Source organism: Streptomyces sp. JHA26 (assembly GCF_002005565.1).
In the GTDB taxonomy this organism is placed as follows: domain Bacteria; phylum Actinomycetota; class Actinomycetes; order Streptomycetales; family Streptomycetaceae; genus Streptomyces.
In genome coordinates, this window is record NZ_BDJC01000004.1 from 112,437 (window position 1) to 170,107 (window position 57,671).

Consider the following 57,671-nt stretch of genomic DNA (forward strand, 5'->3'; position numbering starts at 1 on the left):
CGGCCGAACAGGCGGCACTGTCCGAGATGGGCCGGGAGAACAGGTTCGTCCCGCCGCCGGCCCACACCTGGCACGCGTCGGCCGAGACCCCGGCGTACGTGGCGTTCACCCGCCGCGCGCTGGAAGCGGCCGCCGACCGCACCGACGCCATCCGCGCCGGCGAGATCCCCTACCGGGCGGACAAGGCGTTCACCGACCGGGAGGTCACCACGCTCGGCCAGGCCCTGCGGGTCGCGCTGCTGCGCGACGAACCCTGGCTGCCCGAGCTGTTCGACCGACTGCTGCCCGGCATCGCACTCGCCCCCACGGCCGCGAAGACGCTCCCGTCCCAGGCCCTCCTGTACGAAGTGGTCCGCGCGGCACAGGACTTCCCGACGCCCGAGCTGGCCACCGCGATCCGCACCGTGCGCGGCACCGTCCGGCACGCCGGGGTGCCCAGGCAACTGGACAAGATGCTCAAGAAGGTGGACGCGGCCCTGGCCGAACGCACCGACGTGGCCCTCCGGCTGCCCAGAACGGACTTCGACGACGACGGCGTCCTGCGCCGGCCGGCCGGCGACCACGAAGCGGTCGTCACGGTCACCGACACCGCCACGCTCACCTGGGAGAAGGACGGCCGCCCGCTGCGCACCGTCCCGGCGCCGGTCCGCCGCGACCACGCCGCCCTGGTCAAGGAACTCCGCGACCTGGTGAAGCGGATCAACGCCCAACTGGCCACCCTCCTACGGGCCCTGGAGGGCGGCTTCACCACCGACGCCGTCCACCCGTACGGCTGGTGGCGCACCGAGCTGGCCGGCCACCCCCTCGCACGGACCCTCGTGGGCCGGCTGATCTGGGAGATCGAGGTCGCGCCCGGCGAGTGGCGGGCCGTACTCCCCGAGACGGACCGGGCCGCCCTGCCCGACGCCCCCGACGACGCCTCCGTACGGCTCTGGCACCCGCTCCGCTCCGCCCCCGACGCCGTGGGGGCCTGGCGGGACCTGCTCACCGAACGGCGCATACGCCAGCCCTTCAAGCAGGCGTTCCGCGAGATCTACCGCCTCACCCCGGCCGAGGAACGGACCGGCGCCTACTCGAACCGCTTCGCCGGTCACCTCGTCCACTACCGCAGGATGTTCGCCCTGTTCCGCGCCCGGGGCTGGCGAAGCCGCCTGCTCGGCCCCTGGGACGCAGGGGACGGCGACGAGGCCGAGCGCACCCTGGCGGCGGGGGAGTGGCGGATCCGCTTCCGCCACACCTGGTCCGACCAGGCGGGCGAGAACGAACTGGCCACGACCGACCAGGTGCGCTTCAACCGCCGGCAGGAGGACACCTGGCACGAGACCCCGCTCGCCGACGTACCCCCGCTGGTGTTCAGCGAGGCCATGCGCGACGTGGACCTCTTCGTCGGCGTAACCTCGATCGCCACCGACCCCGACTGGACCGACGGCGGCGACCGGCGCGCCTACTGGGAGCGGGCGGCGTTCGGCGAGTTGCCGGAGACCGCCCTGGCCCGCCGCGACGCGCTGGAACGACTCCTGCCCCGCCTGAAGATCGCCGACCGCTGCACCCTCGACGGCCGCTTCCTGCGCGTCCGGGGCGATCTGCGCACCTACAAGATCCACCTCTTCTCGGCCAACGTCCTGATGGAACCGGACGACAGCTACCTGTGCGTCGTCGCGGCACGACGCCCGGCGGACCGCACGGTCTTCCTCCCCTTCGACGACGAACGGCTCGCGCTGATCCTCAGCAAGGCGTTCCTGCTGGCCGCCGACGCCGACATCACCGACGAGACCATCCTCCGCCAGATCGATCGAGGTGCCTGATGGCCGCCGTGACCTTCCGGGACGAGACGCCGACGGGCAAGCGGATCGCCGAGTGGGAACTGACCGGCCTGCCCGACCGGATGACGGTACGGGAGCTGATCGCCCTCCGGGTCCGCGAGGAGACCACCCGCCACCACGCCCACCCCGGCGACCACTTCACCGGCCTGGTCCGCCCCGAGGACGCCGAACCGGCCCCGAACGGCCACCGCCTCCCCGAACCCCGCCCCGTCGACCCGGCCCGCCAGACGGAGGCAGCCGAGAACGCCTTCCTGACCAACGGCTTCTTCGTCCTGTCCGACGACCGCCAACTCGAGTCCCTCGACGAGACGGTGGACCTGACACCGGGCCCCACCCTGGTCTTCGTCAAGCTGGTCGCCCTGGTCGGCGGCTGAGACGGCCGCACCGCGCCCAGGGCATCCGGACGCACCGAGGAGAGCACGGCCACCACAGGGGTGAAACTGCCCGAACCCCCGGGCGAACGGGACGTGACCGTCGACAACCGCACGGAGGCCCGGGCATGTCGCCTGGACCTCCGTCAGGAAGGCCTGTCCGGCGGGCTTCCGGGCGTACACCGTCGGGCATCTCGCCCATCCCGGTGCGATGTGTGGAAGGGTCGGACGCCGTTGCCCGCGCCGGCCGGACGAGACGGGGTCGGACCGAGACGGTGACCGACCCGGCCCCTCTTCACCGCTTCCGGCCGAGCTGTCCCGCGGTCGTGCCAGGGAGCCGCCGGCGTCCTCCCTGCGGCGACGCGCCATCCGGACAGAACGAGTCCAGCCGCGTCGCCTGCTCCGCGGTCTTGTGGAACTGCGCGTCACGCGTGGGAAGCGGTACGGGCGTGATCGTCCGTACGCCGACCTGCCTGGCGGCACCGCGGTCGGTCGGGCGGACGTCACGACGGGGGACATCACGGTCCTTTCGAAGACGGACGATCTCCTGGAACCGCCGGCCGCACCGGCCACCAGGCCCGGAGGGCGTCGGGCCCGGTGGCCTAAGCTGCCGTTCGGCCGGCGGAAAGGGGAGCGGCGGTGGACACGGCTGAGCGGTACCGGCGGTTCGCGACGATGGAGGCGCGGGGCCACTCCCCGACGTACGAGCGGCTGACCGCCGCGATCGCTGACACCCCGAGCCTGTTGGCGATGATCGACCGACTGCCGACTGCCAAGCGGCAGCCCAACCTGCTGCTGGCCGCGGTGCGCTTCCTGGGCGGACCGGTCGACGACCTCGCCGCATTCCGCGAGTGGACCACCGCCCACTGGGCCCGAGTGCGCGCCACGATGCTGGAGCGGCGGACTCAGACCAACGAGCCGGGCCGGTGCGCCGTCCTGCTTCCCGTGCTGGCCCGGCTGCCCCAGCCGCTGGCGCTCATCGAGGTCGGCGCCTCGGCCGGACTGTGCCTCTATCCCGACCGCTACCGCTACCGCTACGACGAGGGGCCCATGTTCGGCCACCCGGACAGCGCGGTCGTCCTGGAGTGCGGCACGACCGGCGCCGTACCGCTGCCCACCCGGCTGCCGGAGGTCGCCTGGCGGGCCGGTGTCGACCTGAACCCGCTCGACGTGGCCGATCCCCAGGACACACGCTGGCTGGAATGCTTGGTCTGGCCCGAACAGCACCAGCGCCTGGCCCGGTTGCGGGACGCCGTGCGGATCGCGCGCACCGAGCCCCCGACGCTGGTGCGCGGCGACCTCAACGAGACCGTCCGCGACTTGGTCACCGCCGCCCCGGCGGGCGCCACCCCGGTCGTCCTCCACAGCGCGGTCCTCGCCTACCTGCCGCCCGAGGAGCGCGAGGCCTTCACCACCACCATGCGGGAGCTCGGCTGCCCCTGGATCTCCAACGAGGCCCCGGGTCTCCTCCCTGCCGTGGACCACCGGCTGCCGTCCGACCCCCGCCCCGACCGCCTGCTGTTCACCCTTGCCCTGAACGAGCACCCGCTCGCCCGCACCGGCCCGCACGGCCAGCACCTGGAGTGGCTGCCCACGCAGGCGGTGCCTGATGAGCGGTCAGGTGCCCGCCACTGAAGGCCACTTTCACCTGAAGTGCCCTGTCGTCCGTGTCTCTCAGGCTGCCGGACCGGCTGCTGCAGGCCGTTGATGCGGTGGGAGTCCGTGGGCCTGGCAGGCCGACATCCGGGCGCCGGCGGCCTCGTAACGCGGCGCGTCGAGCTCCTTTGGCTCCAAGATCATTGCGTCCCCATTACGCAGGCGCCCTGTCAGCCCAGGGACGCGCCCCGCAAGGCCGGACCCATGATCTCGGGCAGCGACGGCGCACCGGAAGACGGCGACAAGACGGCCTTCACGGCGGAGGCTGCGACCTCCATCCTCCGGGACGCCTGCCACGCCCGGCGCCGAAGGCCTCGCCGCGCAGCTAGCGGCGCTCGGGCCGGAGATCGGCTTTCCGGGCCTCGCAGTGGACGTGACTGTGCGGGGCGACGGCCTGGTCCGACTCGGCGCGGGTACGCCCTGACGTCGTACTACCGCTGGCACGGCTCATTGAGGCCGGCACTGCGGCACAGGAGCGCAAGACACGCCCGCACCTCAGTGCCCGGAACCGAACGACTCGAAGCCTTCATCTTTTGTGGCTGAGCAGCAGGCCATAGCGCCGTTGGGGCCATCAGCTTGGGAAACTGCGATTTCTTGAAGCTGCCTCAGGCGCTGACCTGGGCAGGAAAGCCGAACGGTGGCTCGTCGACTTCGGCGGCTTTCACCGTGGTTCCTAGCTGTTCCCCACGCGATTGGTGCGGTTGTGATGCGAGTCCTGGCCCGTCCGCGCCCCGTCGACGCTAGCGGGCGTAGGCGTACAGCAGGACGACGACCACCACGACGCCCAGCCAGACCGGCATGCCGGTCTTGGTGAATCGGCCGCGGTTGTCCCTGGGCTGCGGCCTTCGACGCTTCGCCATACATCCCCCTACGGTCGTGACGCCCCTCCATGGCCCAGAGTGCGGTTGGCCGGAGCATGGAGGTAGAGCGCGAATCAGACACGGGGCATGGATGTCACGTGACGAACGAGTTTTGACGTGCAGGGATTGCCGACAAGCATGGAACTGGAGGAGAGCGAGCCGCATCAGCCGTTGCTCAACGCGCTTTCCAGCTGTGTTGGTGGGAGCTGGACGGTGAACCGGCCTGAATGAGAAGGAAACCGAGACGGTCCGTCCGGCGGTCGTTGTCAGTGGCCATACCTAGTCTCCGGCCATGAGCATGATCGGTGAGTACCTGCGTGTCACGACTGCTGAGCTTGATCGAGCGATCCGAGACCCCGACTGGGCTCTGGGCTTCGCCGAAGAGGTCCAGGACGCCGAAGAGGAGACGGAGCCTGCGCCGGATAAAGCGCTCCATTTCAGTACGTACAAGGCCTGGGATGTGCTCCGCTTCCTGCTGGCGCGTGCGGAGTTCCCCGTGAACGTGATCCACGGTGAGGAGTCGTTCGCCAAGGATGAGGACTGGGGCTATGGGCCTCCGAAGTACCTGCGGCCTGAGCGGGTCCGGATCGCGGCGGAAGCTTTCCGGACCATCAGCTATGACCACCTCGTCAGGGGTGTGGATCCTGCCGAACTGACCAGCGCCGAGGTGTATCCCTTTGGATGGGGCGAGCCTGGTGCACTGGAGTGGGGTCGTCACTGGTACGACGGCCTCACTCAGTTCTTTGAGGCCGCCGCCGGAGCGAACCACGCGATGGTCGTCTGGTTGGACTGATGCCGTAGGCGTGGACTTCGGCATGAGGATCTCCCTGGTGATCGAAGACCCAGGCGTCAACGATGATCATCGGTTGGGGACTCCGCGTAGTGGCGCGGCGGTCGGCGGCACGATCAGGTGATCTTCTCCATGCTCCGCGCGGAGCGGCCCGGCGGCGAACCGAGACGGTGACCGACCCGGCCCCCTTCACCGCTCCCGGTCGAGCTGTTCCGCGGTCGTGCCAGGGAGCCGCCGGTGCCCTCCCTGCGGCGACGCGCCATCCGGACAGAACGAGTTCAGCCGCATCGCTTGTTCTGCGGTCTTGCGGTCCCGTCTCCCTTGCTGCTGGCATGGCGGCGACGTCACGGGAGTACGGGGGGCCTTGTGGAGCTGCGCGTCACGCGTTGGAAGCGGTACGGACATGATCGTCTGTACGCCGACCTGCCCGATGGCACCGCGGTCGGTTGGGCGGACGTCACGACGGGGGACATCACGGTTTTGCGGGCCGAGTGTCGTGACGACGTGATCGCCGTGCTCACGAAGCACTTACAGAACCTCGCCGAGCCTGTCCCGCCAGGCAGGGCGCCGGAGGTCCAGGCGCGTCCGACGCTGCCGCCTCTGACGCCGGCCGACGACCTGGCCGCCACCCCTCCCGGGCAGGCGTTGCGTGATCTGCTCGCCGAATCCGGCCCGGGGCTGATGGAGCGAGTCGTTTCACGGCTTCTGCGGCGGCCGTCCGAGTGGGACTCCTGGCGAAAGGGACTGGTGGGGGAGCGATGAGTGGGAGCCGAGCTGAACCGCCTGGGGCGCCACGGCTGGCGCGTCCTGCACTCCGTTCCCCTGGCCGACAAAGTGGATATCGATCACTTGCTGATCGGGCCTGGTGGAGTGTTCAGCATCAATACGAAGCACCACCACAAGCGGGCCGTATGGGTCGGGGACGACTCCGTGAAAGTCGATCACGGAAAACCGGCGCCCTACGCACGCAAGAGCCGGGCGGAGGCCAAGCGGGTCGCCCGAGTGCTCGAGCGCTATTGCGACTTCCCCGTACCGGTGGAGCCGGTGCTCGTCTTCGTCGGTGTCACCGAGCTGAAGGTGGTCGCCACGCAGCTCGACGTCCGGGTGTACCAGGAACGCCAGGTTTCGGCCCTCGGTCCGCTCTCAGGCGTGCTCACGACCGACCAGGTGGAGCAGGTGTACGGCGTCGCTCGCCATCGCCGGGCTTGGAGTCGGGCCTGAGCCGGTGCGTCTCAGCGAGGCGCAGGCCTTCCCTGCGGGGCCTGTGGGTGGTCTCCAGGGTGTGACCCCCGTCGGAGCGGGGTGCCCTGTCAGTGCCGTCGCTTACGCTCCGCTCCTGAACATGCAGTTCGAGTGGAGAGGGGACGCGGATGGGTGGCGACGCGTGGACTCATACGGGCCCGTATCAGCGTGATCTGGCGGCCGCGTTCCGGAAGGAGCAGGAAGACGAGCTGGCGCGGGACAACCACGGCTTCGAGGGGCGGTCCGTCGAGGAACTGTGGGACGACCCGGAGTGGCAGGAGTACATCTTCACCGGCGGCACGAGCTCCGTGCTGGACTTCCCTTGCATGATCGAGTCCGCGGACACCGATGACGGTCCGTTCATGCGGCCGCTGACCGACGACGAGGTGCGCGCGTGGGCTCCTCACGGCCGGCCCACCTACGAGGAGTGGGACGCCGCGCTCGACTCCGAGCAGCTGGACTTCCCGGGCCGCGCCCAGGGGAACTGCACAGTGCTCTACCGCGACGGCAGGCCCGAGCAGATCGCCTACTGGGGGGTCACCGCCGACTAGGGGAGCCGGTACCGCCTTGCACCGTGGCCCCACACCTGTCCCGGGTCCGGGGGCACATCGTTTTGCGGGCTGACCTGGGAGAACGCTCCAAGCCCCCGTCCACGCCTTCGTCCACAGACCCCGACGTACGGCCGCTCCGGGCCGCACACGCACGCACATACGCGAAGACCCCGGCCTCAGCGTTTCCGCTGGTGACGGGGTCTTTGGGCACCTCATACAGGGTGCCCCCGGCAGGATTCGAACCTGCGCACACGGCTCCGGAGGGCGCTGCAGTGGAGGCTCAACGTGCAGGTCAGAGGGCTAGAACCGAAGGCCGAGTGTCGAGCCGTCCACAGATAGTCCAGGGCCTCACACTGTGTGCTGACGCCTCGCTGCCACGAGATGCTCGCGAGTCTAGAGCGGCCCTCGCACCAGCGGGGCCATTGCGGTGACGTTTCACAGTTATACCTTTAAGGCCCTTCTCCTGTGCATTGTCCAGTTTTATTCCGGCTGGCAAACGACGTGCCGCCCGAGAATCTGTCTGTACAACTCCCTACAGACGTGCGATCGGTGCTACTGTCATCCGCAGCAACAGGACGCCTACAGAGGGCAATTGACATGAGACTTGCTGATGTCTGCACCATCAGCACCGGCTACACGCCGCGGACTCGCTTTCAGTCCGTAGAGGTAGGCGGCGTACCCATTGTGCAACTTGGCGACTTGTCGCCTGATGGCCACATTGATGTCGCGGGTTTGATCAAGGTTCCGCATAATCCTGGGCTTGACCGCTACATGGTTCGTCCCGGAGACGTTCTATTTCGCTCACGCGGCGCACGCAATACGGCCTACGCCCTGAGTGAAGAGTTCAAAGATCCTGTTGTAGCCGTCTCCCCACTTTACATATTGCGCCCCAACAGGAGCTTGATCCTACCGAATTACCTTGCGTGGATCATAAATCAAGGTCCAGCGCAACGTTACTTCGACAGTACGGCCCGCGGCACCAATATGCGGATGGTGCCCAAAACCAGTCTGGATCTTCTCGAGATTCGCCTTCCTGCCATAAAGAGCCAAGAGTCAATCGTGGCCCTGGACGCGCTGGCGGAGCGTGAGCTCCGCCTGTCGAATCTTGCCACTCAGAAGCGGCGCCAGCTGGTCAGCCACCTACTCGTTAACTGGCTTAACAAAGTAAATGACGAAACCTCAGAGCAAGAGGAAGATGATGACTGACCGACTCACACAACAGCAGGTCAATCAAACGGCATGGGCAGCATGTGACACCTTCCGAGGCGTTGTAGATGCCGGCCAGTACAAGGACTACATCCTGGTGATGCTGTTCCTCAAGTACATCTCCGATCTATGGGACGATCATCTCAAGACGTACAGGCAGCAGTTTGGCAACGACGAGATTCGCATCCGACGCCGTTTGGAGCGTGAGCGATTCGTCCTCCCGGAAGGGGCCAGTTTCTACGATCTATACGAGCAGCGGACTGCGGCCAATATCGGCGAGCTGATCAACATTGCACTGGAGCGAGTCGAAGACGCGAACAGGGCGAAGCTGGACGGTGTTTTTCGCAACATCGATTTCAACTCAGAAGCAAACCTCGGACGGGCGAAGGACCGCAACCGTCGTCTCAAGAACCTGCTGGAAGATTTCGCCAAGCCTGCCCTTGACCTTCGTCCTTCGCGGGTCACTGAGGACATCATTGGTGAATGTTACATCTACCTTATCTCCCGATTCGCTTCGGACGCCGGAAAAAAGGCCGGAGAGTTCTATACGCCCGTAGCAGTCTCACGGTTGCTTGCTCGACTTGCGGCCCCCAAGGCCGGCGACACAATTTGCGACCCCGCCTGCGGCTCTGGTTCGTTGCTGATTCGAGCGGCGGAGGAGGTCGGCTCTGACAACTTCGCTCTCTACGGGCAAGAGGTGAATGGAGCGACCTGGGCTCTAGCGCGTATGAACATGTTCCTGCACTCCAAAGACGCTGCCAGGGTTGAATGGTGCGATACCCTCAATAGCCCGTCGCTGGTCGAGGGTGACCACCTCATGAAGTTCGACGTAGTCGTAGCTAATCCACCATTCTCGCTCGACAAGTGGGGGGCAGAGAATGCGACAGACGACCAGTACGGACGGTACTGGCGTGGTGTCCCACCCAAGTCGAAGGCCGACTATGCCTTCATCACTCATATGGTGGAAACAGCTAAGCGGCAGAGTGGTCGCGTCGCGGTTATCGTGCCGCATGGCGTTCTCTTCCGTGGCGGAGCGGAAGGCGAGATCCGGAAAAAGCTTATCAAGCAAAATCTTCTTGATGCTGTTATCGGTCTCCCGGCCAATCTCTTCACAACAACCGGCATCCCAGTCGCCATCCTAATCTTCGACCGTTCCAGGGAGAAAGGGGGAGTCAATGAGGCGCGTACTGATGTGCTTTTCATCGACGCGAGCAAGGATTTTGTGACCGGTAAGACTCAAAACGTCATGCAAGAGGAGCACATCGCAAAAATTCTGGAGACATTCAGGGGTCGCACGGAGGTTGACAAGTACTCTCACCGGGCGAACCCGGAAGAGATCGCTGAGAATGAGTTCAACCTTAATATCCCTCGCTACATCGATGCTTTCGAGGTAGAAGAGGAGGTAGACATCACTGTCCTCCAAAGCGAGATTGAAAACCTCGAGGACGAACTAGCTGATGTCAGGAAGCGCATGACGGGGTACTTGAGGGAGCTTGGTATCGATGTATGAGGACTGGAAGCCCAAGTGCCTTTCCGATCTCATGGAACTGCGCAATGGAGTGAACTTCAGGCGAGCCGCCAGTGGACAGGCGGTTAAGGTCGTTGGTGTTGCCCATTTCCGAGACAGAGAGGTACTGTCGGACTTCGCTGATGTGGATTCCGTAATCCTCAACGGGGGTATCGCCGAGGACGACCTACTATCTAACAACGATCTTCTCTTCGTTCGCTCCAATGGTAACAAGGCACTGATCGGGAGATGCCTGCTAATCAAAGACGTCACCGAACCTGTCGCATTCTCGGGTTTCACGATTCGAGCACGGATCACGTCAGATGAGGTAGACCCGGACTTCCTTTCCAGGGTTGTCCGGTCCCCGTTGTTCAAGCAGCACTTGCACCGTAACGGCGGTGGTTCCAGCATTAGCAATCTCAGTCAGAAGACGCTCGCCGAGTTTAGCTTCCTACTGCCTTCCTTGCCGGAACAACTCCGGATCGTGGAAATTTTGCGGGCTTGGGATGTGGCGCTAGAGAGGCTACGGGCCCTTCGCCAGGCAAATCACAAGCGCAGCATCTGGTTCCGCAATGAACTATTTAGCGGAAAGCGACGCCTTCCTGGCTTCACGAAGGAGTGGCGTGAAGTCCGCCTCAGCGAGGTTCTCACAGAGCACGGTCTCCGGAGCGCAGGGACCGAGGAAGTTTTCTCGGTGTCAGTGCACAAGGGTTTGGTGAATCAGGTCGAACATCTTGGGCGCTCTTATGCGGCCAGTGAGACCTCTCACTACAACCGGGTTCTTCCTGGCGATGTGGTTTACACGAAGAGTCCGACGGGTGACTTCCCCTTGGGAATCATCAAACAAAGCAAGGTTGACCGAGAGGTCATCGTCTCCCCGCTATATGGAGTTTTCACCCCCCTCACCTACGACCTTGGTGTAATCCTCGATGCATACTTCGAGTCACCAGTGACCGTTTGGAACTATCTGCACACACTAGTGCAGAAAGGTGCAAAAAACACGATCTCCATTACCAATACGCGTTTCCTGGAAGGGAAGCTTCGACTGCCGCTCGACCCTAAAGAGCAGAAGGCAATTGCGGAAGTAGTCGAAACCAGTCGGCGCGAGCTTGCGGCTATCGAGAGTCAGATCCGCGCAGTCAGCCAGCAGAAGCAATCACTCCTGCAGAAGCTGCTCACCGGCAGCGTGCGGGTCGGCATCTAAGTCTTCAGGTCCTTTACCTGGGAAGTACGAGTAGTTTCTGAGGTGGTCTCATGATCTTCAACGCGGCTGAGAAGTATCAATCCCAGATCCCTGCGCTTCAGATGTTGGTCAGCCTCGGCTTCACGCCGCTGTCCCAGAAGTCGGCATTAGAGATGCGCGGTGGCCGACTGAGTAACGTCATCCTAGACCGAGTACTCATCGACCAAGTGCTGAAGATTAACCGTTTCCACTACCGGGGACACGAGCACTCTTTCAGTCATGAGGACGCTAACGAGGCCCTTCGGCGTCTGAAGCCGACTCCCGATCGAATCAAAGGGCTCCGGAGCACGAATCAGGAAATCTACGATACGCTCGTTCTTGGAACTACGATCACAAAGACTGTCGGCGGTGGTTCTAAGAGTTTTACCCTGCGTTTCATTGACTGGGATCGGCCGGAACGAAATACGTTCCACGTGACTGCGGAGATGCCGGTAGAGCGACACGGAAGTAAGATTCGCAAACGCTGCGACATTGTCGCTTACGTCAACGGAATTCCTTTTGTCGTCATTGAGACCAAGCGGCCAACTGAGAGCCTCGTGAAGGCGAATAGCCAGCTCATCGGCTACCAGCATGAAAACAAAATTCCTCAACTCTTTTACTTTACCCAACTGCTGCTGACGATGAATCGGAAGGAGGCGCGCTACGCCACAGTAGGGACGCCGCAAAAATTCTGGCAGTCTTGGCGGGATGAAGAAGACACTGATCAGGCCATCGCCCCTTACGCTAATCGGCTCATGACCAATGCTGAGAAGGAGGCGGTATTCTCAGGCGATCTCGCAGATGCACGCCTTCACTTCGATGTAGTCGGTGGAGCAATGCATCGAACTGTAACTCCGCAGGACCGTGCCCTCTACGCCCTGTGCCGGCCTGAGCGGCTCCTGGATTTGGTGCGTCGGTTTACGGTCTTTGACGGAGGAGTGCGTAAGGTCGCACGCCATCAGCAGTTCTTTGCTATCCGAAGCGCCATCAATAGAGTCAAGCAGTTCGACTTCGATGGTAGTAGAAAGGGGGGAGTCGTCTGGCATACGCAAGGTTCAGGGAAGTCCCTAACCATGGTGATGTTCGGGCGCGCGCTTGCCCTCGACAGGAACATCGCTAACCCTCGGATAATCATCGTCACCGACCGCGATGATCTGGATAAGCAGATTAAGGGAACGTTCAAATCGTGTGAGTTGGAACCAGTGCGAGCTAGAAGTGGCGCACACCTTGTCGAGCTGATCCGGAACAAGACTGCGCTCGTCACCACCATCATCAACAAGTTTGACACGGCTGCGAGAAGCAGTCGATTTGTAGATGAAGATGCGAACGTTTTCGTTCTGGTAGACGAAAGTCATCGCACCCAGGCTGGACGTCGCGGTGGTCACGGAAACCTTGCTCTGAAGATGCGACGCTGTCTCCCACGGGCTTGTTATCTAGGCTTCACTGGAACGCCGCTTCTCAAGAAGGAGAAGAACACCTTCCTTGCCTTCGGAGGCTTGATTCATCGATACACGATCGACGAGGCAGTCAACGACGGCGCTGTTGTGCCACTGCTGTACGAAGGAAGAATTGTCGAACAGCAAATCGCCGGCCATGTGATTGATCGTTGGTTCGACAAGATAAGTGAGGGCTTGACCGACAAGCAGAAGGCTGACCTCAAGCGTAAGTATTCGCGTATGGATGCGCTCTCCAAGACGGAACAATCTATCCACGCGAAGGCCTTCGACGTCTCGGAACACTATCGTCAGCATTGGCAGGGCACTGGGTTCAAAGCGCAGCTTGTGGCCCCGTCGAAGGCAGCGGCGGTGCGCTTCAAGAATGCGCTCGACGAGATTGGGCATGTCACAAGCGAAGTCGTCATTTCTCCACCGGACGATAATGAGGGGCATGAAGACATCGACAATGAGTCGAAGGATCTTGTCCGTGGGTTCTGGAATAGAATGATGGCTCGCTTCAAAGATGAAGAGGAGTACAATCGACAAGTTATCGATGCTTTCAAAGGGTCTGGAGACCCCGAGATCCTCATCGTGGTATCAAAGTTGCTGACGGGCTTTGATGCTCCGCGAAACACCGTCCTCTATATTTGCAGGACGTTGCGTGAGCATAACCTTCTGCAAGCCGTAGCGCGTGTAAACCGCCTGTACCAGGATGATGCATCCGAGAAGCAGTTCGGGTTCATCATCGACTATGAGGGGTTGCTGGGTGAGTTGGATCAGGCGCTAACGAGCTACAGTGCCCTGGAGGGGTATGAGGCAGCTGATCTTATTGGAACCGTTCGGGATGTTCGTGATGTCATCCGTAGGCTGTCCCAGCTCCACAACCAACTTTGGGATCTATTCCGAGCGGTCGGAAACCGTCAGGACATGGAGGAGTTCGAGCAGGTACTTGCCGACGAGGCTCTTAGAGAAGAATTTTATGAGCGCCTTCGTGTCTTCGGCGAATGCCTGCATGTTTCGCTGTCGTCGGATAAGGTCTTCGATGTCTTCGACGATCGAACCCTCGATGCCATGAAACGAGACCTGAAACAGTTCTCGGAGCTCCGACGGTCCGTCAAGTTGCGGTACCAGGAGAGCGTCAACATCAGAGAGCTCGAACCAAAGATCCAAAAGCTTCTCGATTCGCACGTGGTGGCCATGCCGGCTGAGACCATAGTTCAGTTGGTAAACATCAATGACGCTGACGCCATCAAGACTGTTGTCGGCGAGAACGAAGTGACGGATGCGTCTAAGGCCGATCGCATCGCTAGTGCTACTCGGCGAGTGATTACCGAGAAGATGTCTGAAGACCCTGCTCTGTATCGGAGCTTTTCCGAGATGCTAGAGCAGACTATCTCTGACTATCGCGCTAAGAGGATGTCTGAGCGCGAGTACCTTGCTAGCATTGTAGGTTTGGCGAGTAAAGTTTCAGGTAAGGTGCGTGACCAACCCGTTCCTGAGCACCTGAAGGATGACGATGATGCATTGGCGTTTTTCGGCATCTTGAGTGGCGCGCTCGTCGAGGGGGATGGTCAGTACATGAGCAGAGACGATGCTGCTCGCGTTGCACTTGCCATCATGGGCATTATTCGGGCCCACCACATCGTCGACGTCTGGACAAACGAAACCGCTCAGAACCAAATTCGAAACGCAATCGATGATTACTTCTTCGATGTGCTGCGGGATGAGAAAGGCGTCGATCTTCCAGTTGAAGTGATTGATTCCTTGGAGCTCAAGATAATGCAGTTGGCTCGCGCGAGGTTTCCAGGATGATTGGCGAGAGGTGTCAGTTCTCTTACGGGAGCCACGTTGTCGAGTTCACCATTGTCAGGCGAGACAGGAAAACCTTGGAGATTTCCGTCGAGCCGGATAGAACTGTGGTAGTGGCCGCTCCTCAAACTGTGTCTGTCGATGCCGTTATACAAAGAGTTCGGAAGCGTGCCAGGTGGATTCTTCGACAGCAGGATTATTTTGCGCAGTTCACGCCACGGACGCCGGAGCGACGTTTCCTCTCTGGAGAGACTCATCTTTATTTGGGACGTCAATACCGTCTCAAGGTCGTCCAGGACTCAACCGAGTGTGTCAAGCTGGTCGGTGGTCACTTTGTCGTCCGCACCGATTTCCCTTCTCGGCCTGACGTGACTAAGTCGCTTCTAAATGATTGGTATCAAACAAAGGCTCAGGTGAAATTCGAGGAACGGCTTGAGGCTACTCTGTCACGTTTTCCTGATCCAATTTCTGTCAGGCCCTCCATGCTTTCAGTCCGTCCGCTTCGGCTGCGATGGGGGTCAATGAATGCTGCTGCACACCTAGTCTTGAATCGGCGACTCGTGCAGGCGCCTATTGACTCCATTGACTACGTCATCGCCCACGAGCTCTGTCATGTGGCTGTGCTCAACCACGGTGCGGAATTCTTGAAGTTCCTAGACAGAGTCATGCCTGACTGGGCTAAAAGGAAAGAGCGGCTGGAGAGGTGTTTGGCTTAATAGGTAGGTACACGCCACGGTCGTCGTCTGTACCGAGGTCGGTGGAGCGGCTTTGGGCTGGAGCTGCTTTGGCGCGAGTGATCATGGCCCCGTAAGCTTGCGGCGCGTCGGGCAGTCTGTGGACCTGCCCGCTAAAGCACGACGTTGGGGCCATGATCTTCGAGGCTCGCGCCAAAGTGGCTGCGTAAAGCCGCGGAGCCGACCGCCCCAGCCACGACGTACCCCTTCTTTGGCATCAGACGACTGATTGCCTTGAGCGCGGCACGGGCGCCGGCCGGGCTGGAGCGGGGCGGAGACAGGAGCGCAGGCCCGGCCGGCGCCCGTGCCGCGCGCGGTGAGCGGAGCGAGCCGCCTTGAACCCGTGAAGAAGGTTGTAACTCAGTCGTCGGATGGGATGCGCCACAAGGGAGCCGCGTACTGCTCCGGACGGCTGCTGATGAGCAGTTGACGCAGGGCGTCCCTGTGAGAGCCGCTGAGGTTCAGGGCCTCGGTGAGGTGGCGGAACGTCGTGTGGGTGACTCCGCGAGCTCGGGCCTCGCCCTGGAACTGGTCGAGCCGAGACAGTACGTCGTCGGGATCCAGCTTCGTCGGTGGTCGCTCGGTGAGCCATGCTGCCTTGTTGCGCTCGTAGTCGATTTCCGAGAACCCGCAGATCTCGCGGCAGTATGCCTCGGCCTCGTCCAGGGCGGCGGTCGTCATGATGGCGCGGGCCAGGCTGTTGCGGCTGACCGCGTCGTCCAGGTCGACCTCGTGGACCGTAGGTCCTTCATCGGTCAGGAGGACGGGAAGGCGGGCGTCGCGCACCTCGCAGATGCCGCGAGCTCCTCGGGCTGTTGCGGCGAGCATGGCGGTGGCTTCTGAGGGGTGCCATTCCAGGATGCCGCCGATCGCCTCCACGTCCTCGGCCGTGAAGGTGTGGACGAGGGCGCCGAACAGGGAGCGCAGGTCGTCGGGGGAGATCTCGCCGTCCAGCCCGGGGCCTGCGACCAGGAGTCGAATCGGGGCGTTGACCTGGCAGCAGGCGGCGAGGGTGAGGGCGTCGGCGAGTGGGCTCTTGAGGGTGGGTTCGTCGCCCTGGGCGAGGATGTCGCCGCCGACGTCGAGCAGATCGATCGATACCGGTGCCAGGTGGGACACCAGCTCTTCGAGTTGGCGGGTGATGCCCTCAGCGCCGTGGTGCGGGTCGAGCAGAGCCAGGGTGTGCGGGAGCTCTGCCGCGAGTCGGGGGAGTGTGGAGCCTGCCGGGGCGATCGGCTGGGCTTCAGCCGGCACCGACCAGACGGACTGAGTGACGGGTTCGAGTCCCGTGAAGCTGTCGGCTCCTCGTGGCCCCGGGAGTGGGTCGATCAGGAGGCGGTCCCATGCGTACGTGAGGATCACCGCCTGGTCCTCGTCGCCGTAGAGGGCGGCGTGAAGCATGGCGGCAGCGACTGCGTCGCCCCCTCCTCCTGCTGCGACGATCAACCGCGTCATGCGTTCAGAGTACGGGTTCACGGGTTGGCCACTCACCCTATAGTGGCCAAAGGCCATAGCCACTTGGACGAGGAAGGGAGGGGAGATGCCGCAGATCGAAGAGGCCCAGCCGAAGTATCTCCAGATCGCCCACTACATCCGTGACCAGATCCTTCGGGGTGACCTGCGGCCGGGGGACGAGGTCCCCTCGGAACGGCAGCTCGCTGCGGACTGGAAGGTGTCCCGGCCCACGGCCGCGCGGTCGTTGGAGGCGCTGAGCCATCAGGGCCTGGTCGAGAAGCGTCAGGGCTCGGGGACGTACGTGCGCAGCCTGGAAGTGAACCGGCGGGCAAGGGAGTTGTACGGGCGTGCCCGGCAGACCGGGAAGATCTACACGCCCGGTGAGTACGCGGTGATCACCTCGGCCGGCTGGCTGGAGGCTCCGGACCATGTCGCCGAAGCCTTGGGCCTGGTGAAGGATCGCCGAGCCGTGCACCGCCGGCGCGTGACCAACAACCAGGACGGTCCGATCACGCTGTCCACTTCGTGGTTCGCTCCGGACGTCGGCCAGCGGGCGCCCAAGCTCACGGATCCCGAGCGGATCCGGGAAGGGACGCTCATGTACGTCGAGCGAATGACCGGGCGTCAAGGCAGCTATGCCGAGGACCGTATGTGTGCTCGGGCTGCCACGGATGAGGAAGCGTCCGACCTGCGGTTGGAGCCGGGGTCCGCGGTTCTCATCATCCATCACGTCGTCTTCGACCTCCAGGACCGTCCTCTGGAGTTCGCCGAAGCCACCTACCCGCCGCACCGCTGGGCGTTCGAACAGGGCTACCCGCTCACCTGACGACAACTCGCCAGTTCCGGCGAACTGCTTGCGTCTCTGAAGTGGCTAATGCCACTATCCAGAAAGTGGCTAAGGCCACTTGGAGGAGAAGGGGGGCGCGACGTGACGAGTCGGTGGCCGGTGCGGGACACGCGGTTAGCTTGCCGAGGGTGTCGGGGGCGTGGATGGAAGCGCGTCGGCTCCCGAACGGCGCTGGCGCTCTCCACGGCCAACGACCGCAGTCGTGCCACGTCGAAGCGGCGCTGCCTCGACTGCGACGGCAGCGGCAAGGAGTGAGCACGCATGGCCTACACGATCGACCGCCACCCCTGTGAGGACTCACCGCGCCTCGGAGCGATGACCTTGCATCCGGTGCCCGAGTCCGTCCCCCGCGCCCGACGCTGGTTCCGGAAGTTCATCGCTCCGTACAGCCCGTCCTGCTCGATCGACGACTGCGCGCTGATGATCTCGGAGCTGGTGACCAATGCCATCCGCTACGGGAGATCGGATGACTCGTGGGTGGTGCGGGTGGAGTGGTACCGCGAGGGAACCTCGCTCCGCGTCGACGTGCACAACCCGGGCTTCCCGGCGAGTGTGCAGCTGCGGCACCCGGAGGCGGACGACGCCCACGGGCGGGGGTTGCTCCTGGTCGACTCCATCGCCGACTCCTGGCGCTCCGGACCCAGCTTCTTCGGTGGAACGGTCGTCTCCTTCGTGGTCGCCGATGCCTGGCCGGCGTGATGGGATAGCCCACCTCTTCTACTGTCACCTTGAATCTGTCGCTAGGCTGGTTGACCAGTTGACTTGGCCAATCCCGACGGGCGGCGTTCATGGCGTATGAAGTGGAGCCACCGAAGTATGTGCGCCTCGCGCAGACGCTTCAGCGGCGCATCGAGGACGGCACGTACGCGCCCGGCACCCGCGTACCGAGCGAGAACCAGTTGGTGCAGGCCTTCGGGATGTCCCGCCCGACCGTCGTCCGAGCCCTGGACCTGCTGAAGCGGGACGGCTGGCTTGAGTCCCGGCAGGGGTACGGCACGATCGTCCGGGGTCGCCCGGGAGTCGTCGAGCGCAAGGACCGGCGGGGGCGTGAGGCGCTGGAGCGCGACGAGTCACAGGGCGCGGGCCGGTTGATCGAGGTCGGGCACGTGCCCGTTCCGGCTCGGGTCGCCTCGGTGCTCGGCCTGCCCAAGAGGGCCGAAGTCCTCATGCGCCGCTTCCTGGTCGAAGAGGACGGCGAAGCTGCCGAATTGATCTCGTCGTACTTCCCCGTCGGCCTGGTGGAAGGCACTGAGCTGGGGTCCGGGGAGCCCTTGAGCGGCAGTCCCCGTGAACACCTCGAAGCGCGGAAGAAAGTCCGCTTCGACCACGTGACCGAGCGGGTCTCCGCTCGGCTTCCCGAAGCCCGTGAAGCCGAGCTGCTGGATCTGCCGGACGGCGTCCCCGTGCTGAGCGTCCTGGTCGTCGCGTGTGACGCCTCCGGCCGAGCCTTGCAGGTCGCTGACGTGCTCCTGCCTGCCGACCGGCAGGAACTCGAAGACACCTACCGTCTGAACTGACCCCCACCTGGGGCAAGATTCCCGCGATAGCAACTTGACAAGTCAACCTGACATCCCTAGCTTCGAGCTTGCTAAGTCAACCTGTCAGGTTGGCGGATTGGTCGACTCTCAGAAGGAGAAATCCCTGTGCGTGTGATCCGCGTTGACGCCTCGGCCGCCACGATCCTGCTCACCGAGGCCCCGGCGCCGAAGGTGCGCGACCGGCAGACCGGTGAGATCGCCAAGGATGCGGTGACCGGTGAGGCGCTGATGACCGTCGGCGTCGTCTACATCGACGAGGGCGAGTCGTCGCTGATCCAGGTCACCGTCCCGGAGAGCGGCGTGACCGAGGGCCTGACGGTCGGTGCTCCGGTCTCGCTTCCGGGCCTGGTGGCGCGGCCGTGGCAGAGCGTCTTCAACGGCAAGGAGCGGCACGGCATCGCCTACCGGGCGACCGCCGTTGCTCCGGGCGCCTTCCCGATGGCTCAGGCGGGCTGATCGCCGTGACGGACCTGGTGACCTGGGCCGAGCTGGGCGGTTCGCTCGCTGCGATAGGCGGCGTCGCCTACTCCCGGCACGCCCACCCGGCGGCGTACTGGTCCACGGTCGGACTGCCGCTCTCGGTGGCCCGGCTGCTGGCCTCGTACTCCTCGACCATGGACGCCTGCGGCCTGACCGTCGAACCGTCCCGGTGGCGGGCACTGGCCGTCCGGGCGACCACCCGCCGTGAGGTCCGGCCGGTGCCCCCTCGTCGGGGCGTCATCCGTCCCACCACGACCGGCCTGCGCATGCGGCTGCGACTGGCTCCAGGGCAGGAGCCGGCGGACGTGGCGGCCTCCGCCGAACGCCTCCGGCACGCCTGGGGCGTCCACGCCGTCCACGTGCGGGACATCAAGCCGGGCGTCGTCGAACTGCGGCTCGTCGGCTTCGACGTGCTGCGGAAGGTGCGGATGCCCCGTCGACTGGACGACGGTCCGCTTCGGATCCCGGTGGCGTTACGGGAGGACGCGACCGCGTTCGTGCGGGACTACCGGGCCGTGCCGCATGAGCTGGTGCTCGGTGCCACGCTCTCGGGTAAGTCCATGTACCTGCGCAACCTGCTGACCGGGCTCGCCGCTCAGCCGGTGGCCCTGGTCGGCATCGACTGCAAGCGCGGGGTCGAGCTGGCGCCCTTCGTACCCCGGCTCTCCGCCCTGGCGACCGACCCGGACCAGGCGGCCGAGCTGCTTCCCGCGCTCGTGAAGGAAATGGAGGACCGATACGACCTGATCAAGACCCGGCAGGGCATCGCGCCCGGCACCCCGGAAGAACTGATCACCTCGGACATCTGGGGACTGCCGGAGGACGAACGCCCGGCCCCGATCGTGCTGTTCATCGACGAGGTGGCCGAACTCTTCCTCGTTGCCACCCGGAAGGAGGAGGAGCGGCGGGACGAGATGGTCACCCAGCTCATCCGACTCGCCCAACTCGGCCGGGCCGCCGGTATCTACCTCGAAGTCTGCGGGCAGCGCTTCGGCGCTGAGCTGGGCAAGGGCGCGACCATGCTCCGTGCTCAGCTCACCGGCCGCGTCTGCCACCGTGTGAACGACGAAGCCTCGGCCAAGATGGCGCTCGGCGACATCGCCCCTGAAGCCGTCCTCGCGGCCTGCGCCATCGCCGCCGAGCTGCCCGGCCTGGCCGTTGTCGGCGACACCTCCGGCGGCTGGTCCCGCATCCGCACTCCCCACCTCTCCCTCGCCGACGCCGCGGCCATCTGCCGCGCGACGGCTCACCTCGCCCCCGACGTACCGGCGCTCGAACCCTTCCGGCCGTACGTCCCGCCGGTACCCGTGGAGACGCCCGGGCCCGTGGCCACGGCTCGCCCGGTCACCGAGTAAGCACACCCATTCCCACGGCCGGCACGGCCGTCCTGTGCCACGTCCCTACCCCTGCCATGCCCGGAACCGGAAGGAGCTGCGCCGTGCGTGCCCTGCCCGTCCGTATCGACGCCGTACTCGTCCAAGCACTGATCGCCGCCGCACTGTCCTTCGCCCACCTGCACGACCTGGCTGCGGCTGCCGGACAGCACGGCTGGAAGGCATGGGCCTACCCGGTCTCCGTCGACCTGCTGCTGGTGGCGGCCTGGCGGCGGCTGCGCTCCGGTGAGGCGAAAGCGGCCGGGTGGTGCTGGTTCCTCGTCGCCCTGACCGCCTCGCTCGGCGCCAACGTCGCCACCGCCGGGCTCCTCGACCTGAACGACGTACCGGACTGGCTGCGCATCCTCGTCGCCGGATGGCCTGCGATCGCCTTCCTCGGCGGGACGCTGCTCGCCCACGGAGCACCCGCGGACACTTCGACGGGGGAACGCGAGTCGGCCCCGGAGTCCATCGCGCCCGAAGCGCCTGTCTCCGCACCTGAGTTGCCCGCTGTGGAGCCGGAACCGGCTCCTCCCTCCACGACCCCGGTTCCGCCGGCGCTCGTCACGCTCGCGCGCAAGGTCGCCGACGAGCACCGCGCCCGGACCGGAGCGCCCATCGATACCTCGACCCTTCGCGCCCGGCTCGGTGTCCCGCTGCCGCTGGCCGAAGCCCTCTCCACCCACCTCACCTGACCCGGAGGACTTTCCCCCGTGCGACCGTCCACGCTCCGCGCGCTGAAGCGCGCCGCCGAGCTGACCCGACAGAACCGCCTCACCGAAGCCGTGCTCATCGCCGAACCCGTGATCCTCGCCGCCGACAGCTACGAGGGCGACGAGATCTTGCGCTGGCTGGCCGAGCACGTCACCGACTTCACCGGCGAAGACCCGAAGGAGACCCCCTGATGACCGCCAACCGCCGCTTCCGCCGCGTCGTCCGCGTCGGCCCCGTGCAGGTCGCCACCTACTACGACGGCCGCGGCAGCGAGAAGCACACCGCTGCCTGCACGGCCCCGCGCTGCGGCTTCGCCACGGACTACGACAGCCGCGCCGCCGCCGAACTGGCCGCCCGTACCCACCGCTGCACCGTCCGCTGAAGGAGCTCCCGTGACCGTCTCGCTGCCGCTCGTCTTCGTCCTGGGCGTCATCGCCTGGGCCGCGATCAAGTTCCTCGGCGTCCGGCTCTGGGTCGCCGTCGTGATCGCGCTCTTCGGCTTCTGGCTCTCCCACACCTTCCTCGCCCCCGCCATCGAGTCCGGCACCCGTTCCGGGGTCGACGTCGTCAACGGCACCCACGAGTGACAAGGAGATCCGCCGTGTTCCGCCCCAAGCTGCCCGATGTCCCGGCTCTGCCGACGACCACCGTCACGTCGCAGCACATGCAGGCCCCGGCTCCCTTGGCCGGTCGTCCGGTCGCCCCGTACGTGGGCGTCGGTGCCGGCGCGGTCGCCGCCGTGATCGTCGTCGGGATCGTGCTCACCGCGCTCCTGGCGGCCCTCGCCGTCTCGGCCGTGTCCGTGGCCCTCGCCGCCGTGGTCCTGCGCTCCCTCGTCAGCAGCACGCACCAGCGCTGACCGACCGCCGGGGCGGCAAACGCCGCCAAGCATCCCGCCGCCCCGGGGCCGTCCCTCCCAACCGTCACGACAGCCGAAAGGAACTCCCATCATCACCCGGCAGACTCCGCCCCCGCTGGCGGAACTCTCCATGCTGGCCTCGCTGGGCACCCTGCCCGAGCTGGCCCGCCAACTGTCCGGCCTGGGCGGCTGCACCCGCCCCGTCCGCCTCGACGGCCACCGCACCGAATACGCGGTGGACCGGACGACCGGCGAGATCGGCGGCGTCCTGCACCACCTGGACTCCGCCACCCTTCCGGCCGGTCAGCTCCTCGTCCGCTGCAACAACCGCCGCGCCACCCGGTGCGCGGCCTGCGCCGAAACCTACCGCCGCGACACCTACCACCTGATCACCGCAGGGCTCCGCGGCGGCAAGGGCACCCCCGAACGGGTCGCCACCCACCCGCGCGTCTTCGCCACCTTCACCGCCCCCGGCTTCGGCCCGGTCCACAACCGCCCCACTGGCGGGCGTCCCTGCCGCTGCGGCCTCCGCCACGACGACCAGGACCCGGCCCTGGGCACACCCCTCGACCCGGACACGTATGACTACGAAGCGGCCGTGCTGTGGAACGCGCACGCCGGGACCCTCTGGCAACGCTTCTCGATCTACCTCCGCCGGGAGGTCGCCAAGCGGGCCGGCCTCACCCAACGAGCCTTCCGCGACCATGCCCGGGTCTCCTTCGCCAAGGTGGCCGAGTACCAGAGGCGGGGCGCCGTCCACTTCCACGCGGTCATCCGCCTCGACGGCCCCGAGGGCGGCGAGACCGCGCCCCCGGCCTGGGCGACGGCCGAGCTGCTGACCGACGCCATCTGCGCTGCCGCCGCTGCCGCTCGCGTCGACGGCCCGGAGGTCGACGGCCGACGGCACACCTTCGTCTTCGGCCGACAGCTCGACGTCCGTACGATCCGGTCCACCGACTTCAACGACGGCCAAGACCTGACCGAGCGGGCCGTGGCGGCATACGTCGCCAAGTACGCCACCAAGGGCGCCGAGACGGCGACCGGCACTCTCGACCGGCCGATCCGCTTCCTCGCCGAGCTGGCCCAGGCAAGGATCACAGAACACCCCCGGCGCATGATCCGCACCGCCTGGACCCTGGGCGCACGCCCCGAGCTGGCAGACCTCCGCCTGCGGGCCTGGGCCCACATGCTCGGCTTCCGCGGCCACTTCTCCACCAAGTCCCGCCGCTACTCCACCACCCTCGGCGCCCTCCGGGACGCACGCGCCGACTGGCGCCGGGCCCAAGCGGCTCCGCCCGTCCCGCAGGACGGCGAAACCACGCTCGTCCTCGCCCACTGGGTCTTCGCCGGCACCGGCCTGTCCCGCGCCGAAGCCTGGCTCGCCGCATCCCTCGAACCCGCTCCCGGAACGGAAGGAGAACCGACATGGACGCCCGCCGCGATGAGCTGATGACTGTTCGCCAAGTCTTGAACGAGCTGGGCGGCGTTTCTCGCCGGACGTTCTACCGCTGGCGCGAGCTGGGACAGGGGCCGGCCGCATTCAAGCTTCCTAACGGTGAGCTTCGGGTCTGGCGCAGTGATTTCACCTCGTGGCTCCGGCAGTTGGAGGAGGCTGCGTGAAGTCTCTCGACGTCAAGGTCTGGGGCGTACGCAAGCGGGACACCAAGACTCCTTCGTACGGCGTCCGCTGGTCCGTCGCGGGCAACGTCTTCTCGGACTCGTTCCGTACCAAGGCGCTTGCTGATCACTACCGAGCGAAGCTCATGCGTGCCATGCGAGACGGCGAAGAGTTCGACACGGAAACTGGTCTTCCGGCCTCGATGGAGCAGAAGAAGTCGCCCCTGTCCTGGTACGACTTCGCCCTCAAGTACCTCGCGATGAAGTGGCCCCACGCTGCACCCAATACGCGAGACGGCATCAACGAAGCTCTCACCAGCGTGACCGTGGAGCTGCTCGTGGAGCGCGTAGGGCGGCCGTCCGACGAGGAGATCCGTAAGGCATTGCGCAACTGGGCCTTCGTGCTGCCAGGGCCGAACGATCGGGAAGTCCCGGATAACGTCCAGAACGTTCTGCACTGGGTGGCAAAGGCATCCCGTCCGCTTGCGGATCTCGCTGAACCGGCAACGGCCCGTGCGGTGCTCGACGGGCTGAAGCTGAAGCTCGACGGCACCGCGGCAGCCGCTGAGACCGTGCGGCGGAAGCGGCGGACACTCGTCAACGCTGCGAACTACGCGGTCGACCTGGGGGAGCTGCGGGAGAATCCGATCACGGCGGTTCGCTGGCAGAAGCCCAAGGTCTCGAACCAGGTCGATCCGCGCGTTGTCGCCAACCCGGAGCAGGCCCGCAATCTCCTGGCGGCAGTGTCCTATGTGGGCGGTTACCGGCGTGCTCGTGGTCGGCGTCTCGTCGGGTTGTTCGCGGCGATGTACTTCGGCGGCCTCCGGCCTGCTGAGGCGGTCGGCCTGGTCGAGACTGACCTCGTCCTCCCCGAGCAAGGCTGGGGATCGGCGCTGCTTCACCGGACTCGTCCTTCGGTCGGCAAGCAGTGGACCGACTCGGGGAAGACCCACGACGACCGCGGACTCAAGAATCGGCCGACAGAGGACGTTCGGCGCGTGCCTATTCCGCCCCAGCTCGTCGCTGTGCTGCGCGAGCACCTCGCCACGTTCGGCACGGCGGAAGACGGGCGGCTCTTCTTCAGTGAGAAGGGCTCGGTCGTCCCGTCCTCGACCTACTACCGCGTGTGGCAGGAGGCTCGGCTCCTGGCGTTCCCACCGCCCGTCGCGGCATCACCGCTCGCGAGTAGGCCGTACGACCTCCGGCACTCGGCGCTGTCGACGTGGCTCAACGCCGGAGTCGACCCCACCGAGGTTGCCGAACGCGCCGGCAACAGCGTTGAGGTCCTGCTGACCCGCTACGCGAAGTGCCTCGACGGACGGCAGGACGTCGCCAACCGACGTATCGAGGACCTGCTTCGCGAGTACGAGTGAATCCGCCTGAACGAGTTCGAGGCCCCTGGCACTGCGTCAGGGGCCTCGTCGTTTGCCCTGCGCGTCAACGTGGTCCGGCGACGTGGGAGCGCTCTGCTGCGAGTAGGCGCTCAAGGTCTTTTCTCGCGCTGTCGAGCGTGGTGAGTATCCGCATACGAGTCTGCTCGAAGTGGGGGTCGACTTCGACGCCGAGGTCATGTCGCAGGGTGACCCGTAGCAGGTACACACCATCGGACAGGGGGCCACTGAACCATGCCTTCGCGCGCTCATACGCCTCGTTGAGGTTGGGGCTGCTCGGCAACTGCTTGACGACTGAGTACCCAACTCCAAGTGCTCTGTTGAGCTTTGAGGTTACTTGCAGGACGTCCTTCGGCAGTGCCATCTGCGCCTGAGAGTACTGGTCGGCCCAGGCTTCCTTGGCGGCGTCGAGAACCGCCGGGTCGATACTTTCGCCGCGCTCGGCTGCTCGGACGGCATCTCGGGCAGCGACACGGTAGGCGCGAGCCGTTGTGTTCAAATCGGCGTAGAGATCGCGCTTGGCTTGCAGTACCTGCTCATGGCGCTCCTGCTCCCGTTCACGATCAGCACGCTCGTTTTGCTCTCGGCTGGCGCGCTGGCTGAGCACTGCCCCACCCAGAGTTCCGCCGAGCGTTCCTCCGACGCTGATGAGCGCGACGGCAAGCGTGGTCACATCCACGAGATCCCCCCAACTCGTCCACTTGGCTGCCCGCAGTCGGCGACTGAAGACGGCATGACAACCCCCTCAGTCACGCTGATGATCTTCACCCTCGGCGTATGGTCCAAGACCGGGACAGCGAGAAAGAGGAACAGCTCTGCCTGGCTCCAGGAAGCCTCTCTCACCTGCGGCGACGCTTCAAGATCCCGTCCACGGCTCGTCCACGGAGGTCGACATACGGCCGCTTCGAGCGACACACGCCTGCACATACGCGAAGACCCCGTTCTCAGCGTTTCCGCTGGTGACGGGGTCTTCGGGCACCTCGTGCAGGGTGCCCCCGGCAGGATTCGAACCTGCGCACACGGCTCCGGAGGCCGTTGCTCTATCCCCTGAGCTACGGGGGCGTGTCGGCCGGTGAGCTGTTGCTCGCGGCGACGGGTAGAACACTACCAGCTCGCCCGGGGTGGTCATGAACGGGTTTCCCGTCGGCGTCCCCTCCCCGTCCGGGGCGGAAGCGGAGTGCCGGCGTCAGGTGGTGAGGGGGCGATGTCCCCCGCGTGGGGTGGAAGTGGGGAAAACCCGGACGCGGTAGCCGGTGCGGACCTACTCTCGGGTTGTGCCTAGGGCGTCTGGCCGAGTTCTTGTTGTGGACGACAACAAGGTCATCCGGCAGCTGATCAGGGTCAATCTCGAGCTGGAGGGCTTCGAGGTCGTGACCGCGGCCGATGGTGTCGAGTGTCTGGAAGTGATCCATCAGGTGCGGCCCGACGCCGTCACGCTGGACGTGGTCATGCCGCGGCTGGACGGGCTCCGGACCGCCGCGCGGCTGCGTGCGGATCCCCGGACCCGGGACCTTCCCCTCGCCATCGTCAGTGCCACCTCCCAGTACGAGGTCGGCGCCGGAGGCGAAGGCGGTGCCGGTGTCGGTATCGGTGTCGACGGTGGTGTCGACGCCTTTCTGTCCAAGCCCTTCGAGCCCGCCGAGCTCGTCACCCTCGTACGGCGGTTGGTCGAGGGGCGGGGCGATGTCTTCAGGGGGGCCGGGGAGAGCGAGGCGTCCGCTCAGGCCGAGTCGGCCGGGTAGTCGCTCCGCGTGTTCCCCCGTGGGCCGTCCACATCCCGGGACTGCGGTCAAACGGGTTCGCCTACCCACCCCCCTCCTCCCCTACGCTTGACCCGTGACCCCCGTAGAGCTCTCCCGCACCGTGCTGCACGCGGTGCGTCGCGCCGTCGACGCGGGTGAGCTCGAGGTGGCCGTTCCCGAGCGGGCCGTGGTCGCTCCGCCGGGGCCCGGGGGGTGCGGCGACTACGCCACCACCATCGCCCTCCAGCTCGCCCGGTCGGCCGGGCAGCCGCCCCGCCGGGTCGCCGAGGTGCTGCGGCCGTATCTCGCGGACGCCGACGGCATCACGGACGTCGTCCTCACCGGGCCCGGGTTCCTCAACATCAGCCTCCACGGCACCGCCCCCGTCGCCCTCGTCGAGGAGATCCTGCGGCGCGGCACCCGCTACGGGTACGCCGACGGGCCCACCGGCCGGGTCGTGCAGCTGCACTGCCCCCACGACCTCCGTGCCGTGGTCGTCGCCGAGGCGGCCGCCCGCGTCCTCCGCTCCCAGGGCGCCCTCGTCCGCACGAGCTGCGCGGCCCCCCTCGCCCCCGAGTGGACCGCCGCCCTCGGCGTACGCGTCGACGCCGCCGGGCCGGCGCCCGCGGAGCTCGCCGTGACCGTCCGGCCCGTCCCCGCCCCCGGTGATCCCGACCCCCTCCGCCTCGGTCGCGACGCCGGCCGCTGGGCCCTGCTCCACCCCGCCCCCCACGACCGGCCCCGTACCGGCGACGAGCACCTCGTCCAGCGCGAGGGCAACCCGCTCTTCCGTGTCCGGTACGCCCACGCCCGCACCCGCGCGCTCACCCGGAACGCCGCCGACCTGGGGTTCACCGCCGAGCCCGCCCCCCTCGCGGCCGAGCCCGCCCCCCAGGACCTCCTCACCGCCCTCGCCGACCATCCCCGCGTCCTCGCCGCCGCGGCCGAGCACCGCGCCCCCGACCGGCTCGCCCGGCACCTCGTCGCCGTCGCCGACGCCGTGCTGCCCTTCCTGCCGGCCGTGCTCCCGCGCGGGGCGGAGAAACCCTCGGCCGCCCACCGCGCCCGGCTCGCGCTCGCCGAAGCCGCCGGGACGGTGCTGGCCGGCGGCCTGTCCCTGCTCGGTATCGACGCACCCGACCATCTCTGAGAGAGCCCTGAAGACGCCATGAGCCGTTCCGCACACCCCGCCGGGCCCCGTCACGCCGACGTCCTCCCCGAGGGGCACTACACCGCGCCGCCCGCCGACCTCAACGTCCTCGACCCCAAGGTCTGGGCCCGGACCGTCACCCGCGACGCGGACGGCGCCGTCACCGTCGGCGGGGTTCCCGTGACGCGGCTCGCCGAGGAGTACGGCACCCCCGCCTACGTCCTCGACGAGGCCGACTTCCGGGACCGGGCGCGGGCCTGGCGCACCGCCTTCGGTGCCGACGCCGACGTCTTCTACGCGGGCAAGGCCTTCCTGTCCCGGGCCGTGGTGCGGTGGCTGGAGGAGGAGGGGCTGAACCTCGACGTGTGCTCCGGGGGCGAGCTGGCCACCGCGCTCTCCGCCGGGATGCCGGCCGAGCGCATCGCCTTCCACGGCAACAACAAGAGCGTGCCGGAGATCCGGCGGGCCGTCGAGGCCGGGGTCGGACGGATCGTGCTCGACTCCTTCCAGGAGATCGTCCGCGTCGCCCACGTCGCGCAGGAGCTCGGCAGGCGCCAGCGCGTGCAGATCCGCATCACCGTCGGCGTCGAGGCCCATACGCACGAGTTCATCGCCACCGCCCACGAGGACCAGAAGTTCGGCATCCCGCTGGCCGGCGGGCAGGCCGCCGAGGCCGTGCGGCGGGCGCTGCAGCTCGACGGGCTCGAGGTCATCGGGATCCACTCCCACATCGGGTCGCAGATCTTCGACATGTCGGGCTTCGAGGTCGCCGCGCACCGCGTCGTCGGGCTGCTGAAGGACATCCGTGACGAGCACGGCGTCGAGCTGCCCGAGATCGACCTCGGCGGCGGCCTCGGGATCGCGTACACCAGCGACGACGACCCCCGCGAGCCGCACGAGATCGCCAAGGCGCTGACCGAGATCGTCACCAGGGAGTGCGAGGCCGCCCGGCTCACCACCCCGCGCATCTCCGTCGAGCCCGGGCGGGCCATCGTCGGGCCCACCGCCTTCACGCTCTACGAGGTCGGCACGATCAAGCCGCTGGAGGGGCTGCGCACGTACGTCTCCGTCGACGGCGGCATGTCGGACAACATCCGCACCGCGCTGTACGACGCCGAGTACAGCGTCGCCCTCGTCTCCCGCACCTCCGACGCGGAGCCCATGCTCGCCCGGGTCGTGGGCAAGCACTGCGAGAGCGGTGACATCGTGGTCAAGGACGCCTTCCTGCCGGGCGACCTGGCACCGGGCGACCTCATCGCCGTACCCGCCACCGGGGCGTACTGCCGGTCCATGGCCAGCAACTACAACCACGTGCTGCGGCCGCCGGTCGTCGCCGTGCGCGACGGCGAGGCGCGCGTCATCGTCCGGCGGGAGACGGAGGAGGACCTGCTGCGTCTCGACGTCGGATGAGACGTCGCACACGGGGCCGGGCCCCGTTGGGCACGGTCCCGCTGGTCACGACCCCGCTGGGCACGGCTCCGTCGGGCACGGATCCGGTGGAAGATCTTCCGTCCTCCACCCCCGCGAAAATGAAATAAATGTCTCACGATCCGGACGAATCGAAGAAAATCCCGTCCGGTGCATGAGACTGGTCCCACCGTAGAAGGTATGAAGGAAACGAGGTCGGATGATGCGTACGCGTCCGCTGAAGGTGGCGCTGCTGGGCTGCGGAGTGGTCGGCTCAGAGGTGGCGCGCATCATGACGACGCACGCCGACGACCTCGCCGCCCGCATCGGGGCCCCGGTGGAGCTCGCCGGGGTCGCCGTACGCCGGCCCGACCGGGTGCGTGAGGGCATCGACCCCGCCCTGGTCACCACCGACGCCACCGCCCTCGTCAAGCGCGGGGACATCGACGTGGTCGTCGAGGTCATCGGCGGCATCGAGCCCGCCCGGACCCTCATCACCACCGCCTTCGAGCACGGCGCCTCCGTCGTCTCCGCCAACAAGGCCCTCCTCGCCCAGGACGGCGCCGCGCTGCACGCCGCGGCGGACGCGAACGGCAAGGACCTCTACTACGAGGCCGCCGTCGCCGGCGCCATCCCGCTGATCCGTCCGTTGCGCGAGTCCCTCGCCGGCGACAAGGTCAACCGGGTCCTCGGCATCGTCAACGGGACGACCAACTTCATCCTCGACGCCATGGACACCACCGGCGCCGGGTACCAGGAGGCCCTCGACGAGGCCACCGCCCTCGGGTACGCCGAGGCCGACCCGACCGCCGACGTCGAGGGCTTCGACGCCGCGGCCAAGGCGGCCATCCTCGCCGGGATCGCCTTCCACACGCGCGTGCGCCTCGACGACGTCCACCGCGAGGGCATGACCGAGGTCACCGCCGCGGACTTCGCCTCCGCCAAGGAGATGGGCTGCACCATCAAGCTGCTCGCCATCTGCGAGCGGGCCGCGGACGGGGCGTCGGTCACCGCGCGCGTGCACCCCGCGATGATCCCGCTCAGCCACCCGCTGGCGAGCGTGCGCGGGGCCTACAACGCCGTCTTCGTGGAGTCCGAGGCCGCCGGACAGCTGATGTTCTACGGACCCGGCGCCGGCGGCGCCCCGACCGCGTCCGCCGTGCTCGGCGACCTCGTCGCCGTCTGCCGCAACCGGATCGGCGGCGCCACCGGCCCCGGCGAGTCCGCCTATGCCGCACTGCCCGTCTCGCCGATGGGCGACGTCGTCACGCGCTACCACATCAGCCTCGACGTCGCCGACAAACCGGGCGTCCTCGCCCAGGTGGCGACCGTGTTCGCCGAGCACGGTGTCTCCATCGACACCGTGCGGCAGTCGGGCAAGGACGGCGAGGCATCCCTCGTCGTCGTCACCCACCGAGCGTCCGACGCCGCCCTCGGCGGCACCGTCGAGGCGCTGCGCAAGCTCGACACCGTGCGGGGTGTCGCCAGCATCATGCGGGTTGAAGGAGAGTAACCAGCAATGACCCACCAGTGGCGCGGAATCATCGAGGAGTACCGGGACAGGCTGCCGGTCTCCGACAGCACGCCCGTCGTGACGCTCCGTGAGGGCGGCACGCCGCTCGTGCCCGCGCAGGTGCTCTCCGAGCGCACGGGCTGCGAGGTCCACCTCAAGGTGGAGGGCGCGAACCCGACCGGGTCCTTCAAGGACCGCGGCATGACCATGGCCATCAGCAAGGCCAAGGAGGAGGGCGCGCAGGCCGTCATCTGCGCCTCCACGGGCAACACGTCCGCCTCCGCCGCCGCGTACGGCGTGCGGGCCGGGATGGTCTCCGCCGTCCTCGTGCCGCAGGGCAAGATCGCGCTCGGCAAGATGGGCCAGGCCCTCGTGCACGGCGCGAAGATCCTCCAGGTCGACGGCAACTTCGACGACTGCCTCACGCTCGCTCGCGCGCTGAGCGACAACTACCCCGTGGCGCTGGTCAATTCGGTCAACCCGGTACGTATCGAGGGCCAGAAGACGGCCGCCTTCGAGATCGTGGACATGCTCGGCGACGCCCCCGACGTCCACGTCCTGCCGGTCGGCAACGCGGGCAACATCACCGCGTACTGGAAGGGCTACAAGGAGTACGCCGCGGACGGGGTCAGCACCCGCAAGCCCCGCATGTGGGGCTTCCAGGCCTCCGGCAGCGCCCCGATCGTGCGCGGCGAGGTCGTCAAGGACCCGTCGACCATCGCCACCGCCATCCGCATCGGCAACCCCGCCTCGTGGGACTTCGCGCTCGCCGCGCGGGACGAGTCCGGTGGTGCCATCGACGAGGTGACGGACCGTGAGATCCTGCGCGCCTACCGGCTGTTGGCCTCCCAGGAGGGCGTCTTCGTCGAGCCCGCGTCCGCCGCGTCGGTGGCCGGTCTGCTGAAGGCCGCCGAGCAGGGCAAGGTCGACCCGGGCCAGCGCATCGTGTGCACCGTCACCGGCAACGGACTGAAGGACCCGGACTGGGCCGTCGCCGGCGCCCCCCAGCCCGTCACCGTCCCGGTCGACGCGGCCACCGCGGCCGAGCGCCTCGGCCTCGTCTGAGAACGCGCCCGACCCCTCGGCGCCCGGGGTGCCCGGCCGCCGAGGGGGTGGGCGCCCCGGGCGGGGCGGTCCCGGCCGCCCCGCCGACGGCAGAACGCGCCGTTCCCACCGGCGCGAACGGGCGTAAGCGACGTCCAGCCGGGAAGGCCCTTGACGGGGGGTGCACAGGGGGCTTACGACACGCATCGTGCGCCTCCCGTGCGCCCTATGTCGCCACAGAACCTTCCTTCGATAGGCTGTACTGAACCCGCCCGCCGCATATGCCGCGGTACCGCGCTGTCTCCGCGGTCGGCACGCGGCAGCGGTGCGGTCGCCCGTCCGGCAGGAGGCGGCGGCCCCGAGAGGTCCTGTTCGTCACCGAATGCCGATCGAACGTCATTCGACAACCACGCAGCTCAAGGAGAGTCATCGAGCGATGGCCGGTCCCGCCTTCCGCGCCGCCGCCGTCCGGGTGCGCGTCCCCGCCACCAGCGCCAACCTCGGCCCGGGCTTCGACGCCTTCGGCCTCGCGCTGGGCTTGTACGACGACGTGGTCGTCCGGGTGGCCGACTCCGGGCTGCACATCGACATCGCGGGTGAAGGCAGCGAGACGCTGCCGCGCGACGAGAAGCACCTCCTCGTACGCTCCCTGCGCACCGCCTTCGACCTCCTCGGCGGACAGCCGCGCGGCCTGGAGATCGTCTGCGCCAACCGCATCCCGCACGGCCGCGGCCTCGGTTCCTCCTCCGCCGCCATCTGCGCCGGCATCGTCGCCGCCCGCGCGGTGACCATAGGCGGCGAGTCCCGCCTCGACACCGCCGCGCTGCTCGACCTCGCCACCGAGATCGAGGGCCACCCCGACAACGTGGCGGCCTGCCTGCTGGGCGGCTTCACCCTGTCGTGGATGGAGGCCGGCGCCGCCCGGGCGATCAGGATGGAGCCCGCCGGTTCCATCGTTCCGGTGGTTTTCGTGCCCGGGAAGCCGGTCCTGACGGAGACCGCGCGCGGTCTGCTCCCGCGCACCGTGCCGCACGTCGACGCCGCCGCCAACGCGGGCCGGGCCGCCCTGCTCGTCGAGGCCCTGACCAGGCGCCCCGAGCTGCTGCTGCCGGCCACCGAGGACCGCCTCCACCAGGAGTACCGCGCGCCGGCCATGCCGGAGAGCGCCGCGCTGGTGGAGCGGCTGCGCGGCGACGGCATCCCGGCGGTCATCTCCGGTGCCGGCCCCACGGTGATGGCGCTGGCCGACGCCGGCACGGCCGACAAGGTCGAGGCGCTGGCGGGCGCGGACTGGGCGGCCAACCGGCTGAGCCTGGACCAGCAGGGCGCCGTCGTCCTGCCACTGGCGACCTCCGGCGACATTTAGGCGCGTACGGTTGCCGATTCGAGAGGGGGAATGTTTGTTGGATCCGGTAGTGTTAATCTCAAGTCTGCACCCGACCCCACCATGGCGAGGTGCCTCGTGTCCCCGTCCGGGACAGACATTCTTCCGGGAGCCCCCCAAGCCGCATTGTGTGCTCGACGTCGTACGTCATCGGTACGGCCGACACGGACACTGAGCGGCCCACCGGTGGGGGTACCCCCTCCGGGGGAGCTTCGGAACCGGTGCGACCACACCGCGTGACACCGACACCGGGTGCCACGGCCAGGGGAAGCGCCATCACCAGATATTTCCTCCGCCGATTCGGCGGACCACCGCCCCGGCACGGTTCACACAGCAAGGACCGAAGCCGGACAGCACAACCGGTCGCCGAGCCAGACAGGCCGACGTCCGCTCCAGGGAAGGACCCTTCGTGAGCGACACCACCGATCTGATGGGCGCACGTGTCGAGGAGACCGCTGCCGCGCCCGCCACGGACGCCTCCGCGCCTGCCACCGGTGCCGGCTCCCGGCGGCGCCGCGGTACCGGCCTCGAGGGCATGGTGCTGGCCGAACTGCAGCAGGTCGCCTCGGGCCTCGGCATCAGGGGCACCGCGCGGATGCGCAAGAGCCAGCTGATCGAGGTCATCAAGGAAGCGCAGGCCGCGGGGGGAGCCCCCGCCAAGGCCGCGCCCGCCGCGGACGCCGCCGGCGAGACCAAGCCGAAGCGCCGCGCCACCTCCCGGACCCGTACGGGCGACGAGGGCACCGCCGAGAAGGCGGAGAAGGCCGGCAAGGCCGAGAAGAGGGCGGACCGGACGGCCGCCGACAAGGCCGTGGCCCAGCAGCAGATCGAGATCCCCGGTCAGCCCTCCCCGAAGGCGTCGGCCGCCGCCGACCAGTCGGGTGCCCCCTCCGACGACGCCCCCTCCGAGCGCCGCCGCCGCCGGGCCACCGCCGACGCCGGAAGCCCGGCCGCCGCCGACACGGCCGCCGCCGAGGTCAGGAGCGAGCCGAGGAACGACTCCTCCGCGCAGCAGCAGTCCCAGGGCCAGCAGCAGGGCGACGGGCGGGGCGACGCCGGTGACGGCGCCGAGGGCCGCCGCCGCGACCGCCGTGACCGCGACCGCGACCGCGGGCGTGACCGCGACCGCCGCGGCAAGGGCGACGACCAGCAGCAGAACCAGGGCGGCGGTCAGCGCCAGCAGCAGGGCGGCGGGCGCCAGGACCGCCAGCAGCAGGACGACGACGACTTCGACGGCGGCCGCCGTGGCCGTCGCGGCCGCTACCGCGACCGCCGTGGCCGTCGTGGGCGCGACGAGATCCAGCAGGAGCCGCAGATCAACGAGGACGACGTCCTCATCCCGGTCGCCGGCATCCTCGACATCCTCGACAACTACGCGTTCATCCGGACCTCCGGCTACCTGCCCGGCCCCAACGACGTGTACGTCTCCCTCGCCCAGGTCCGCAAGAACGGCCTGCGCAAGGGCGACCACATCACCGGTGCCGTGCGCCAGCCCAAGGAGGGCGAGCGCCGCGAGAAGTTCAACGCGCTGGTCCGCCTGGACTCCGTCAACGGCATGGCGCCCGAACACGGCCGCGGACGGCCGGAGTTCAACAAGCTGACGCCGCTGTACCCGCAGGACCGCCTCCGTCTGGAGACGGACCCCGGCGTCCTCACCACCCGCATCATCGACCTCGTCTCGCCCATCGGCAAGGGCCAGCGCGGTCTGATCGTGGCCCCGCCGAAGACCGGCAAGACCATGATCATGCAGGCGGTCGCCAACGCGATCACCCACAACAACCCCGAGTGCCACCTGATGGTCGTCCTCGTCGACGAGCGTCCGGAAGAGGTCACCGACATGCAGCGGTCGGTGAAGGGCGAGGTCATCTCCTCGACCTTCGACCGCCCGGCCGAGGACCACACCACGGTCGCCGAGCTCGCCATCGAGCGCGCCAAGCGCCTGGTGGAGCTGGGCCACGACGTCGTCGTGCTGCTCGACTCGATCACGCGTCTGGGCCGTGCGTACAACCTCGCCGCCCCGGCCTCCGGCCGCATCCTGTCCGGTGGTGTCGACTCGACCGCCCTGTACCCGCCGAAGCGCTTCTTCGGTGCGGCCCGCAACATCGAGGACGGCGGCTCGCTGACCATCCTCGCCACCGCCCTGGTGGACACCGGGTCCCGCATGGACGAGGTGATCTTCGAGGAGTTCAAGGGCACCGGCAACATGGAGCTCAAGCTCGACCGCAAGCTCGCCGACAAGCGCATCTTCCCGGCGGTGGACGTGGACGCGTCCGGCACCCGCAAGGAGGAGATCCTGCTCGGCAGCGACGAGCTGGCCATCGTCTGGAAGCTGCGCCGGGTGCTGCACGCGCTCGACTCGCAGCAGGCGATCGAACTGCTCCTCGACAAGATGAAGCAGACCAAGTCGAACGCCGAGTTCCTGCTGCAGATCCAGAAGACGACCCCGACGCCGGGCAACGGCGACTGACGTCTTCGCACCTCCACCGGGCCGCCCCCGTCACACCCGTGACGGGGGCGGCCCTGTGCGTTGCCCCGGACGGGGCACGGCCGTGCCCCCCGGCGGGGCCGGCACCGCGATCTTCGCCACAGCCGTGAGGACCGGCCGCGGTCTCGGCCGGTCCGACGGCATCGGCCGAAACCGCAGGTGACCGCGGAGATCGCGGCCGGTCCGGACACGCTGCGTGCCCGGCGCGCCACACGTCGGTCACAGAGTGCTGTGCAACCCTGTCCCGAGTTCCGCCGTCCGACACACGGAGGGACGATGGTGGGGAAACGGCGGCGAACCGCCGCGACCGCACCGACCCCGAGCGCAGGGGGTAATCCGACCGGACGAGAACCGAGGAGCACATGTCCGCCGAGAGCACGCCGGATCCCGCCATACCCGGTCCCGGAGGGTCCCGCGCCGACGGGTCCCGCCGCCGGAGCAAGGGGCGCCGCCGCAAGCCCCGCGCCAGACGTCGCAGGGCGCTCCTCGTCATGGCCTGGACCGCCGCGGGCATCGTGGTCCTGGGCGGCACCGGCGCCGGAGTCCTGTACTTCAAGCTCAACGGCAACCTCACCAGCGTCGACATCGACCAGGTCCTCGGCGCCGACCGGCCCGAGAAGGCCGACGACGGCTCCGAGAACATCCTCGTGCTCGGCTCGGACACCCGCTCCGGCGGCAACAAGCAGCTCGGCGGCGGCACCGACGACGGCAGCGCCCGCTCCGACACGGCGATGGTCGTGCACGTCCACAAGGGCCACAAGAAGGCCAGCGTGGTCTCCATCCCCCGCGACACCCTCGTCGACCGGCCCGAGTGCACCGGCACCGACGGCGGCGAGCACCCCGCCGCGACCGACGTGATGTTCAACTCCGCCTACTCCACCGGCGGCGCCGCCTGCGCCGTGAAGACCGTGGAGACACTCAGCGGGCTGCGCATGGACCACTACCTCGAGGTCGACTTCAGCGGCTTCCAGCAGCTCGTCGACGACCTCGGCGGCGTCGAGGTCACCACCACCGAGGACATCCGGGACCCCGACAGCCACCTCGACCTGAAGGCCGGCACCCACCGGCTCGACGGCGAGCAGTCCCTCGGCCTGGTCCGCACCCGGCACGGCGTCGGCGACGGCTCCGACCTGGGCCGCATCCAGCTCCAGCAGGCCTTCGTCAAGGCCCTGCTCCAGCAGGTCCGGGACATCGGCCTGCTCGGCAACCCCAAGAAGCTGTACGACATCGCCGACACCGCCACCAAGACCGTCACCACCGACTCCGACCTGGGCTCGGTGAACTCCCTGATGTCCTTCGCGAGCGGCCTGAAGGGCATCGGCCCCACCGGCATGCACATGATCACCATGCCGGTGGTCTACGACCCCGCCGACGGCAACCGCGTCCTCGTGGAGGAGGTCAAGGCCCGGCAGGTGTGGGACGCGCTGAGGAACGACCGGCCGATCCCGGCGGGCGTGACCCAGGACACCGCCACCGGCGGGGCCGAGGGCGTCGTGTCGGGGTCCTGAGCCCCCCGGCGCTCCGGGGGCGCCTCCGCCCCGAGGGCGCCCCCGCCCCGGGGGAATAGATCCCCCCGCCCCCCGGTTTTGGGAGATGCGGCCGGTCCTGGCAGACTGGTACGTCGGCCCCGGTTCACGCTCCCGCATCCCGCGGTGGCGACCCGGAGCCCTCCCGAACCTAGGAGACACCTTGAAGCGCGACATCCACCCCGAGTACGTCGAGACGCAGGTCAGCTGCACCTGTGGCGCGTCGTTCACCACCCGCAGCACCATCGAGTCCGGCACCATCCGGGCCGAGGTCTGCTCCGAGTGCCACCCGTTCTACACGGGCAAGCAGAAGATCCTCGACACCGGTGGCCGCGTGGCCCGCTTCGAGGCCCGCTTCGGCAAGGCTGCCGCCGGCTCCAAGAAGTAGCGAGCCCCAATCGCCGGTCCACGGCCGCGACCCCAGCCGGGGGAGCGCCGGGACCGGCGTTTTTGGTCGCCCGCCTTCCCCTTCACCGCAGTAGCAGGAGCCCAAGATGTTCGAGGCCGTCGAGGAACTCGTCGCCGAGCACGCCGACCTGGAGAAGAAGCTCGCCGACCCGTCGGTCCACTCCGACCAGGCCAACGCGCGCAAGCTGAACAAGCGTTACGCCGAGCTCACCCCGATCGTCGCCACGTACCGCTCCTGGAAGCAGACCGGCGACGACATCGAGACCGCGCGCGAACTCGCCGCCGACGATCCGGACTTCGCCGCCGAGGTCAAGGAGCTCGACAAGCAGCGCGAGGAGCTCACCGAGAAGCTCCGCCTGCTGCTCGTCCCGCGCGACCCCAGCGACGACAAGGACGTCATCCTGGAGATCAAGGCCGGTGCGGGCGGCGACGAGTCGGCCCTGTTCGCCGGCGACCTGCTGCGCATGTACCTGCGCTACGCCGAGCGGGTCGGCTGGAAGACCGAGATCATCGACGCCACCGAGTCCGAGCTGGGCGGCTACAAGGACGTCCAGGTCGCCGTGAAGACCAAGGGCGGCCAGGGCGCCACCGAGCCCGGCCAGGGCGTCTGGGCGCGCCTGAAGTACGAGGGCGGCGTGCACCGCGTGCAGCGCGTGCCCGCGACCGAGTCCCAGGGGCGCATCCACACCTCCGCGGCCGGCGTGCTCGTCACGCCCGAGGCCGAGGAGATCGACGTCGAGATCAACCCCAACGACCTGCGCATCGACGTCTACCGGTCCTCCGGCCCCGGCGGTCAGTCCGTCAACACCACCGACTCCGCCGTGCGCATCACGCACATCCCGACCGGGGTCGTCGCCTCCTGCCAGAACGAGAAGAGCCAGCTGCAGAACAAGGAGCAGGCGATGCGTATCCTGCGCTCCAGGCTGCTCGCGGCGGCGCAGGAGGAGGCGGAGAGGGAGGCCGCGGACGCCCGGCGCAGCCAGGTCCGCACCGTCGACCGCTCCGAGAAGATCCGCACGTACAACTTCCCGGAGAACCGCATCTCGGACCACCGCGTCGGCTTCAAGGCGTACAACCTGGACCAGGTCCTGGACGGCGACCTCGACTCGGTGATCCAGGCCTGCGTCGACGCGGACTCGGCGGCCAAGCTCGCCGCCGCGTAGGCACCGCCGCCCCCACCCGCACCGGACCACAGCTCAGCCCCGGAGGACCAGCGTGAACCTGCTGCTCATGGAGGTGGCCCAGGCCACCCAGCGGCTGGCCGACGCCGGCGTGCCCTCGCCGCGCACCGACGCGGAGGAGCTCGCCGCGTACCTGCACGGCGTCAAGCGGGGCGAGCTGCACACCGTGCCGGACGCGGACTTCGACGCCCGGTACTGGGAGGTCGTCGCCCGCCGCGAGGCGCGCGAGCCGCTCCAGCACATCACCGGCCGCGCCTACTTCCGCTACCTGGAGCTCCAGGTCGGCCCCGGCGTCTTCGTGCCCCGCCCCGAGACCGAGTCCGTCGTCGGCTGGGCCATAGACGCGGTGCGCGCCATGGACGTCGTCGAGCCGTGCATCGTCGACCTGTGCACCGGCTCGGGCGCCATCGCGCTCGCGCTCGCCCAGGAGGTGCCGCGCTCGCGCGTGCACGCCGTGGAGCTGTCCGAGGACGCCCTGGTGTGGACCCGCAAGAACATGGAGGGGTCCAGGGTCGACCTGCGCCAGGGCGACGCCCTGACCGCCTTCCCGGACCTCGACGGCCAGGTCGACCTGGTCGTCTCCAACCCGCCGTACATCCCGCTCACCGAGTGGGAGTACGTCGCCCCCGAGGCCCGCGACCACGATCCCCAGATGGCCCTGTTCTCCGGCGAGGACGGCCTGGACCTGATCCGCGGCCTGGAGCGCACCGCGCACCGCCTGCTGCGCCCCGGCGGGGTCGTCGTCATCGAGCACGCCGACACCCAGGGCGGCCAGGTGCCGTGGATCTTCACCGAGGAGCGGGGCTGGGCCGACGCGGCCGACCACCCCGACCTCAACAACCGCCCCCGCTTCGCGACCGCCCGCAAGGCGATGCCGTGAGCGGCCCGACGACCCCGACCCCGCAGTACGTGTACGAGGAGGCCCGCTAAATGGCTCGGCGATACGACACCAACGACGCGACCGACCGTGTGACCGGTCTGCGCGAGGCCGCGTCCGCCGTCCGCCGTGGCGAGCTCGTGGTGCTGCCCACGGACACGGTGTACGGCATCGGCGCCGACGCGTTCTCGGCGGAGGCCGTCGGCGACCTGCTGGAGGCCAAGGGCCGGGGCCGCAACATGCCCAGCCCCGTCCTGATCGGCTCCCCGAACACCCTGCACGGCCTGGTCACCGACTTCTCCGAGAAGGCCTGGGAGCTGGTCGACGCCTTCTGGCCGGGCGCGCTGACCCTCGTCGCCAGGCACCAGCCGTCGCTGCAGTGGGACCTCGGCGAGACCCGCGGCACGGTCGCCGTGCGGATGCCGCTGCACCCCGTCGCCATCGAGCTGCTCACCGAGTTCGGCCCCATGGCCGTCTCCTCCGCCAACCTGACCGGCCACCCGGCGCCGGAGGACTGCGACGCCGCGCAGGCGATGCTCGGGGACTCCGTCTCCGTGTACCTCGACGGCGGCCCGACCCCCGGCAACGTCCCCTCGTCCATCGTCGACGTCACCCGCGAGGTGCCCGTGCTGCTGCGCGCGGGCGCGCTGTCGGCGGAGGAGCTGCGCAAGGTGGTACCCGACCTCGAGGTGGCGAATTGACGGCCCCTGAGACGGGGCGTGGCATAGGCATCGGGGAACGCGCCGCGGAGGTGACGACGACCTTCGGCTTTCCGCGCGACAGCTTCCGCATCCTCCACGTCAGCACGGGCAACGTCTGCCGCTCGCCCATCACCGAGCGGCTGACCCGGCATTTCGTGACGGAGCGCCTGGGCGTCCTGGGCGGCGGCCTCATCGTGGAGAGCGCGGGCACCTGGGGCCACGAGGGCGCCCCCATGGAGGCGAACGCGGAGACGGTCCTCGCGGAGTTCGGGGCGGACGCGGCCGGCTTCACCGGGCGCGAGCTGCTCGACGAGCACGTGATCCGCGCCGACCTGGTGCTGACCGCGACGCGGGACCACCGGGCGCAGGTCATCTCCATGGGGCACTCGGCGGGGCTGCGCACCTTCACGCTCAAGGAGTTCACCCGTCTGGTGAACGCCATCGACCCCGCGACCCTGCCGTCCCTGGACGAGGGCGTGGTCACGCGCGCGCGTGCGCTGGTGCGCGCGGCGGCCGCTCTGCGCGGGTGGCTCCTGGCGCCGACGGCGGAGGCGGACGAGGTGTACGACCCCTACGGGGCGCCGCTGCCGTTCTTCCGGTCGATCGGGGACGAGATACACCAGGCGCTGGACCCGGTGGTCACGGCGCTGACCGGGGTCGCCGCGCGGACGTGAGCGACGGCCCACGCGGCGGGGGCGGCCGCCCCGGCCGGGACGTCGTATCGCGGCAACCCGGGCGTTCGGGACCTTCCGGGCCTACATTGGTCGTACGTCACCGTCGACGCACGCCCGGAGCGCACCATGTCGGTCACCCACGCCCTCGAGGCCGATGACAGCACGCTCGGCGTCCTGCTGCGGCAGGATCCCGAGCTGGCCGAGATCCTGCTCGCCGAACGCCGTCGGCAGTCGACGACGCTCCAGCTGATCGCCGCCGAGAACTTCACGTCCCCCGCCGTGCTGGCCGCCCTCGGCTCTCCGCTCGCCAACAAGTACGCCGAGGGCTACCCGGGCGCCCGGCACCACGGCGGCTGCGAGATCGTCGACGTGGCCGAGCGGCTCGCCGTCGAGCGGGCCCGGGACCTGTTCGGCGCCGAGCACGCCAACGTGCAGCCGCACTCCGGCTCCTCCGCCGTGCTGGCCGCCTACGCCGCACTGCTGCGCCCCGGGGACACGGTCCTCGCGCTCGGCCTGCCGCACGGCGGTCACCTCACCCACGGCTCGCCCGTCAACTTCTCCGGCCGCTGGTTCGACTTCGTCGGCTACGGCGTCGACGCGGAGACCGGGCTCGTCGACCACGACCAGGTGCGCACGCTGGCCCGCACGCACCGGCCCAAGGCGATCGTCTGCGGGTCGATCGCCTACCCCCGTCACCTGGACCACGCCTTCTTCCGCGACGTCGCCGACGAGGTCGGCGCCTATCTGATCGCGGACGCCGCGCACCCCATCGGCCTGGTGGCCGGGGGAGCGGCGCCCAGTCCGGTGCCGTACGCCGACATCGTCTGCGCCACCACGCACAAGGTGCTGCGCGGCCCGCGCGGCGGCATGATCCTGTGCGGGAACGACCTGGCCGAGCGGGTCGACCGGGCCGTCTTCCCGTTCACGCAGGGCGGTGCCCAGATGCACACCGTCGCCGCGAAGGCCGTCGCGTTCGGCGAGGCACGCACCCCGGCCTTCGCCGCGTACACCCGTCAGGTGGTCGCCAACGCCCGCGTCCTCGCCGCCCGCCTGGCCGCCGAGGGCCTCGTCGTCACCACCGGCGGCACCGACACCCACCTGATCACCGCCGACCCCGCCCCGCTCGGCGTCGACGGCAGGACGGCGCGGGGACGGCTGGCGGCGGCCGGGATCGTGCTGGACTGCTGCGCGCTGCCGCACGCGGACGTCCGGGGCCTGCGCCTGGGCACCGCGGCGCTGACGACGCAGGGCATGGGGGAGCGGGAGATGGAGACGGTGGCCACGCTGCTCGCGGGGGTGCTGCGGGGCACCACGGACCCCGCCGTGGCACGGGACGACGTACGGGAGCTGGCCGCGCGGTTCCCGCCGTATCCGGAGTGAGGCGGGGTAGGCGCACACCTGTGCACAGCCGTCCGTGCAACCATCGTCGCTACCCGGAAGTCCTCACACGTATGCGTGCGTCGCTAGGGTGTGGGGCTGGGAATGGCCAGCGAGACCTGTGGGGAAGCCCGTGCGTGAATACCTGCTGACGCTCTGCGTCACGGCCGCGGTGACGTATCTGCTGACGGGGCCGGTACGGAAGTTCGCGATCGTGGCGGGGGCGATGCCGGAGATCCGGGCGCGTGACGTGCACCGGGAGCCCACTCCGCGGCTCGGCGGGATCGCCATGTTCTTCGGACTGTGCGCCGGCCTGCTGGTCGCCGACCACCTCACCAACCTCGGCGAGGTCTTCGAGAAGTCCAACGAACCGCGGGCCCTGCTCTCCGGGGCCGCCCTGATCTGGCTGATCGGCGTCCTGGACGACAAGTTCGAGATCGACGCCCTGATCAAGCTGGGCGGCCAGATGATCGCCGCCGGCGTGATGGTGGTGCAGGGCCTGACCATCCTGTGGATCCCGGTGCCGGGCGTGGGCAACGTGGCGCTGACCCAGGGGCAGGGCACCCTGCTCACCGTCGCGCTGGTGGTCATCACCATCAACGCCGTGAACTTCGTGGACGGCCTGGACGGGCTGGCGGCGGGCATGGTGTGCATCGCCGCGTGCGCGTTCTTCCTGTACGCCTACCGCATCTGGTTCGGCTACAACATCGAGGCGGCGGCCCCCGCCACGCTCTTCGCGGTGATCCTCATGGGCATGTGCCTGGGCTTCCTGCCGCACAACATGCACCCCGCCCGCATCTTCATGGGCGACTCCGGCTCGATGCTGATCGGCCTGGTGCTGGCCGCCGGCGCCATCTCGGTGACGGGCCAGGTCGACCCGGACGCCATGCGGCTCTTCTCCGGCTCCGAGCGCAACACCGTGCACCAGATGGTGCCGGTCTACATCCCGCTGCTGATGCCGCTGACCATCATCGCCATCCCGGCCGCCGACCTGATCCTGGCGATCGTCCGGCGCACCTGGCGCGGCCAGTCGCCGTTCGCCGCGGACCGGGGACACCTGCACCACCGGCTGCTGGAGATCGGGCACTCCCACAGCCGCGCGGTGCTGATCATGTACTTCTGGTCGGCGCTGATCGCCTTCGGCGCACTCGCCTACTCCGTCAACGCGGCGTCGATGTGGATCGTGCTGGGCGTCGTCTTCCTCAGCGCGGTCGGCCTGGTGCTGCTCCTGCTGCCGCGCTTCACCCCCCGCGCCCCGCGCTGGGCCGAGCGCTTCGTGCCGCCGCGCTACCGGCGCCGCCGCGCGGCGGCCACCGACGCGTCGGCGGCCGCGGAGGGGACGGAAGATGCGGAGGGTCGAATTCCGGTATCCGTCGGCGTCTCGGGCGCCAACGGCGCCACCGCCGTCGGTCCCCGCTCGGGCGCAAGGTAAGAATCTGACGAGAGCATTGCCAACTCGTGGGGGAGCAAAGCGCCGTAATACCAGACAAGTCGGTGCGGTAATTGCACAGACGCGCACTGTCACTCTCATGTGTGACAGCCAGCACACCCTCAGGTAAAGACCTCATCAAATAGTTTGTGATACGGTTCACGAGAACCCCCGGGTAGAGCCTAAGGACCGTAGTGCGACGGTCTCTTGGCCGTCAGGACTCCGTTCGGCCCGGGACTACGCTCGTCCATGACGACACACTGCCCCCTGTGAAAAGCGGAGTTGCCGCCATGCCGTCCAATGACGCCCGGATCTTGCTTCAGGCCGCCGTGCCCACGGCTGCCGTCGGCGCCGTAGCCGCCGTCGTCAGCGCCGTGGTCGCCGGCGGCAAGGGAGCGGTCGGAGCCGTCGTCGCGACCGTGGTGGCGATGCTCTTCATGGGCATCGGTCTCTACGTCCTGCAGCGCACCGCCAAATCGCTTCCGCACCTTTTCCAGGCGATGGGTCTGATGCTCTACGCGGCGCAGATCCTGCTGCTGTTCGTCTTCCTCGCCGTCTTCAAGAACACGACGCTGTTCAACCCCCGGTCCTTCGCGATCACTCTGGTCGCCGTCACGCTCGCGTGGATCGCCGCGCAGACGAGGGCCCACATGAAGGCCAAGATTCTTTACGTCGAGCCCGAGCCGACGGGTAAAAAGCCCGAAAAGACGGGCCACCCGTCGTGAGGGGTAGGGCCGGGATAAAGAGGCATGTGAAGTCCTGCTATCGTCCGGTGCCAACTGCGGCATCGCGGGCGCGGGCATCCCAGCTGACGCCTGTTCCATCGCGAGGCGAGATGCCCCACAGCCGCCCCCACATCCGTAACACCAGTCCCGTGCCGAACAGCGGCCCCGCGCCGCGCCGACACAACGAGGTTGCCGTATCCATGCGCCACGCTGAAGGAGCCCGCGGTGAGTGCTGACCCGACGCAGGTGCTCGCCTTCGAGACCGACTGCCACATCTTCGACGGCTGTGGCTTCCCGGCTCCCGGCCTGCACTCGTTCCTGTTCGAGCCCCTCTGGGGCGACGCGGACAGCAGCGTCTACTTCAACAAGACGATGTTGCTGGCGCTGCTCGGCTCGCTCGTCGTCATCGGCTTCTTCTGGGCCGCCTTCCGCAAGCCGAAGGTCGTCCCGGGCAAGCTCCAGATGGTCGCCGAGGCCGGTTACGACTTCATCCGGCGCGGCGTCGTGTACGAGACCATCGGCAAGAAGGAAGGCGAGAAGTACGTCCCGCTGGTCGTCTCGCTCTTCTTCTTCGTCTGGATGATGAACCTCTGGTCGATCATCCCGGTCGCCCAGTTCCCCGTCACCGGCATCATCTCGTACCCGCTGGTGCTGGCCCTGATCGTCTACGTCCTGTGGGTCTCGCTGACGTTCAAGCGGCATGGCTTCGTCGGCTTCTTCAAGAACGTGACCGGCTACGACAAGTCGCTCGGTGCGGTGCTGCCGTTGGCCATGACCATCGAGTTCTTCTCGAACCTCTTCGTCCGGCCGTTCACCCACGCCGTCCGACTGTTCGCGAACATGTTCGCGGGTCACACCCTGCTGCTGCTGTTCACGATCGCGAGCTGGTACCTGCTGAACGGCATCGGCATCGCCTACGCCGGCGTCTCGTTCATCATGACGATCGTGATGACGGCCTTCGAGCTCTTCATCCAGGCACTGCAGGCATACGTCTTCGTGCTCCTGACCTGCACCTACATCCAGGGCGCCCTCGCCGAGCACCACTGAGCGTCCCGTCCCCTAACACCTGGTCGTCCGGTGGCCAACCCCCACCGGTCCGTAAAGAAAAGGAAGAACTGGCATGTCCCAGACCCTTGCCGCTGTCACCGGTGACCTGAAGGCTCTCGGCTCCATCGGCTACGGCCTCGCTGCCATCGGCCCCGGCGTCGGCGTCGGCATCATCTTCGGTAACGGCACGCAGGCCCTCGCCCGCCAGCCCGAGGCCGCCGGCCTGATCCGCGCCAACCAGATCCTCGGCTTCGCCTTCTGTGAGGCGCTCGCCCTGATCGGTCTGGTTATGCCGTTCGTCTACGGCTCCTGATCACCTCAGGCTGACGACCAGTAACCCAGACGAAAGGCAACGACATGAGCCAGCTGCTCATTCTGGCGGCTGAGGGGGAGGCAGAGAACCCCCTCATCCCGCCGATCCCCGAGCTCGTCATCGGCCTCATCGCCTTCGTCATCGTCTTCGGCTTCCTCGCCTGGAAGCTCCTCCCGAACATCAACAAGGTTCTGGAAGAGCGTCGCGAGGCCATCGAGGGCGGTATCGAGAAGGCCGAGGCCGCGCAGACCGAGGCCCAGAGCGTCCTCGAGCAGTACAAGGCCCAGCTCGCCGAGGCCCGGCACGAGGCCGCGCGCCTGCGCCAGGAGGCGCAGGAGCAGGGCGCCACGCTCATCGCCGAGATGCGCGCGGAAGGCCAGCGGCAGCGTGAGGAGATCATCGCCGCCGGTCACGCCCAGATCCAGGCCGACCGCAAGGCCGCCGCGTCCGCGCTGCGCCAGGACGTCGGCAAGCTGGCCACCGAGCTGGCCGGCAAGCTCGTCGGTGAGTCCCTCGAGGACCACGCCCGGCAGAGCCGCGTCATCGACCGCTTCCTGGACGAGCTCGACGGCAAGGCGACGACGGCAGAGGCAACCCGATGAGTGGGATGCACGGAGCGAGCCGCGAGGCCCTGGCCGCCGCACGTGAGCGTCTCGACGCGCTGACGGACTCCACGTCCGTGGACGCCGGCTCGCTCGCCGACGAGCTGGCCGCCGTCACCGCGCTGCTCGACCGCGAGGTGTCGCTGCGTCGGGTCCTCACCGACCCGGCGCAGGCCGGTGAGGCCAAGGCCGAGCTCGCCCAGCGACTCCTGGGCACTCAGGTCAGCGGCCCCGCCGTCGACCTGGTGGCCGGCATGGTGCGCTCCCGCTGGTCGCAGTCCCGCGACCTGGTGGACGCGCTGGAGGAGCTGGCGAACACCGCCGACCTCACCGCCGCGCAGAAGCGCGGCCGGCTCGACAACGTCGAGGACGAGCTGTTCCGGTTCGGCCGGATCGTCGCCTCGAACACCGAGCTGCGCGCCGCGCTGACCAACCGGTCGGCCACCACCTCGGCCAAGGGCGAGCTGCTGCGCAGCCTGCTCGGCGGCCGGGCGGAGCGGACCACGGAGCGTCTGGTGACGCGCCTTGTGACCGCGCCGCGGGGACGTAGCCTGGAGTCGGGACTCGAGTCCCTGTCCAAGCTCGCCGCCGACCGGCGGGACCGGATGGTCGCCGTCGTCACCTCGGCGGTGCCGCTGAACGACACGCAGAAGCAGCGCCTCGGCGCCGCCCTCGCGAAGATCTACGGCCGTCCGATGCACCTCAACCTCGACGTGGACCCCGAGGTCCTCGGCGGGATCCGGGTGCAGGTCGGTGACGAGGTCATCAACGGCTCCATCGCGGACCGTCTGGAGGAAGCCGGCCGCCGCCTGGCGAGCTAGCGACCACGGCGGCCGCGGCGACGAGCCGATGGCGGCCGCCGGCACAGCACAACAAGCAGTACGTACTTACGACGGCCCTGGTTGGGCCGTGCAGAGGATTCACCTCTTACTGGGGGGAGTCCCGAATCGTGGAATACCCCCCAAGTGAAACTTCGGGCCCAACAAGGAGAGCAGGGAACTCAGATGGCGGAGCTCACGATCCGGCCGGAGGAGATCCGGGACGCACTGGAGAACTTCGTCCAGTCGTACAAGCCGGACGCGGCCTCGCGCGAGGAGGTCGGTACGGTCACCCTTGCCGGCGACGGCATCGCGAAGGTCGAGGGCCTGCCCTCGGCCATGGCCAACGAACTGCTGAAGTTCGAGGACGGCACCCTCGGCCTCGCCCTCAACCTCGAGGAGCGCGAGATCGGTGCCATCGTCCTCGGTGAGTTCAGCGGCATCGAGGAGGGGCAGCCGGTCTCGCGTACCGGTGAGGTCCTCTCCGTGGCCGTCGGCGAGGGCTACCTCGGCCGCGTCGTCGACCCGCTCGGCAACCCGATCGACGGCCTCGGCGAGATCGAGACCTCGGGTCGCCGCGCCCTCGAGCTGCAGGCCCCCACGGTCATGCAGCGCAAGTCGGTGCACGAGCCGATGGAGACGGGCTACAAGGCCGTCGACGCCATGACCCCGATCGGCCGCGGTCAGCGTCAGCTGATCATCGGCGACCGCCAGACCGGCAAGACCGCCCTGGCCGTCGACACGATCATCAACCAGCGCGACAACTGGCGCACCGGCGACCCGAACAAGCAGGTCCGCTGCATCTACGTCGCCATCGGCCAGAAGGGCTCCACCATCGCGTCGGTCCGCCGCGCGCTGGAGGAGAACGGCGCGCTGGAGTACACGACCATCGTCGCCGCCCCGGCGTCCGACCCGGCCGGCTTCAAGTACCTGGCGCCGTACACCGGTTCGGCCATCGGTCAGCAGTGGATGTACGAGGGCAAGCACGTCCTGATCATCTTCGACGACCTGTCGAAGCAGGCCGACGCCTACCGCGCCGTCTCCCTGCTGCTGCGCCGCCCGCCGGGCCGCGAGGCCTACCCGGGTGACGTCTTCTACCTGCACTCCCGTCTGCTGGAGCGCTGCGCGAAGCTCTCCGACGACATGGGCGCCGGCTCGATGACCGGTCTGCCGATCGTCGAGACCAAGGCCAACGACGTCTCGGCGTTCATCCCGACCAACGTCATCTCCATTACCGACGGCCAGTGCTTCCTGGAGTCCGACCTGTTCAACGCCGGCCAGCGTCCGGCCCTGAACGTCGGCATCTCGGTCTCCCGCGTCGGTGGCTCCGCCCAGCACAAGGCCATGAAGCAGGTCTCCGGCCGTCTGCGCGTGGACCTCGCCCAGTTCCGCGAGCTGGAGGCGTTCGCCGCCTTCGGTTCCGACCTGGACGCCGCGTCGAAGGCGCAGCTGGAGCGCGGTCAGCGCATGGTCGAGCTGCTGAAGCAGGACCAGTACCAGCCGATGTCCACCGAGGACCAGGTCGTCTCCGTCTGGGCCGGCACCACCGGCAAGATGGACGAGGTGCCCGTCGCTGACATCCGCCGCTTCGAGAAGGAGCTGCTGGAGTACCTGCACCGTCAGGAGCAGGGCCTCATGACCTCCATCCGCGAGGGCGGCAAGATGTCCGACGACACCCTGCAGGCCGTCGCCGACGCCATCACGGCGTTCAAGAAGCAGTTCGAGACCTCGGACGGCAAGCTGCTCGGCGAGGACGCCCCGTCCGCCGCCAAGTGACGTAAGGAAGGGACCTGACTCATGGGAGCCCAGCTCCGGGTCTACAAGCGTCGCATCCGATCCGTCACCGCGACCAAGAAGATCACCAAGGCGATGGAGATGATCGCCGCCTCGCGCGTCGTCAAGGCGCAGCGCAAGGTGGCGGCCTCCACGCCGTACGCGCAGGAACTGACCCGCGCGGTCACGGCGGTCGGCACCGGTTCGAACACGAAGCACCCGCTCACCACGGAGGCGGACAACCCGACCCGTGCCGCGGTCCTGCTCCTCACCAGCGACCGCGGTCTGGCCGGCGCCTTCAACTCCAACGCCATCAAGGCCGCGGAGCAGCTGACCGAGCGCCTCGAGCGCGAGGGCAAGCAGGTCGAGACGTACATCGTCGGCCGGCGCGGTCTGGCCCACTACAACTTCCGCGAGCGCAAGGTCGCGGAGTCGTTCACGGGCTTCACCGACGAGCCGACGTACGCGGACGCCAAGAAGGTCGCGGCACCGCTGATCGAGGCCATCGAGAAGGAGACGGCCGAGGGCGGCGTGGACGAGCTCCACATCGTCTACACCGAGTTCGTCTCGATGATGACGCAGACGGCGGTCGGCTCCCGGCTGCTGCCGCTGCGCCTCGAAGAGGTCGCGCAGGAGTCGGCGGCGAAGGACGAGCTCCTCCCGCTGTACGACTTCGAGCCGTCGGCGGAGGACGTCCTCGACGCCCTGCTGCCGCGCTACGTCGAGAGCCGCATCTACAACGCGCTGCTCCAGTCGGCCGCTTCCAAGCACGCCGCCACGCGGCGCGCGATGAAGTCGGCCACCGACAACGCGGGCGAGCTGATCAACACGCTCTCCCGTCTTGCCAACGCGGCCCGCCAGGCCGAAATCACCCAGGAAATCAGCGAGATCGTCGGTGGCGCGAGCGCACTGGCCGACGCGACCGCGGGGAGTGACAACTAATGACCACCACTGTTGAGCCGACCGCTGCGTCGGGCGTGGCCACCGGCCGCGTCGCGCGGGTCATCGGCCCGGTCGTCGACGTGGAGTTCCCCGTCGACGCGATGCCGGACATCTACAACGCCCTCCACGTCGAGGTCGCCGACCCGGCGCAGGCGGGCGAGCTCAAGACGCTGACCCTGGAGGTCGCCCAGCACCTGGGTGACGGCCTGGTCCGCACCATCTCCATGCAGCCCACCGACGGCCTGGTCCGCCAGGCCCCGGTGACCGACACGGGCACGGCCATCTCCGTCCCCGTCGGCGACTTCACCAAGGGCAAGGTGTTCAACACCCTCGGTGAGGTGCTGAACGTCGACGAGCAGTACACCGGTGAGCGCTGGCCGATCCACCGCAAGGCGCCCAACTTCGACGAGCTCGAGTCGAAGACCGAGATGTTCGAGACCGGCGTCAAGGTCATCGACCTGCTGACCCCGTACGTCAAGGGCGGCAAGATCGGTCTGTTCGGCGGCGCCGGCGTCGGCAAGACGGTGCTCATCCAGGAGATGATCTACCGCGTCGCCAACAACCACGACGGTGTCTCCGTGTTCGCCGGTGTCGGTGAGCGCACCCGTGAGGGCAACGACCTCATCGACGAGATGAGCGAGTCGGGCGTCATCGACAAGACCGCGCTCGTCTTCGGCCAGATGGACGAGCCCCCGGGCACCCGTCTGCGCGTGGCCCTCGCCGGCCTGACCATGGCGGAGTACTTCCGCGATGTGCAGAAGCAGGACGTGCTGTTCTTCATCGACAACATCTTCCGCTTCACCCAGGCCGGTTCCGAGGTGTCGACCCTGCTCGGCCGCATGCCCTCCGCGGTGGGCTACCAGCCGAACCTGGCCGACGAGATGGGTCTCCTCCAGGAGCGCATCACCTCGACCCGCGGTCACTCGATCACCTCGATGCAGGCGATCTACGTCCCCGCGGACGACCTGACCGACCCGGCCCCGGCCACCACCTTCGCCCACCTCGACGCGACGACGGTTCTCTCCCGTCCGATCTCCGAGAAGGGCATCTACCCGGCCGTGGACCCGCTGGACTCGACGTCCCGCATCCTCGACCCGCGGTACATCGCGGCGGACCACTACCAGGCCGCGATGCGCGTGAAGAACATCCTGCAGAAGTACAAGGACCTGCAGGACATCATCGCGATCCTCGGTATCGACGAGCTCGGCGAGGAGGACAAGCTCGTCGTCCACCGTGCCCGTCGCGTGGAGCGCTTCCTGTCCCAGAACACCCACGTCGCCAAGCAGTTCACCGGCGTGGACGGTTCGGACGTGCCGCTGGACGAGTCGATCGCCGCGTTCAACGCGATCTGCGACGGTGAGTACGACCACTTCCCGGAGCAGGCGTTCTTCATGTGCGGTGGCATCGAGGACCTGAAGAAGAACGCCAAGGAGCTCGGCGTCTCCTGAGCCCCGTGCTCATCGTGAGCCCCACGGCTCACACCGGAGGGGGCGGGCACGTCCCGCCCCCTCCGGCACGCCCCTTAGACTTGTAACCAACACCCGGCTCCCCCGCCGGGTGGTGACCCGAGGAGCCACCTTGGCTGCTGAGCTGCACGTCGCGCTGGTCGCGGCCGACCGAGAGGTCTGGTCCGGCGAGGCCACCCTGGTCGTCGCGCGCACCACGTCCGGCGACATCGGCGTCATGCCCGGTCACCAGCCGCTGCTCGGTGTGCTGGAGTCGGGCCCGGTGACCATCCGTACGAGTGACGGCGGGACGGTCGTCGCCGCGGTGCACGGCGGTTTCATCTCGTTCGCCGACAACAAGCTGTCGCTGCTGGCCGAGATCGCCGAGCTGTCGGACGAGATCGACGTCCAGCGCGCGGAGCGCGAGCTCGAGCGCGCGAAGGCGGAGGGCGACGCCCACGCCGAGCGTCGTGCGGACGTCCGACTGCGCGCGGCGGCGGGGCGCTGACCCACGGCGCTGTGCTATGACGTCACTCAGCCGCGGCTGGGACCGGAGCGATCCGGACCCGGCCGCGGCTGAGGCAGATCAGGGTGATTTTTCCGTTCCGTTACCTAGGAGACGAGGAGGTCGGTGTCGATGGTCCTCGCTCTGACCGTGTGCGGAATTGTCGTCGCCCTGGTGGTGGTCGGACTGTTCGTCTTCGGTCTGCGCCGCAGGCTGATCCAGCGCTCCGGCGGCACCTTCGACTGTTCCCTGCGCTGGGACGCGCCCGAGGAGGGCGGCGACAGCGGCGGGAAGGGCTGGGCCTACGGCGTGGCCCGCTACAACGGCGACCGGGTCGAGTGGTACCGCGTCTTCTCGTACTCCCCGCGCCCGCGCCGGGTCCTGGAGCGCGCGTCGATCGAGGTGGCCGGCCGCCGTCTCCCGGACGGGGAGGAGGAGCTGGCGCTGCTCTCCGACTCCGTCGTCCTGGCCTGTCTGCACCGGGGCACCCGGCTCGAACTGGCGATGAGCGAGGACGCGCTGACCGGATTCCTCGCGTGGCTGGAGGCGGCCCCGCCCGGACAGAGGGTGAACGTCGCGTAACCTCGTGCGCCCTCCTCCGGACGAGGTCCGGAGGAGGGCGCACGGTGGTGTTCGGTACCGCTAGCTGAGTCCGCTCTTCATGGCGCTCACCAGCTCGCCGTTCGCGGTGTCTCCGCTGAACTCCCAGAAGAAGGCGCCGCCGAGGCCCTGGCTCTTGGCCCAGGCCATCTTGCCGGCGATGGTCGACGGGGTGTCGTAGGACCACCACTGGTTGCCGCAGTGCGCGTACGCCGTGCCGGCGACGGTGCCGGTGGCGGGGCACGCGTTCTTCAGGACCTTGTAGTCCTCGATGCCGGCCTCGTAGGTGCCGGGAGCCGCGCCGGTCGCCGTGCCGCCGGGGGCGGACTGGGTGACGCCGGTCCAGCCGCGGCCGTAGAAGCCGATGCCGAGCAGGAGCTTGGCGGACGGCACGCCCTTGGCCTTGAGCTTGGCGATCGCGTCCGCGGAGTTGAAGCCCGCGGTCGGGATGCCGGAGTACGAGGTCAGCGGGGAGTGCGGGGCGGTCGGGCCGGTGGTGGCCCAGGCGCCGAAGTAGTCGTAGGTCATGACGTTGTACCAGTCGAGGTACTGGGCGGCGCCGCCGTAGTCGGCGGCGTCGATCTTGCCGCCGGAGGAGCCGTCCGCGGTGATGGCGGCGGTGATCAGGTAGTCGGAGCCGAACTCGTTGCGCAGCGCCTGCGTGAGGTTCTTGAAGGCCGCGGGGCCGGAGGTGTCACAGGTCAGGCCGCAGGCGTTCGGGTACTCCCAGTCGATGTCGATGCCGTCGAACACGTCGGCCCAGCGCGGGTCCTCCACGACGGCCTTGCAGGACTTGGCGAAGGCGGCCGCGTTCTGCGCGGCCTGGCCGAAGCCGCCCGAGTAGGTCCAGCCGCCGAAGGAGTACAGGACCTTGATGTGCGGGTACTTGGCCTTCAGCTGGCGGAGCTGGTTGAAGTTGCCGCGCAGCGGCTGGTCCCAGGTGTCGGCGGTGCCGCTGACGGACTGGTCGGCGGTGTAGGCCTTCTCGTACGCGGCGAAGGTGTCGTCGACGGTGCACTGGCCGTTCTTGACATTGCCGAACGCGTAGTTGATGTGCGTGATCTTGGAGGCGGAGCCGGAGGTCACCAGGTTCTTGACGTGGTAGTTGCGTCCGTAGACGCCCCACTCGGTGAAGTAGCCGAGGTTGACCTTGCCGCTCGGGCCGGGCTCGCCCCCGCCGCCGCCGGTGGTGCGGACCGTGACGGCGCCGCTGGCCGGGCCGGTCTGGTCGGCGGTGTCGCGGGCCTGGACGGTGTACGAGTAGTCGGTGCCCTTGGTGAGGCCGGTGTCCGTGTACGTGGTACCGGTCACGGTGGCGACCTTGGCGCCGTCGCGCAGGACGTCGTAGTTCTTGACGCCCTTGTCGTCGGTCGCGGCCGACCAGGACAGCTTCACCGAGGTGTCGGTGATGCTCGAGGCGGTCGGGGTGCCGGGGGCGGAGGGGGCCGCGTCGCCGGGGACCTCCGGGCCGCCGTCACAGCTGCCGCCGTTGAGCTTGCAGCCGGACGGGGAGCCGGGGCCGCTGCCGTTGAAGCCGAAGGAGACCGAGGCGCCGGGGGCGAGCGTCCCGTTCCAGCCGACGTTCTTGGCGGTCCAGTGGTCGGCGGAGTTGGTGACCGTGGCGTCCCAGGCCGAGGTGACCTTGGTGCCCGAGGGGAAGTCCCACTCGACGGTCCAGGAGTTGATGGTCGTCGTGCCCGTGTTCTTCACGGTCCAGCTGCCGCCGAAGCCCGTGCCCCAGTCCGACGTCTTGGTGAAGGTGGCGGTGGCACTCGTGGCCGCCTGGGCCGGACCGGCGAGTCCGACCAGCCCGGCGAGGGGGAGAGCCAGGGTCGCGGCCAGGGCCGCGGCTCGGTGTCTGAAGCGCATGCTGCGCCTCCTTATGTGGGGATGTTGTTGTGAGCGTGACTGAGCCTCACGCTCGCAGTGCCGCGAGAATAGGAAGGTCTGGACCATAGGTCAATAGGTCTGGACCACTGCTCGCGAGAGTGGTCAGATCCCCAACTCCTGGGCGAGCACCGCCGCCTGCACCCGGCTGCGCAGTTCCAGCTTGCCCAGCAGACGGCTGACGTGCGTCTTCACCGTGGCCTCGGCCATGTCCAGGCGCGTGGCGATCGCGGCGTTGGACAGCCCCTCGCCGAGACAGGACAGGACCTCGCGCTCCCGCCGGGTCAGACTGTCGAGGACGGCCGGATCGGCGGTGGCCGCCCGGGCCGGCCGCGCCGCGAACTCGGCGATCAGACGCCGGGTGACGGCCGGGGCGACGATCCCCTCGCCGCCCGCCACCGTGCGCACGGCGCCGATCAGGTCCTTCGCCTCCGTGTTCTTCAGCAGGAACCCGGCGGCGCCCGCCCGCAGCGCCCCGAAGACGTACTCGTCGAGGTCGAACGTGGTCAGCACGAGCACGTCGGCCAGCCCCTCGCCGACCACCCGCCGGGTCGCCGACACCCCGTCCAGGCGGGGCATCTGCACGTCCATCAGGACCAGGTCGGGACGGAGTTCACGGGCGAGCTCCACCGCCCGCTCGCCGTCGCCCGCCTCGCCGACCACCTCGATGTCGGGCGCGCTGCGCAGGATCAGGACCAGTCCGGCACGGACGGCGGACTGGTCCTCGGCGACCAGGACCCGGATCATTCCAGTTCTCCTCGGGTGATGTCGGTGACGGGGAGACGGGCGCGCACGACCCACCACGTGCCGTCCGGACCGCTCTCCGGGCCGGCCTCGAACGTGCCGTCCAGCAGGGCCACCCGCTCCCGCATGCCGACCAGCCCGGCCCCGGACCCCGGTGCGCGCGGGGTGTCCCGGCCGCCGTAGGGGCTGCTCACCCGGATGTCGAGGCCGTCGTCCAGGCGGCGCAGCAGCACGGTGACCTTCCCCGGAGCGGCGTGCTTCAGCGCGTTCGTCAGCGACTCCTGCACGATCCTGTACGCGGCGAGCTCGACCGGTGCGGGAACGGAAGTGTGGGTGGCGTCGAGGGCGACGTCCAGGCCGTTGGCGCGGGCGCCCTCGACCAGGGCGCCGAGGCCGTCGAGGGTGGGGGTCGCGGCCGGTTCCCGGTCGTCGGCCCCGTCGCGCAGGATGCCGATGAGCCGCCGCATCTCGGACAGTCCCTGGACGCTGTTCTCCCGGATCACGGCGAGCGCGTCGCGGGAGGTCTTCTCGTCGTCCAGGGAGAGCGCGGCCGTGGAGTGGATGGCGATCGCGGAGAGGTGGTTGGCGACCATGTCGTGCAACTCCCGCGCCATCCGGGCGCGCTCCGCGGTCACCGCCTGGGTGCGGTCCATCTCGGCGAGCAGCGCGGTCTGTTCGGCCCGCAGCCGGGCCGCCTCGGCGGCGTCGCGGTGGTTGCGCACGATCAGGCCGGTCGACGCGGGTGTGAACGCCACACCGCCGACGACGAGACCGAGCAGCAGCGCCTCCGGCACCCGCCACACGGCGTACGGCACCAGCGTCGCGGCGATCGTGAGCATGCCGGTGATCCACGGCAGGCGGCGGGCCGCGGCGGGCGTCCCGTACAGGACGGCGGCGTACATCAGGTCGGTGTACATCACGATCGTGGCGATGCTGCCCCGGGTCATCGTGTCCGCGGCCAGCGCCAGCGTGCCGGTCAGCAGCGCGGTGCGCGGAGCGGTGCGGCGCAGCAGCTCGCAGCCGGCGATCACGGCGAGCGGCACGAGGAGGGGCCAGCGGCCGTCGAGGAGCACGATCGGATCGTCGCCCCCGCGCACGCCCAGCCCGAGCCCCCACAGCAGCAGTCCGCCGGAGAGTCCGGCCAGCGCGGTCCACCCGTCGAAGCGGTGGGGGCGGGGCGGTCGTACGGCCATGGCACCATCCAACACGCTGCGCGCACCCGGCGCCTGATCCCCGCGGACGGTCCTGGACTGCATCTTTCGATGTACCGCGGGTTCGTCGTCGGCGACGACGAAACGGGCCGTTCCGCACGGGAGCCTGAAAGGGTGACCGAAGGGAGCGAACCGTGATCGTCGCCTTGATCGCCGCCTGTGAGATCGGCTTCTGGGTGCTGCTGGCCGCCGGACTGGCCTGCCGCTACCTGCTGAGGATGCCCCGCACCGGTCTGGCGCTGCTGCTGTGCGAGCCGCTGCTGGAGGTCGTCCTGCTGGTCGCCACCGCGCTGGACCTGAAGAACGGCGCCGAGCCGAACTGGACGCACGGCCTGGCCGCGCTCTACCTCGGCTACACCGTGGGCCACGGCCACCGCACGGTGAAGTGGCTCGACGGCCACGCCGCCCACCGGCTGGGCGGCGCCCCGAAGCCGCTCGGCCCGCCCCGCCACGGCATGGCCCGCGCCCGGCACGAGACCAAGGTCTGGCTGGGCACGCTGACCGCCGCCGTCGTGGCGACCGCGCTGCTCCAGCTCGCCATCTGGTACGTCGACGACCCGAGCCGCGTCACGCCCCTGGAGTCCTGGCGCTTCACCGCGTGGCGGATCGCCGGCATCCACGGTCTGGTGGCCCTGGCCTACTGGATCTGGCCGAAGAAGGCCCCGGCGGACGGGCGGGAC

The 57,671-nt window shown here is 68.4% G+C and carries 54 protein-coding genes, 1 tRNA gene and 1 pseudogene (2 of these 56 cut by a window edge); 50 read left to right on the plus strand and 6 right to left on the minus strand.

What is annotated here, in order from left to right; genetic code table 11:
* The 11 genes and pseudogenes from JHAT_RS03820 to JHAT_RS35885 all read left to right on the plus strand — a co-directional run.
* On the plus strand, positions 1-1,805 hold the 3' portion of the coding sequence (locus JHAT_RS03820) for a DUF4132 domain-containing protein (protein ID WP_077796595.1). The gene continues 514 nt to the left of window position 1, outside the view; only the last 1,805 of its 2,319 coding nucleotides appear in the window; the start codon falls outside the window, past its left edge; its stop codon occupies positions 1,803-1,805.
* Positions 1,805-2,197 carry a hypothetical protein gene (locus tag JHAT_RS03825; RefSeq protein ID WP_077796700.1) on the plus strand — a complete coding sequence of 131 codons (393 nt, stop codon included), beginning with the start codon at positions 1,805-1,807 and terminating at the stop codon, positions 2,195-2,197. Before JHAT_RS03820 ends, JHAT_RS03825 begins: the two co-directional genes overlap by 1 nt.
* 636 nt (positions 2,198-2,833) lie before the next feature.
* Positions 2,834-3,829, plus strand: coding sequence for a DUF2332 domain-containing protein (locus tag JHAT_RS03830; RefSeq protein ID WP_077796596.1), 996 nt, complete (start codon positions 2,834-2,836; stop codon positions 3,827-3,829).
* Between the two features lie 1,173 nt (positions 3,830-5,002).
* Positions 5,003-5,503 carry a YfbM family protein gene (locus tag JHAT_RS03835; protein ID WP_253195392.1) on the plus strand — a complete coding sequence of 167 codons (501 nt, stop codon included), beginning with the start codon at positions 5,003-5,005 and terminating at the stop codon, positions 5,501-5,503.
* A gap of 363 nt (positions 5,504-5,866) precedes the next feature.
* Positions 5,867-6,721 (plus strand): annotated as a pseudogene (locus JHAT_RS03840) (nuclease-related domain-containing protein).
* A 149-nt stretch (positions 6,722-6,870) separates the two neighbouring features.
* On the plus strand, positions 6,871-7,293 hold the full coding sequence (locus JHAT_RS03845; protein WP_077796597.1) for a hypothetical protein: 423 nt from the start codon (positions 6,871-6,873) through the stop codon (positions 7,291-7,293).
* A gap of 597 nt (positions 7,294-7,890) precedes the next feature.
* On the plus strand, positions 7,891-8,499 hold the full coding sequence (locus JHAT_RS03850; protein WP_077796598.1) for a restriction endonuclease subunit S: 609 nt from the start codon (positions 7,891-7,893) through the stop codon (positions 8,497-8,499).
* Complete coding sequence (locus JHAT_RS03855; protein ID WP_253195393.1) at positions 8,462-10,009, plus strand: type I restriction-modification system subunit M; 1,548 nt, start codon at positions 8,462-8,464, stop codon at positions 10,007-10,009. The genes JHAT_RS03850 and JHAT_RS03855 overlap by 38 nt, the downstream gene beginning before the upstream one ends.
* Positions 10,002-11,210 carry a restriction endonuclease subunit S gene (locus JHAT_RS03860; protein ID WP_077796600.1) on the plus strand — a complete coding sequence of 403 codons (1,209 nt, stop codon included), beginning with the start codon at positions 10,002-10,004 and terminating at the stop codon, positions 11,208-11,210. The genes JHAT_RS03855 and JHAT_RS03860 overlap by 8 nt, the downstream gene beginning before the upstream one ends.
* A 50-nt stretch (positions 11,211-11,260) precedes the next feature.
* On the plus strand, positions 11,261-14,476 hold the full coding sequence (locus JHAT_RS03865; protein WP_077796601.1) for a type I restriction endonuclease subunit R: 3,216 nt from the start codon (positions 11,261-11,263) through the stop codon (positions 14,474-14,476).
* On the plus strand, positions 14,473-15,189 hold the full coding sequence (locus JHAT_RS35885) for a SprT family zinc-dependent metalloprotease (RefSeq protein ID WP_077796602.1): 717 nt from the start codon (positions 14,473-14,475) through the stop codon (positions 15,187-15,189). Before JHAT_RS03865 ends, JHAT_RS35885 begins: the two co-directional genes overlap by 4 nt.
* Before the next feature lie 378 nt (positions 15,190-15,567).
* Here JHAT_RS35885 and JHAT_RS03875 read toward each other — a convergent pair whose 3' ends face one another.
* Positions 15,568-16,662 carry a DUF1152 domain-containing protein gene (locus tag JHAT_RS03875; protein ID WP_077796603.1) on the minus strand — a complete coding sequence of 365 codons (1,095 nt, stop codon included), beginning with the start codon at positions 16,660-16,662 and terminating at the stop codon, positions 15,568-15,570.
* 85 nt (positions 16,663-16,747) lie between these two features.
* Between JHAT_RS03875 and JHAT_RS03880 the strand changes: the two genes are divergently transcribed.
* The 13 genes from JHAT_RS03880 (at position 16,748) to JHAT_RS03940 (ending at position 25,463) form a co-directional block, all read left to right on the plus strand.
* Positions 16,748-17,488: a GntR family transcriptional regulator gene (locus tag JHAT_RS03880; RefSeq protein ID WP_077796604.1), complete on the plus strand. Its 741-nt coding sequence runs from the start codon at positions 16,748-16,750 to the stop codon at positions 17,486-17,488.
* 282 nt (positions 17,489-17,770) lie between these two features.
* Positions 17,771-18,208: an ATP-binding protein gene (locus JHAT_RS03885; protein ID WP_077796605.1), complete on the plus strand. Its 438-nt coding sequence runs from the start codon at positions 17,771-17,773 to the stop codon at positions 18,206-18,208.
* Positions 18,209-18,297: 89 nt separating this feature from the next.
* Entirely contained in the window at positions 18,298-19,026 is a 729-nt protein-coding gene (locus JHAT_RS03890) for a GntR family transcriptional regulator (RefSeq protein WP_077796606.1), read from the plus strand.
* 126 nt (positions 19,027-19,152) lie between these two features.
* Positions 19,153-19,503, plus strand: coding sequence for a hypothetical protein (locus tag JHAT_RS03895; RefSeq protein WP_077796607.1), 351 nt, complete (start codon positions 19,153-19,155; stop codon positions 19,501-19,503).
* 5 nt (positions 19,504-19,508) lie between these two features.
* Complete coding sequence (locus JHAT_RS03900; RefSeq protein ID WP_077796608.1) at positions 19,509-20,882, plus strand: FtsK/SpoIIIE domain-containing protein; 1,374 nt, start codon at positions 19,509-19,511, stop codon at positions 20,880-20,882.
* Positions 20,883-20,965: 83 nt separating this feature from the next.
* Positions 20,966-21,595: a DUF2637 domain-containing protein gene (locus JHAT_RS03905; protein WP_077796609.1), complete on the plus strand. Its 630-nt coding sequence runs from the start codon at positions 20,966-20,968 to the stop codon at positions 21,593-21,595.
* A gap of 18 nt (positions 21,596-21,613) precedes the next feature.
* Positions 21,614-21,805, plus strand: coding sequence for a hypothetical protein (locus tag JHAT_RS03910; RefSeq protein ID WP_077796610.1), 192 nt, complete (start codon positions 21,614-21,616; stop codon positions 21,803-21,805).
* Positions 21,805-21,996: a mobile element transfer protein gene (locus JHAT_RS03915; protein ID WP_077796611.1), complete on the plus strand. Its 192-nt coding sequence runs from the start codon at positions 21,805-21,807 to the stop codon at positions 21,994-21,996. The genes JHAT_RS03910 and JHAT_RS03915 overlap by 1 nt, the downstream gene beginning before the upstream one ends.
* A gap of 10 nt (positions 21,997-22,006) precedes the next feature.
* Positions 22,007-22,201 (plus strand): hypothetical protein, encoded by a 195-nt coding sequence (locus tag JHAT_RS03920; protein WP_023588145.1) that lies wholly within the window; start codon positions 22,007-22,009, stop codon positions 22,199-22,201.
* 14 nt (positions 22,202-22,215) lie between these two features.
* On the plus strand, positions 22,216-22,473 hold the full coding sequence (locus JHAT_RS03925) for a SpdD protein (RefSeq protein WP_077796612.1): 258 nt from the start codon (positions 22,216-22,218) through the stop codon (positions 22,471-22,473).
* Positions 22,474-22,603: 130 nt separating this feature from the next.
* Positions 22,604-23,923 carry a replication initiator gene (locus tag JHAT_RS03930; protein WP_077796613.1) on the plus strand — a complete coding sequence of 440 codons (1,320 nt, stop codon included), beginning with the start codon at positions 22,604-22,606 and terminating at the stop codon, positions 23,921-23,923.
* Positions 23,899-24,093 carry an AlpA family transcriptional regulator gene (locus JHAT_RS03935; protein WP_077796614.1) on the plus strand — a complete coding sequence of 65 codons (195 nt, stop codon included), beginning with the start codon at positions 23,899-23,901 and terminating at the stop codon, positions 24,091-24,093. Before JHAT_RS03930 ends, JHAT_RS03935 begins: the two co-directional genes overlap by 25 nt.
* Positions 24,090-25,463, plus strand: coding sequence for a tyrosine-type recombinase/integrase (locus tag JHAT_RS03940; RefSeq protein WP_077796615.1), 1,374 nt, complete (start codon positions 24,090-24,092; stop codon positions 25,461-25,463). Before JHAT_RS03935 ends, JHAT_RS03940 begins: the two co-directional genes overlap by 4 nt.
* Before the next feature lie 64 nt (positions 25,464-25,527).
* Here JHAT_RS03940 and JHAT_RS03945 read toward each other — a convergent pair whose 3' ends face one another.
* Together JHAT_RS03945 and JHAT_RS03950 are read right to left on the minus strand one after the other, a co-directional pair.
* Positions 25,528-26,160, minus strand: a complete 633-nt coding sequence (locus JHAT_RS03945; RefSeq protein ID WP_253195394.1) for a hypothetical protein — start codon at positions 26,158-26,160, stop codon at positions 25,528-25,530.
* Positions 26,161-26,471: 311 nt separating this feature from the next.
* A tRNA-Arg gene (locus JHAT_RS03950) sits at positions 26,472-26,543 on the minus strand.
* Positions 26,544-26,734: 191 nt separating this feature from the next.
* On the opposite strand from JHAT_RS03950, the gene JHAT_RS03955 reads away from it, so the two are divergent.
* From JHAT_RS03955 to JHAT_RS04075, 25 genes are all read left to right on the plus strand, one after another.
* A complete protein-coding gene (locus tag JHAT_RS03955) occupies positions 26,735-27,223 on the plus strand; it encodes a response regulator (RefSeq protein WP_253195395.1) in 489 nt (162 codons plus the stop codon).
* A 94-nt stretch (positions 27,224-27,317) separates the two neighbouring features.
* Positions 27,318-28,373, plus strand: coding sequence for an ArgS-related anticodon-binding protein NrtL (nrtL, locus tag JHAT_RS03960; protein ID WP_077796617.1), 1,056 nt, complete (start codon positions 27,318-27,320; stop codon positions 28,371-28,373).
* Positions 28,374-28,391: 18 nt separating this feature from the next.
* Positions 28,392-29,783: a diaminopimelate decarboxylase gene (gene lysA / locus JHAT_RS03965; RefSeq protein ID WP_077796618.1), complete on the plus strand. Its 1,392-nt coding sequence runs from the start codon at positions 28,392-28,394 to the stop codon at positions 29,781-29,783.
* Between the two features lie 217 nt (positions 29,784-30,000).
* Positions 30,001-31,293 (plus strand): homoserine dehydrogenase, encoded by a 1,293-nt coding sequence (locus JHAT_RS03970; protein ID WP_077796619.1) that lies wholly within the window; start codon positions 30,001-30,003, stop codon positions 31,291-31,293.
* A 6-nt stretch (positions 31,294-31,299) separates the two neighbouring features.
* On the plus strand, positions 31,300-32,358 hold the full coding sequence (gene thrC / locus JHAT_RS03975) for a threonine synthase (RefSeq protein WP_077796620.1): 1,059 nt from the start codon (positions 31,300-31,302) through the stop codon (positions 32,356-32,358).
* A gap of 415 nt (positions 32,359-32,773) precedes the next feature.
* Entirely contained in the window at positions 32,774-33,703 is a 930-nt protein-coding gene (gene thrB / locus JHAT_RS03980; RefSeq protein ID WP_077796621.1) for a homoserine kinase, read from the plus strand.
* Positions 33,704-34,130: 427 nt separating this feature from the next.
* The gene (gene rho, locus JHAT_RS03985; RefSeq protein WP_077796622.1) at positions 34,131-36,188 is read left to right on the plus strand and encodes a transcription termination factor Rho; all 2,058 of its coding nucleotides are present in this window, start codon (positions 34,131-34,133) and stop codon (positions 36,186-36,188) included.
* A gap of 380 nt (positions 36,189-36,568) precedes the next feature.
* Entirely contained in the window at positions 36,569-37,714 is a 1,146-nt protein-coding gene (locus JHAT_RS03990) for an LCP family protein (RefSeq protein WP_077796623.1), read from the plus strand.
* 181 nt (positions 37,715-37,895) lie between these two features.
* Positions 37,896-38,120, plus strand: coding sequence for a 50S ribosomal protein L31 (gene rpmE / locus JHAT_RS03995; protein WP_019326867.1), 225 nt, complete (start codon positions 37,896-37,898; stop codon positions 38,118-38,120).
* 106 nt (positions 38,121-38,226) lie between these two features.
* On the plus strand, positions 38,227-39,303 hold the full coding sequence (gene prfA / locus JHAT_RS04000; RefSeq protein ID WP_077796624.1) for a peptide chain release factor 1: 1,077 nt from the start codon (positions 38,227-38,229) through the stop codon (positions 39,301-39,303).
* Positions 39,304-39,355: 52 nt separating this feature from the next.
* A complete protein-coding gene (prmC, locus tag JHAT_RS04005) occupies positions 39,356-40,201 on the plus strand; it encodes a peptide chain release factor N(5)-glutamine methyltransferase (RefSeq protein ID WP_077796625.1) in 846 nt (281 codons plus the stop codon).
* Positions 40,202-40,251: 50 nt separating this feature from the next.
* On the plus strand, positions 40,252-40,899 hold the full coding sequence (locus JHAT_RS04010) for an L-threonylcarbamoyladenylate synthase (protein ID WP_077796626.1): 648 nt from the start codon (positions 40,252-40,254) through the stop codon (positions 40,897-40,899).
* Positions 40,896-41,573 carry a protein-tyrosine-phosphatase gene (locus JHAT_RS04015; protein ID WP_077796627.1) on the plus strand — a complete coding sequence of 226 codons (678 nt, stop codon included), beginning with the start codon at positions 40,896-40,898 and terminating at the stop codon, positions 41,571-41,573. The genes JHAT_RS04010 and JHAT_RS04015 overlap by 4 nt, the downstream gene beginning before the upstream one ends.
* Before the next feature lie 126 nt (positions 41,574-41,699).
* Positions 41,700-42,953: a serine hydroxymethyltransferase gene (glyA, locus tag JHAT_RS04020; protein WP_077796628.1), complete on the plus strand. Its 1,254-nt coding sequence runs from the start codon at positions 41,700-41,702 to the stop codon at positions 42,951-42,953.
* A 130-nt stretch (positions 42,954-43,083) separates the two neighbouring features.
* Positions 43,084-44,382 (plus strand): MraY family glycosyltransferase, encoded by a 1,299-nt coding sequence (locus JHAT_RS04025; RefSeq protein ID WP_077796629.1) that lies wholly within the window; start codon positions 43,084-43,086, stop codon positions 44,380-44,382.
* Positions 44,383-44,669: 287 nt separating this feature from the next.
* Entirely contained in the window at positions 44,670-45,104 is a 435-nt protein-coding gene (locus JHAT_RS04030; protein ID WP_077796630.1) for a hypothetical protein, read from the plus strand.
* Between the two features lie 225 nt (positions 45,105-45,329).
* A complete protein-coding gene (gene atpB / locus JHAT_RS04035) occupies positions 45,330-46,151 on the plus strand; it encodes a F0F1 ATP synthase subunit A (RefSeq protein ID WP_077796631.1) in 822 nt (273 codons plus the stop codon).
* Positions 46,152-46,224: 73 nt separating this feature from the next.
* Positions 46,225-46,464, plus strand: a complete 240-nt coding sequence (locus tag JHAT_RS04040; RefSeq protein WP_005311859.1) for an ATP synthase subunit C — start codon at positions 46,225-46,227, stop codon at positions 46,462-46,464.
* A gap of 44 nt (positions 46,465-46,508) precedes the next feature.
* Positions 46,509-47,066, plus strand: a complete 558-nt coding sequence (locus JHAT_RS04045; protein ID WP_077796632.1) for a F0F1 ATP synthase subunit B — start codon at positions 46,509-46,511, stop codon at positions 47,064-47,066.
* A 5-nt stretch (positions 47,067-47,071) separates the two neighbouring features.
* Positions 47,072-47,887 carry a F0F1 ATP synthase subunit delta gene (locus JHAT_RS04050; RefSeq protein ID WP_077796633.1) on the plus strand — a complete coding sequence of 272 codons (816 nt, stop codon included), beginning with the start codon at positions 47,072-47,074 and terminating at the stop codon, positions 47,885-47,887.
* 183 nt (positions 47,888-48,070) lie between these two features.
* On the plus strand, positions 48,071-49,660 hold the full coding sequence (atpA, locus tag JHAT_RS04055) for a F0F1 ATP synthase subunit alpha (RefSeq protein ID WP_077796634.1): 1,590 nt from the start codon (positions 48,071-48,073) through the stop codon (positions 49,658-49,660).
* Positions 49,661-49,681: 21 nt separating this feature from the next.
* The gene (locus tag JHAT_RS04060; protein ID WP_077796635.1) at positions 49,682-50,599 is read left to right on the plus strand and encodes a F0F1 ATP synthase subunit gamma; all 918 of its coding nucleotides are present in this window, start codon (positions 49,682-49,684) and stop codon (positions 50,597-50,599) included.
* Complete coding sequence (gene atpD, locus JHAT_RS04065; protein WP_077796636.1) at positions 50,599-52,047, plus strand: F0F1 ATP synthase subunit beta; 1,449 nt, start codon at positions 50,599-50,601, stop codon at positions 52,045-52,047. Before JHAT_RS04060 ends, atpD begins: the two co-directional genes overlap by 1 nt.
* A gap of 130 nt (positions 52,048-52,177) precedes the next feature.
* Positions 52,178-52,552, plus strand: coding sequence for a F0F1 ATP synthase subunit epsilon (locus JHAT_RS04070; RefSeq protein ID WP_019326852.1), 375 nt, complete (start codon positions 52,178-52,180; stop codon positions 52,550-52,552).
* A 129-nt stretch (positions 52,553-52,681) separates the two neighbouring features.
* On the plus strand, positions 52,682-53,131 hold the full coding sequence (locus tag JHAT_RS04075) for a DUF2550 domain-containing protein (protein WP_077796637.1): 450 nt from the start codon (positions 52,682-52,684) through the stop codon (positions 53,129-53,131).
* A 60-nt stretch (positions 53,132-53,191) separates the two neighbouring features.
* Here JHAT_RS04075 and JHAT_RS04080 read toward each other — a convergent pair whose 3' ends face one another.
* The 3 genes from JHAT_RS04080 to JHAT_RS04090 all read right to left on the minus strand — a co-directional run bounded on the left by JHAT_RS04080 (position 53,192) and on the right by JHAT_RS04090 (position 56,973).
* Positions 53,192-55,018, minus strand: coding sequence for a glycoside hydrolase family 18 chitinase (locus JHAT_RS04080; protein ID WP_077796638.1), 1,827 nt, complete (start codon positions 55,016-55,018; stop codon positions 53,192-53,194).
* Between the two features lie 123 nt (positions 55,019-55,141).
* On the minus strand, positions 55,142-55,783 hold the full coding sequence (locus tag JHAT_RS04085; protein WP_077796639.1) for a response regulator transcription factor: 642 nt from the start codon (positions 55,781-55,783) through the stop codon (positions 55,142-55,144).
* Positions 55,780-56,973 (minus strand): sensor histidine kinase, encoded by a 1,194-nt coding sequence (locus JHAT_RS04090; RefSeq protein ID WP_077796640.1) that lies wholly within the window; start codon positions 56,971-56,973, stop codon positions 55,780-55,782. Before JHAT_RS04090 ends, JHAT_RS04085 begins: the two co-directional genes overlap by 4 nt.
* Before the next feature lie 152 nt (positions 56,974-57,125).
* Here JHAT_RS04090 and JHAT_RS04095 point away from each other — a divergent pair, with 152 nt between their 5' ends.
* Positions 57,126-57,671, plus strand: partial view of a hypothetical protein gene (locus JHAT_RS04095; RefSeq protein ID WP_077796641.1) — the 5' portion only. Its footprint extends 42 nt past the window's final position; only the first 546 of its 588 coding nucleotides appear in the window; it begins with the start codon at positions 57,126-57,128; the stop codon falls past the right edge of the window.

Excerpts from the sequence above, each read along its gene's own strand:
- JHAT_RS04085 (WP_077796639.1), bottom strand. The coding sequence starts at position 55,783 with ATGATCCGGGTCCTGGTCGCCGAGGACCAGTCCGCCGTCCGTGCCGGA.
- JHAT_RS04040 (WP_005311859.1), top strand. The coding sequence starts at position 46,225 with ATGTCCCAGACCCTTGCCGCTGTCACCGGTGACCTGAAGGCTCTCGGC.
- JHAT_RS03855 (WP_253195393.1), top strand. The coding sequence starts at position 8,462 with ATGACGAAACCTCAGAGCAAGAGGAAGATGATGACTGACCGACTCACA.
- glyA (WP_077796628.1), top strand. The coding sequence starts at position 41,700 with ATGTCGGTCACCCACGCCCTCGAGGCCGATGACAGCACGCTCGGCGTC.
- JHAT_RS03885 (WP_077796605.1), top strand. The coding sequence starts at position 17,771 with ATGGCCTACACGATCGACCGCCACCCCTGTGAGGACTCACCGCGCCTC.
- JHAT_RS03850 (WP_077796598.1), top strand. The coding sequence starts at position 7,891 with ATGAGACTTGCTGATGTCTGCACCATCAGCACCGGCTACACGCCGCGG.
- JHAT_RS03875 (WP_077796603.1), bottom strand. The coding sequence starts at position 16,662 with ATGACGCGGTTGATCGTCGCAGCAGGAGGAGGGGGCGACGCAGTCGCT.
- thrB (WP_077796621.1), top strand. The coding sequence starts at position 32,774 with ATGGCCGGTCCCGCCTTCCGCGCCGCCGCCGTCCGGGTGCGCGTCCCC.
- JHAT_RS04080 (WP_077796638.1), bottom strand. The coding sequence starts at position 55,018 with ATGCGCTTCAGACACCGAGCCGCGGCCCTGGCCGCGACCCTGGCTCTC.
- JHAT_RS04075 (WP_077796637.1), top strand. The coding sequence starts at position 52,682 with ATGGTCCTCGCTCTGACCGTGTGCGGAATTGTCGTCGCCCTGGTGGTG.
- lysA (WP_077796618.1), top strand. The coding sequence starts at position 28,392 with ATGAGCCGTTCCGCACACCCCGCCGGGCCCCGTCACGCCGACGTCCTC.
- JHAT_RS03860 (WP_077796600.1), top strand. The coding sequence starts at position 10,002 with ATGTATGAGGACTGGAAGCCCAAGTGCCTTTCCGATCTCATGGAACTG.
- JHAT_RS03865 (WP_077796601.1), top strand. The coding sequence starts at position 11,261 with ATGATCTTCAACGCGGCTGAGAAGTATCAATCCCAGATCCCTGCGCTT.
- thrC (WP_077796620.1), top strand. The coding sequence starts at position 31,300 with ATGACCCACCAGTGGCGCGGAATCATCGAGGAGTACCGGGACAGGCTG.
- JHAT_RS04050 (WP_077796633.1), top strand. The coding sequence starts at position 47,072 with ATGCACGGAGCGAGCCGCGAGGCCCTGGCCGCCGCACGTGAGCGTCTC.
- JHAT_RS35885 (WP_077796602.1), top strand. The coding sequence starts at position 14,473 with ATGATTGGCGAGAGGTGTCAGTTCTCTTACGGGAGCCACGTTGTCGAG.
- JHAT_RS03845 (WP_077796597.1), top strand. The coding sequence starts at position 6,871 with ATGGGTGGCGACGCGTGGACTCATACGGGCCCGTATCAGCGTGATCTG.
- JHAT_RS04090 (WP_077796640.1), bottom strand. The coding sequence starts at position 56,973 with ATGGCCGTACGACCGCCCCGCCCCCACCGCTTCGACGGGTGGACCGCG.
- JHAT_RS03880 (WP_077796604.1), top strand. The coding sequence starts at position 16,748 with ATGCCGCAGATCGAAGAGGCCCAGCCGAAGTATCTCCAGATCGCCCAC.
- JHAT_RS04010 (WP_077796626.1), top strand. The coding sequence starts at position 40,252 with ATGGCTCGGCGATACGACACCAACGACGCGACCGACCGTGTGACCGGT.
- JHAT_RS03970 (WP_077796619.1), top strand. The coding sequence starts at position 30,001 with ATGATGCGTACGCGTCCGCTGAAGGTGGCGCTGCTGGGCTGCGGAGTG.
- atpA (WP_077796634.1), top strand. The coding sequence starts at position 48,071 with ATGGCGGAGCTCACGATCCGGCCGGAGGAGATCCGGGACGCACTGGAG.
- JHAT_RS04030 (WP_077796630.1), top strand. The coding sequence starts at position 44,670 with ATGCCGTCCAATGACGCCCGGATCTTGCTTCAGGCCGCCGTGCCCACG.
- JHAT_RS03825 (WP_077796700.1), top strand. The coding sequence starts at position 1,805 with ATGGCCGCCGTGACCTTCCGGGACGAGACGCCGACGGGCAAGCGGATC.
- JHAT_RS03935 (WP_077796614.1), top strand. The coding sequence starts at position 23,899 with ATGGACGCCCGCCGCGATGAGCTGATGACTGTTCGCCAAGTCTTGAAC.
- JHAT_RS03915 (WP_077796611.1), top strand. The coding sequence starts at position 21,805 with ATGACCGCCAACCGCCGCTTCCGCCGCGTCGTCCGCGTCGGCCCCGTG.
- JHAT_RS03930 (WP_077796613.1), top strand. The coding sequence starts at position 22,604 with ATGCTGGCCTCGCTGGGCACCCTGCCCGAGCTGGCCCGCCAACTGTCC.
- JHAT_RS03990 (WP_077796623.1), top strand. The coding sequence starts at position 36,569 with ATGTCCGCCGAGAGCACGCCGGATCCCGCCATACCCGGTCCCGGAGGG.
- prfA (WP_077796624.1), top strand. The coding sequence starts at position 38,227 with ATGTTCGAGGCCGTCGAGGAACTCGTCGCCGAGCACGCCGACCTGGAG.
- JHAT_RS04060 (WP_077796635.1), top strand. The coding sequence starts at position 49,682 with ATGGGAGCCCAGCTCCGGGTCTACAAGCGTCGCATCCGATCCGTCACC.
- JHAT_RS04045 (WP_077796632.1), top strand. The coding sequence starts at position 46,509 with ATGAGCCAGCTGCTCATTCTGGCGGCTGAGGGGGAGGCAGAGAACCCC.
- atpD (WP_077796636.1), top strand. The coding sequence starts at position 50,599 with ATGACCACCACTGTTGAGCCGACCGCTGCGTCGGGCGTGGCCACCGGC.
- JHAT_RS03835 (WP_253195392.1), top strand. The coding sequence starts at position 5,003 with ATGAGCATGATCGGTGAGTACCTGCGTGTCACGACTGCTGAGCTTGAT.
- JHAT_RS03890 (WP_077796606.1), top strand. The coding sequence starts at position 18,298 with ATGGCGTATGAAGTGGAGCCACCGAAGTATGTGCGCCTCGCGCAGACG.